General features: G+C 57.6%; 42 protein-coding genes and 2 pseudogenes (2 of these 44 running past the window's edge). 32 read left to right on the forward strand and 12 right to left on the reverse strand.

Annotated elements, in window-relative coordinates; translation table 11 throughout:
* The 17 genes from IEI95_RS10560 to IEI95_RS10640 form a co-directional block, all read left to right on the forward strand.
* Positions 1 to 715, forward strand: the 3' portion of a protein-coding gene (locus IEI95_RS10560) for a class I SAM-dependent DNA methyltransferase (protein WP_234934203.1). 164 nt of this gene lie to the left of the window's left edge; the window shows 715 of its 879 coding nt (coding positions 165-879); its start codon lies off the left edge, out of view; the stop codon is at positions 713 to 715.
* Entirely contained in the window at positions 712 to 2,112 is a 1,401-nt protein-coding gene (locus IEI95_RS10565) for an aspartate aminotransferase family protein (RefSeq protein ID WP_156532996.1), read from the forward strand. Before IEI95_RS10560 ends, IEI95_RS10565 begins: the two co-directional genes overlap by 4 nt.
* Positions 2,109 to 2,336: an MbtH family protein gene (locus tag IEI95_RS10570; protein ID WP_156532995.1), complete on the forward strand. Its 228-nt coding sequence runs from the start codon at positions 2,109 to 2,111 to the stop codon at positions 2,334 to 2,336. The genes IEI95_RS10565 and IEI95_RS10570 overlap by 4 nt, the downstream gene beginning before the upstream one ends.
* Before the next feature lie 12 nt (positions 2,337 to 2,348).
* The gene (locus IEI95_RS10575; RefSeq protein ID WP_156532986.1) at positions 2,349 to 2,927 is read left to right on the forward strand and encodes a hypothetical protein; all 579 of its coding nucleotides are present in this window, start codon (positions 2,349 to 2,351) and stop codon (positions 2,925 to 2,927) included.
* Positions 2,924 to 3,484 carry a 3-methyl-L-tyrosine peroxygenase-related protein gene (locus IEI95_RS10580; RefSeq protein WP_156532985.1) on the forward strand — a complete coding sequence of 187 codons (561 nt, stop codon included), beginning with the start codon at positions 2,924 to 2,926 and terminating at the stop codon, positions 3,482 to 3,484. Before IEI95_RS10575 ends, IEI95_RS10580 begins: the two co-directional genes overlap by 4 nt.
* 67 nt (positions 3,485 to 3,551) lie before the next feature.
* The gene (locus IEI95_RS10585) at positions 3,552 to 7,973 is read left to right on the forward strand and encodes a type I polyketide synthase (RefSeq protein ID WP_156532983.1); all 4,422 of its coding nucleotides are present in this window, start codon (positions 3,552 to 3,554) and stop codon (positions 7,971 to 7,973) included.
* On the forward strand, positions 7,970 to 15,691 hold the full coding sequence (locus IEI95_RS10590) for a non-ribosomal peptide synthetase (protein WP_194416398.1): 7,722 nt from the start codon (positions 7,970 to 7,972) through the stop codon (positions 15,689 to 15,691). The genes IEI95_RS10585 and IEI95_RS10590 overlap by 4 nt, the downstream gene beginning before the upstream one ends.
* Positions 15,692 to 15,698: 7 nt before the next feature.
* Positions 15,699 to 17,390: a condensation domain-containing protein gene (locus IEI95_RS10595; RefSeq protein ID WP_194416399.1), complete on the forward strand. Its 1,692-nt coding sequence runs from the start codon at positions 15,699 to 15,701 to the stop codon at positions 17,388 to 17,390.
* A complete protein-coding gene (locus IEI95_RS10600; RefSeq protein ID WP_234934204.1) occupies positions 17,387 to 18,100 on the forward strand; it encodes a thioesterase II family protein in 714 nt (237 codons plus the stop codon). The genes IEI95_RS10595 and IEI95_RS10600 overlap by 4 nt, the downstream gene beginning before the upstream one ends.
* A 78-nt stretch (positions 18,101 to 18,178) precedes the next feature.
* Complete coding sequence (locus IEI95_RS10605) at positions 18,179 to 19,015, forward strand: (2Fe-2S)-binding protein (protein ID WP_234934205.1); 837 nt, start codon at positions 18,179 to 18,181, stop codon at positions 19,013 to 19,015.
* 288 nt (positions 19,016 to 19,303) lie between these two features.
* Positions 19,304 to 21,619 (forward strand): TonB-dependent receptor, encoded by a 2,316-nt coding sequence (locus tag IEI95_RS10610; protein ID WP_234934206.1) that lies wholly within the window; start codon positions 19,304 to 19,306, stop codon positions 21,617 to 21,619.
* Between the two features lie 104 nt (positions 21,620 to 21,723).
* Entirely contained in the window at positions 21,724 to 22,614 is an 891-nt protein-coding gene (locus IEI95_RS10615) for an iron-siderophore ABC transporter substrate-binding protein (protein ID WP_234890994.1), read from the forward strand.
* Positions 22,611 to 23,639 (forward strand): iron ABC transporter permease, encoded by a 1,029-nt coding sequence (locus IEI95_RS10620; RefSeq protein ID WP_194416402.1) that lies wholly within the window; start codon positions 22,611 to 22,613, stop codon positions 23,637 to 23,639. Before IEI95_RS10615 ends, IEI95_RS10620 begins: the two co-directional genes overlap by 4 nt.
* Positions 23,636 to 24,619, forward strand: a complete 984-nt coding sequence (locus IEI95_RS10625) for an iron ABC transporter permease (protein WP_156532967.1) — start codon at positions 23,636 to 23,638, stop codon at positions 24,617 to 24,619. The genes IEI95_RS10620 and IEI95_RS10625 overlap by 4 nt, the downstream gene beginning before the upstream one ends.
* On the forward strand, positions 24,609 to 25,403 hold the full coding sequence (locus IEI95_RS10630; RefSeq protein WP_156532965.1) for an ABC transporter ATP-binding protein: 795 nt from the start codon (positions 24,609 to 24,611) through the stop codon (positions 25,401 to 25,403). The genes IEI95_RS10625 and IEI95_RS10630 overlap by 11 nt, the downstream gene beginning before the upstream one ends.
* A gap of 293 nt (positions 25,404 to 25,696) precedes the next feature.
* Positions 25,697 to 26,239: an RNA polymerase sigma factor gene (locus IEI95_RS10635; RefSeq protein ID WP_015918409.1), complete on the forward strand. Its 543-nt coding sequence runs from the start codon at positions 25,697 to 25,699 to the stop codon at positions 26,237 to 26,239.
* Positions 26,240 to 26,568: 329 nt separating this feature from the next.
* Complete coding sequence (locus tag IEI95_RS10640) at positions 26,569 to 27,528, forward strand: FecR family protein (RefSeq protein ID WP_156532964.1); 960 nt, start codon at positions 26,569 to 26,571, stop codon at positions 27,526 to 27,528.
* A gap of 116 nt (positions 27,529 to 27,644) precedes the next feature.
* On the opposite strand, the gene IEI95_RS10645 is transcribed toward IEI95_RS10640, so the two are convergent.
* The 5 genes from IEI95_RS10645 to IEI95_RS10665 all read right to left on the reverse strand — a co-directional run bounded on the left by IEI95_RS10645 (position 27,645) and on the right by IEI95_RS10665 (position 34,737).
* Positions 27,645 to 30,701 (reverse strand): efflux RND transporter permease subunit, encoded by a 3,057-nt coding sequence (locus IEI95_RS10645; RefSeq protein ID WP_174089761.1) that lies wholly within the window; start codon positions 30,699 to 30,701, stop codon positions 27,645 to 27,647.
* Positions 30,698 to 31,828 carry an efflux RND transporter periplasmic adaptor subunit gene (locus IEI95_RS10650; RefSeq protein ID WP_156532962.1) on the reverse strand — a complete coding sequence of 377 codons (1,131 nt, stop codon included), beginning with the start codon at positions 31,826 to 31,828 and terminating at the stop codon, positions 30,698 to 30,700. Before IEI95_RS10650 ends, IEI95_RS10645 begins: the two co-directional genes overlap by 4 nt.
* Positions 31,828 to 32,220 (reverse strand): hypothetical protein, encoded by a 393-nt coding sequence (locus tag IEI95_RS10655; protein ID WP_234890993.1) that lies wholly within the window; start codon positions 32,218 to 32,220, stop codon positions 31,828 to 31,830. Before IEI95_RS10655 ends, IEI95_RS10650 begins: the two co-directional genes overlap by 1 nt.
* A gap of 443 nt (positions 32,221 to 32,663) precedes the next feature.
* Complete coding sequence (locus tag IEI95_RS10660; protein WP_156532958.1) at positions 32,664 to 33,164, reverse strand: SCO family protein; 501 nt, start codon at positions 33,162 to 33,164, stop codon at positions 32,664 to 32,666.
* 10 nt (positions 33,165 to 33,174) lie between these two features.
* The gene (locus IEI95_RS10665) at positions 33,175 to 34,737 is read right to left on the reverse strand and encodes a linalool dehydratase/isomerase domain-containing protein (RefSeq protein WP_156532956.1); all 1,563 of its coding nucleotides are present in this window, start codon (positions 34,735 to 34,737) and stop codon (positions 33,175 to 33,177) included.
* 137 nt (positions 34,738 to 34,874) lie between these two features.
* On the opposite strand from IEI95_RS10665, the gene IEI95_RS10670 reads away from it, so the two are divergent.
* The gene (locus IEI95_RS10670; protein ID WP_156532954.1) at positions 34,875 to 35,525 is read left to right on the forward strand and encodes a TetR/AcrR family transcriptional regulator; all 651 of its coding nucleotides are present in this window, start codon (positions 34,875 to 34,877) and stop codon (positions 35,523 to 35,525) included.
* 40 nt (positions 35,526 to 35,565) lie between these two features.
* Here the strand turns inward: IEI95_RS10670 and scpB are convergent, their stop codons facing one another.
* Positions 35,566 to 36,252, reverse strand: a complete 687-nt coding sequence (gene scpB / locus IEI95_RS10675; protein WP_156532952.1) for an SMC-Scp complex subunit ScpB — start codon at positions 36,250 to 36,252, stop codon at positions 35,566 to 35,568.
* 2 nt (positions 36,253 to 36,254) lie between these two features.
* Positions 36,255 to 37,208, reverse strand: coding sequence for a DUF1403 family protein (locus IEI95_RS10680; protein ID WP_156532950.1), 954 nt, complete (start codon positions 37,206 to 37,208; stop codon positions 36,255 to 36,257).
* Between the two features lie 197 nt (positions 37,209 to 37,405).
* On the opposite strand from IEI95_RS10680, the gene IEI95_RS10685 reads away from it, so the two are divergent.
* Positions 37,406 to 37,918, forward strand: a complete 513-nt coding sequence (locus IEI95_RS10685; protein ID WP_156532948.1) for a hypothetical protein — start codon at positions 37,406 to 37,408, stop codon at positions 37,916 to 37,918.
* A gap of 194 nt (positions 37,919 to 38,112) precedes the next feature.
* Here the strand turns inward: IEI95_RS10685 and IEI95_RS10690 are convergent, their stop codons facing one another.
* Both IEI95_RS10690 and IEI95_RS10695 read right to left on the reverse strand, forming a co-directional pair.
* Positions 38,113 to 40,869 (reverse strand): autotransporter outer membrane beta-barrel domain-containing protein, encoded by a 2,757-nt coding sequence (locus IEI95_RS10690; protein WP_234934207.1) that lies wholly within the window; start codon positions 40,867 to 40,869, stop codon positions 38,113 to 38,115.
* 377 nt (positions 40,870 to 41,246) lie between these two features.
* On the reverse strand, positions 41,247 to 42,317 hold the full coding sequence (locus IEI95_RS10695; RefSeq protein WP_156532945.1) for a DNA topoisomerase IB-related protein: 1,071 nt from the start codon (positions 42,315 to 42,317) through the stop codon (positions 41,247 to 41,249).
* 45 nt (positions 42,318 to 42,362) lie between these two features.
* On the opposite strand from IEI95_RS10695, the gene IEI95_RS10700 reads away from it, so the two are divergent.
* The 9 genes from IEI95_RS10700 to IEI95_RS10740 all read left to right on the forward strand — a co-directional run bounded on the left by IEI95_RS10700 (position 42,363) and on the right by IEI95_RS10740 (position 52,076).
* Complete coding sequence (locus IEI95_RS10700) at positions 42,363 to 42,623, forward strand: hypothetical protein (protein ID WP_156532943.1); 261 nt, start codon at positions 42,363 to 42,365, stop codon at positions 42,621 to 42,623.
* A 24-nt stretch (positions 42,624 to 42,647) separates the two neighbouring features.
* Positions 42,648 to 44,234 carry an ABC transporter substrate-binding protein gene (locus IEI95_RS10705; protein WP_194416403.1) on the forward strand — a complete coding sequence of 529 codons (1,587 nt, stop codon included), beginning with the start codon at positions 42,648 to 42,650 and terminating at the stop codon, positions 44,232 to 44,234.
* 82 nt (positions 44,235 to 44,316) lie between these two features.
* A complete protein-coding gene (locus IEI95_RS10710) occupies positions 44,317 to 45,297 on the forward strand; it encodes an ABC transporter permease (RefSeq protein WP_015918395.1) in 981 nt (326 codons plus the stop codon).
* Positions 45,297 to 46,214 carry an ABC transporter permease gene (locus tag IEI95_RS10715; protein ID WP_156532939.1) on the forward strand — a complete coding sequence of 306 codons (918 nt, stop codon included), beginning with the start codon at positions 45,297 to 45,299 and terminating at the stop codon, positions 46,212 to 46,214. The genes IEI95_RS10710 and IEI95_RS10715 overlap by 1 nt, the downstream gene beginning before the upstream one ends.
* Positions 46,214 to 48,058: an ABC transporter ATP-binding protein gene (locus IEI95_RS10720; protein ID WP_156532937.1), complete on the forward strand. Its 1,845-nt coding sequence runs from the start codon at positions 46,214 to 46,216 to the stop codon at positions 48,056 to 48,058. Before IEI95_RS10715 ends, IEI95_RS10720 begins: the two co-directional genes overlap by 1 nt.
* Positions 48,059 to 48,113: 55 nt before the next feature.
* On the forward strand, positions 48,114 to 48,875 hold the full coding sequence (locus IEI95_RS10725; protein ID WP_015918392.1) for a DeoR/GlpR family DNA-binding transcription regulator: 762 nt from the start codon (positions 48,114 to 48,116) through the stop codon (positions 48,873 to 48,875).
* Positions 48,868 to 50,163, forward strand: coding sequence for a Zn-dependent hydrolase (locus tag IEI95_RS10730; protein WP_156532935.1), 1,296 nt, complete (start codon positions 48,868 to 48,870; stop codon positions 50,161 to 50,163). Before IEI95_RS10725 ends, IEI95_RS10730 begins: the two co-directional genes overlap by 8 nt.
* Entirely contained in the window at positions 50,160 to 51,125 is a 966-nt protein-coding gene (locus IEI95_RS10735) for a phosphotransferase family protein (protein ID WP_194416404.1), read from the forward strand. Before IEI95_RS10730 ends, IEI95_RS10735 begins: the two co-directional genes overlap by 4 nt.
* Before the next feature lie 15 nt (positions 51,126 to 51,140).
* Entirely contained in the window at positions 51,141 to 52,076 is a 936-nt protein-coding gene (locus IEI95_RS10740) for a choline/ethanolamine kinase family protein (RefSeq protein WP_156532932.1), read from the forward strand.
* 122 nt (positions 52,077 to 52,198) lie between these two features.
* Here the strand turns inward: IEI95_RS10740 and IEI95_RS10745 are convergent.
* Both IEI95_RS10745 and IEI95_RS10750 read right to left on the reverse strand, forming a co-directional pair.
* Positions 52,199 to 52,366, reverse strand: a pseudogene (locus tag IEI95_RS10745) (DDE-type integrase/transposase/recombinase); the annotation flags it as partial.
* 22 nt (positions 52,367 to 52,388) lie between these two features.
* Positions 52,389 to 53,152 (reverse strand): IS5 family transposase gene (locus IEI95_RS10750; RefSeq protein ID WP_156533119.1). Its coding sequence is split into 2 segments (ribosomal slippage): positions 52,389 to 52,825 and positions 52,825 to 53,152, totalling 765 coding nucleotides; the frame shifts between segments, so codons are not numbered across the junction.
* A 116-nt stretch (positions 53,153 to 53,268) separates the two neighbouring features.
* Here IEI95_RS10750 and IEI95_RS10755 point away from each other — a divergent pair.
* Positions 53,269 to 53,550, forward strand: a pseudogene (locus IEI95_RS10755) (DDE-type integrase/transposase/recombinase); the annotation flags it as partial.
* Between the two features lie 42 nt (positions 53,551 to 53,592).
* Here IEI95_RS10755 and IEI95_RS10760 read toward each other — a convergent pair.
* The gene (locus tag IEI95_RS10760) at positions 53,593 to 54,282 is read right to left on the reverse strand and encodes a GntR family transcriptional regulator (RefSeq protein ID WP_015918386.1); all 690 of its coding nucleotides are present in this window, start codon (positions 54,280 to 54,282) and stop codon (positions 53,593 to 53,595) included.
* 402 nt (positions 54,283 to 54,684) lie between these two features.
* On the opposite strand from IEI95_RS10760, the gene IEI95_RS10765 reads away from it, so the two are divergent.
* The 3 genes in view from IEI95_RS10765 to IEI95_RS10775 are tightly spaced (each overlapping or abutting the next) and all read left to right on the forward strand, a layout consistent with a single transcriptional unit that may run on beyond the window.
* Positions 54,685 to 55,395 carry a GntR family transcriptional regulator gene (locus tag IEI95_RS10765; protein ID WP_156537504.1) on the forward strand — a complete coding sequence of 237 codons (711 nt, stop codon included), beginning with the start codon at positions 54,685 to 54,687 and terminating at the stop codon, positions 55,393 to 55,395.
* Positions 55,392 to 56,303: a dihydrodipicolinate synthase family protein gene (locus IEI95_RS10770; RefSeq protein WP_015918384.1), complete on the forward strand. Its 912-nt coding sequence runs from the start codon at positions 55,392 to 55,394 to the stop codon at positions 56,301 to 56,303. The genes IEI95_RS10765 and IEI95_RS10770 overlap by 4 nt, the downstream gene beginning before the upstream one ends.
* Positions 56,296 to 57,671 carry the 5' portion of an aldehyde dehydrogenase gene (locus IEI95_RS10775; protein ID WP_156537505.1) on the forward strand. 142 nt of this gene lie beyond the right edge of the window, so the window shows 1,376 of its 1,518 coding nt (coding positions 1-1,376); the start codon lies at positions 56,296 to 56,298; its stop codon lies off the right edge, out of view. The genes IEI95_RS10770 and IEI95_RS10775 overlap by 8 nt, the downstream gene beginning before the upstream one ends.

Genomic DNA, 57,671 nt, shown 5'->3' on the forward strand with positions numbered 1-57,671 from the left:
CGCGGCGGCTCTTGCTGAGCGCGGTTTTAACGTGACTGGCCTCGACGGCTCCGCCGACATGCTGCGCCATGCGCGCGAAAACGCCCCGTCGGTGGCCTTTACGGAGGGCGATGCCTGCAATTTCACCTTTGACACCCCCTTTGACGCCGTGCTCTGCACCAGCGCCTCGCTCAATCACATGCAAAGCGTCGATGATCTGGTCTTTGTGTTTTCGAGCGTCAACCGCGCATTGAAGCCGGGCGGCATCTTCGTGTTCGACGTCAACCATCCGGCCCAGATGTCGCGCTACTGGCGCGGCCATCCAACGGAGGGCGAGATCAACACCGACTTCGCGTGGTTGATTACCCCGCAATATTACTCGGCAGTAAACCGGGGTGCCTTCACCGTGGAGATTTACCGCCGTCCCGATGCGCATCCCGTTTCCGTGCTGGATCGGCTGTTCGCCCGGCTGGCGCGGTTCCGGCGTATCCGCCTCGCACTCCTCTCCCACTTCCGCCGCTTGCGGCAACAGTGGGAGCATCATTCGGTTGTCAACCGAATCTGGGGTCACGATCTCGACGCCATGTCACGCGCGCTTCACGAGAGCGGCTTTTCCGTCGAATTGCGCAGCACGCAGGGCGGGCCGGTGGATGACAGCCATGCCGCCTATTTCTTCTGCCGGAAAGCACCCACTGCCGAAATGCAGGCTGAGACTGCAAAGGAGACCGCCCTATGAATGCGTTGACGAGCAACCCAACGCCCGCCCAAGCGGCAGCCGCCATCATAGCCGCCTTCAACAGGAAGACAGAAAAGTCCAAGGCCGCAAGTGCGCAAAATCGGCACGTCCTCGCTGATAAATCAGCAATCGGCGTCCCCTTCTCACTGATGGCAAAGGAGGCGCTCTACCCGATTGTGGTAGACCGGGCGGAGGGAACAGTACTGCACGATATCGACGGCAATCGCTATATCGATGTGCTGATGGGGATGGGCATCAACCTCTTTGGCCACAATCCACTCTTCATCCGCGACGCGATTGAGGCACAGCTTGCCAAGGGCTTTGCGCTTGGGCCGCAATCTGATCTGGCAGGCGAGACCGCAGCACTCTTCTGCAAACTGACGGGCAAGGAAAGAGTAACCTTTACCAATACCGGGACCGAAGCCGTGATGACCGCGCTGCGGCTGGCGCGGGCGGCCACCGGGCGGCGCAAAATTGTGATGTTCGAGGGGTCTTATCACGGCCATTCGGATCAGGTTCTCAACCGCATTGCCGGTCCCGATGATGAGCGCGCCGTTCCCGCCTTTCCCGGCATTTCGCCCGCGACTGCCGAGGATGTCGTTTTGCTCCCCTATAACGATCCGCGTGCACTGGAAATCCTGGAGCGGGATGGCGAAACCTTTGCCGCCGTGCTGGTCGAGCCGGTGCAAAGCCGCAATATTGACGTCCAGCCCCGCGCCTTTCTGCACGCGCTGCGCGACGTCACACAGCGGACGGGCGCGGTCCTCATCTTCGATGAGATGATCAGCGGTTTTCGCGTCGCACCCGGCGGTGCGCAGCAACATTTCGAAGTTGAGGCGGATCTTGCAACCTATGGCAAAATTGCTGGCGGTGGACTGCCGCTGGCGTTGATTGCGGGCAGCAACCGGTTGATGAACCATATCGACGGCGGCCCATGGTCTTTCGGGGATGAGTCTGTTCCCCCAGCCCAGCCGACCTTTTTTGCCGGAACCTACTGCCGCCACCCCTTGGCGCTTGCAGCAGCGCGCGCAGCCGCGACGTATATGCTCCAGCAAGGCAGGTCTTTGCAGGATGGTCTCAACGCACGCACGCACAGCCTTGTCGAGCGCCTCAATGCATCGCTTGCGGCAGCGCGGCTTCCCGTTGTCTTCACCCAGTTCGGCTCCTTCTTCTCGATTGCGGTTAACCGCAGCCGCATTCCGCCGCTTGCATTGGGATTGCTGTCGCTCGAACTCCTCACCGCTGGCATTCACCTGCGCAGCGGCGACAAGGGCGGCTTCCTTTCCACCGCCCATTCGGATGGCGACATCACAGCCATCCACGATGCCTTCCTGAACGGCCTGCAATCGCTTGCAGGTTTCGGCCTCATCCCCCTATCCGACGGAACAACGCCATGAGCAACCAGGACCAAACCATTGATTTTCCGCACCGCGTCGTCATCAGCGACGAGGAGCGATACTCGATCTGGCCGACCTACAAGGCCATCCCTCTTGGCTGGCGCGATGGCGGCTTCGAGGGGGCAAAACAGGCCTGCCTCGACCATATCGCTGCGGTTTGGACCGACATGCGCCCGCTTTCGCTTCGTCGCCAGATGGACGGCGACATGTCCGTCAACCAATAAGGAGGTGCCGCCTTGAGCCAGTATCAACGCGCCCTCGACCCGGATGTCACGAGCGAGGAGAACCGTTCTGTCGAAAGTCCGGTTCGCGGCCAGATCACCCTGAAAGAAGTCAAGGCATCCGCTCCGATGGAGGCACCGGCCGATGATGGCTGGCTCGACCTGCCGCTTCCTGATTGGCTGCCCGCTGAAACACCGCTCAGCGAGGTCGAGAAACGCCGTATGCATGGCGTGCTTTCCGGTCTGCTTGAGGCGATTAAGCTTGACCATCCGCAGATCACCGCACAGTTGGACGCGCTGCTGACTGAGCTGGGCAAGGCGGCAGGCGAAAGGCCGGAAATCGAAACGGCGGGGCTGCCGCTCACGCCCTTTCAGGCAACGGACTATGATCGCTATTTCCGCGTCAACCGTCAGTCTGCGGAAGAACCCGCTGTCGCCATGGTGCGGAGCCTCATTCAGACCGTGCGCGCCGTCACCCAGCTCTTTGCCCGCAGCCCGGACCTTCCCGTGGTCCACGTCCGCCACCAGATGGAAGGCTTTGAAAGCCACGCGCATCTGCTTGCCCGGACCTTCGGTCTGGAGCCGCTTCGATGATCGCCGTCAGCCCTCCCTCTCCCTATGCGATCTGGCGGGAGTTTCACTGGGCATTCTTCCTGAACGTCCAGGGGCTCATCGTTTCGCTGCGCCGGTTTCAGCTGTCGGTGGAGCGCGGTCAGCTGACGTCTGCCGAACAGGAGCTTAATACCGCCTCGACACTGCTCGTCTCCTCGGCTGCGTCCATGGAACTCGCCGCGAGTTTTCCGAAAGACGTCTATGAGGCGACTGTGCGCACCTCCATGACCCAGCCGCATGTGGAATCGGACGATTTTAGCGGCCTGATGTCGTGGGATCATGCCGTCCTGATCAGCGTCTGGCGGGATCTGCGCCCAATCTTTGAAACGCTTCCGGACGAACTCGCAAGCGCCCATTCCGCGTTTATTGCGGCCTATAAATATCTCGCTGAAAGCCATACGGGCGTCTGCTCGCGCTTCGTGGACAGCGGAAGCCTGCGGTTTGAGGATCGCAATGCTGTCGATACGCTACGCCGCTTTGAGCGCGGACGGCTTGGCCTCATCGACCCTAAGGGCAAAGGCTGCCCGTTTCATTCCTGAGCGCCCCGAATTCTTGAGTGACCCCAATTTTTGAGCGCCCCAAGAGAACAGATCAAGGAACCTTGTTATGAATGACCTGTCCGCAGCCCCTCTTTCCGATGACAACAGGCATCATATTGCCGTGATCGGCATGGCTGGCCGCTTTCCCGGAGCACCGGATGTTGAACGCTTCTGGCAAAACCTTGTCGATGGTGTGGAATCGATCGAGCGCCTCTCGCCGGAGGTTTTGAAGCAACGCGGCGTCTCTGCGGAAATGGCAGCATTACCGGATTTTGTCGCCGCCAGCACACCGCTGGCGGGTGCGGATCGCTTCGACGCGGGGTTTTTCGGCTATAGCCCTGCCGAGGCTGAAATTCTCGATCCGCAGCAGCGTGTCTTCCTCGAGTGCGCCTGGCAGGCGTTGGAAGCCGCCGGTTATGTGGGTGATCGCACCCAAGGACCGATTGGCGTTTTCGCCGCAGCGGGCATCAATACCTATGTCTTCAACCTGCATGACAATAGCCGCATCCGCGAGACCGTCAGCCCCTATGAGCTGTTCGTCGGCAATGACAAGGACTTTCTGGCCACCCGTACAGCGTTCAAGCTGAACCTGCGAGGCCCGGCCATCACCGTGCAAACCGCCTGCTCCTCCTCGCTCGTTGCCGTCCACATGGCCGCCCAAAGCCTGCTGTCCGGCGATTGCGACATGGCGCTGGCGGGCGGCATTGCACTGTCGCAATCCTCCGGCTACCGCGCTCGCGAAGGCGGAATCCTGTCTCCTGATGGCCATTGCCGCGCTTTTGATGCGGCCTCAAGCGGCACGGTTCCCGGCAGCGGGGTGGGCATCGTGGTTCTGAAACGGCTGGAAGATGCACTTGCCGATGGCGATACGATAGACGCCGTCATCCTTGGCTCTGCGATCAACAATGACGGCGCGTTGAAGGCAAGCTTCACCGCGCCGCAGGTCGATAGTCAGGCGGCGGTGATCGCCGATGCGCAAGCCATGGCAGGCGTGCGTGCGGACACCATTGGCTATATCGAGGCCCATGGAACGGGCACCAGACTCGGCGACCCCATAGAGGTTGCAGCACTGACCAAGGCGTTTCGTCGTGATACTGAGCGCCGGGGCTTCTGCGCGCTCGGCTCCGTCAAAACCAATATCGGCCATCTCGACACCGCCGCCGGTATTGCAGGCTTCATCAAGGCGGTGCTGGCCCTGAAAAACCGGCGGATTCCTGCAAGCCTCCACTATGAGAAGGCGAATCCGCAGATTGATTTCGCAGCCAGCCCTTTCTTCGTCAACCAGCACCTGCGCGACTGGGACAACCAGATCGGCACGCGCCGCGCAGGCGTAAGTTCCTTCGGCATTGGCGGCACCAATGCCCATGTTGTGCTGGAAGAGGCCCCACCCAACCCGGCATTAAAGGCAGGCAGCGGCCCGGAACTGTTGCTTCTTTCGGCACGAACCGAGGAGCAGCTTGCAGCCAGCAGCGAGGCCCTCGCAGCGCACCTTGCCGCAGGCTTGGATTGTAAAGCCGCCCCGGCCTTGGCGGATATTGCACACACGCTGCGCCATGGCCGCCGCGATTTTTCCAAGCGCCGCTTTGTAGTTGCTCGCGATGCCAAAGAGGCTGTCAGCAACCTGCGCAACCTCTCTCAAATCGGCACGGCCGCAGGCGAGACAGCGCAAGCCGTTTTCCTGTTTCCCGGTCAGGGCAGCCCGTATGCGGCAATGGGCAAGGCGCTTTACGCCGTCCTGCCAGCCTTTCGTGCCCCCTTTGACGCCTGCGCATCCGAACTGGATCGGCTAATGGGGATCAACTTCAAAGCCTGCCTGTTTTCCAACGCAGATGACCTTGACCGCACGGCATTTGCCCAACCAGCGCTGTTTGCCGTTGAATATGCGCTAGCGCAAGCCTTGATGAGCCACGGCGTCAAACCGGCGGCCTTGCATGGCCACAGCATTGGCGAATATGTCGCCGCCTGCCTTGCTGGTATCTTCGACCTCGAAACAGCGCTCCAGCTCGTTGTTGCGCGCGGGCGGTTGATGCAGGCTGAAGCACCCGGTGCCATGCTCGCGGTGATGCATGCGGATGAACCGATCTCGCCATGGCTTGACGGGGTCATTACGCTGGCTGCGGCCAATGCACCCGGTGTCAGCGTTGTCTCCGGCCCGGTGGAGGCAATCGCAAGCCTACAAGTGCGCCTGAAAGAAAAGGGCATTGCCGCACGCCTGCTGAAAACCTCCCACGCCTTCCATTCGCCGATGATGACGGAAGCGGCGGCACAGTTCCGCGATGTCGTTGCAGGTGTTCGCCTGTCAGCGCCGCAAATGCCTCTGATTTCGAATGTCACGGGAACATGGATGACGGCACAGGATGCGACCGACCCGGACTATTGGGCGCGTCACCTGTTGCAGCCCGTCCGCTTCGAGGACGGTACGCGCACATTGCAATCCCTTGCAGCACCTGTTTTCATAGAGATCGGCCCCGGTCGCGCACTCGGCACGTTGAGCGCTGCGGCAGGCGTCGATGGAAACCGGATTGTGGCGACGCTTGCAGAAGGCAAGGATGAATCAGGGCAGGTTTTGTCTGCGGTTGGTCGGTTCTGGCAATTGAACGGCGTTCTGGATTCAGCCGAAGTGGCTGGTCGGCGGCGCGTACGGCTTCCGACCTATCCGTTCCAAAGTGAGCGTTACTGGGTCGATGCGGATAGCGAGCGTGCAGTTACCGCAAGGACGACGACCAAAAAGACGGCAGCAAATGTTGAAGGCCCCGGCCTCTACCGCACCAATTGGCGGCGTGCACAATTGAACCACAGCCCTAATCGGTTGAAGGGCCGCGTCCTTGTTTTTGACGATGGTCAGCTTGGCTCCACGCTTGCCACTGAGCTTGAGCGGAGCGGTGCTGAACCCTATCGCGCAATGATCGGCACCGGGTTCAGTGAACCCGACTTCCGCTGCTTCAGCCTCCGCCCCACGATCAGCGAAGACTACGCCAGCCTTTTTGAGACCCTTGATGAGCGGGGAGCAAGCCCGGACCATATCGTCTTCGGCTGGCCTCTCACAGCTAACGCACAAGAAGCCCCGGAAGCGGCGGCACAAGCCCTTCTGGCGCTGGTGCGGCAACTGGCAAAGAACGACCGCGCGGTCACTCTGACGCTTCTGACCCGGTCGGCAGCCGATGTCACGGGTCTGGAAGACCTCGATATTCCGCAGGCTCTGACGGCTGGCACTCTTCAGGTGATAGCCCAAGAATATCCGTCGCTCCATTGCCGTCATATCGACATCGACGCTGCACGGCCTGTCGATATCGCGAGGCGCATTCGCGACGCTCTGTCGGGGAAAGACGATGTGCTCGCCTTGCGCGGCGCGCATCGCTGGCTGCCGGAAACGGAACGGTTTGACGCGCCGCAAGGCGGCCCGGACTTCAAGCGAAACGGCGTCTATGTGGTCGTCGGCGATATCGTTGATGGCGTTGGCAAGACCTGGGTTGATGCGCTGTCTGGGCTCGGCGCAACCGTCGCTCTGCTTCAAGACTCTACGGCATCGGCTTTCGAACACCCGGCTCGTCTCAAACGGCAGCTTGATTGCGGCGATGCCGCCGCCTTGAAAGGCGCTCTGGACGATGTTTTGGCAGAACTGGGCCGGATCGACGGCATCTTTCTGAGCCTGCCGCAGTCGAACTATCAATCCGCCGCGCTGATTGGTGAGCTGGCGGATGCCCATTGGGCCTATAATATCGCGAGCAAACTGCGCCCGGTTCGTGCGCTCAGTGAAGCTGTGGCGAAACGGAAAGTTGGCTTTTGCTGCGTGCAGTCCTCGCTCTCAACCCTCGTTGGCGGGCTCGGCCTTGGTGCTTACGCCGCCACGCACCACGCCATCGACCGGATTGTCGCCGAAGAGAACAAGAATGGCACCACGCCATGGTTTGCCATTGGCTATCCACTGATCGAGGCGGAACCCGGCACGACCTTGCAGGCAACGGGCCGTGCAAACGCCTTCGCGATATCGACGAAAGCCGCATGGGATCTGACGCGATGCCTGATTGAAAACGGCGCAACCGGACAGACCATGCTTTCGGGTGGGGCTATTCCCCCGGTCGCGTCCGACATCGACGCGCAAGAACCAGCCGATGGCGGGCGTGGACGCCCCGCCCTCAGTGTCGCCTACCGCAAGCCGGGCAATGACACCGAAGCGAGGATCATCGGCATTTTCGAAGAGATCCTTGGCCTGTCACCCATCGGGGCCGATGACGGCTTTTATGAACTCGGCGGCCATTCCCTGCTCGCCATTCGCGCCGTTGCCAAACTCCGCGAGGCCTTCCCCGTCGATATCGCCATGCGCGAGCTGCTTTTTGACAATCCGACCGCTGCGGCCATCGCCCAATCGATTGTGGAGCGCATGACGCAGAAGACCGACCTTTCTGCCCTCGCCGATCTTCTCGATGAGGTCGATACCCTGTCCGACGCCGATGTGAGCAGGCTTCTCGCCGGAGGAAATGCACAATGAACGAACTTTTCGCCAAGATCGCCGGGCTTTCGCCAGAGCGGCGGGCGCTGCTGGAACAGAAGCTGAAAGCACAGGGCATCACGGTTCCCGCCCCCTCCGGCATCCAGCCGCGGGCGGATCGTGAGGCTGCGGTTCCGCTGTCATCGGCGCAAAAACGCCTCTGGTTCATGCAGCAGCTGGAACCCGGCACCGTTGCCTACAACATGAACCTAGCACTTCGGCTGAAAGGCCCGCTTGATCGCGCAGCCCTGTCTCGCGCCTATGCCGCCCTCATTGCTCGGCACGAACCCCTGCGGACGCGGTTTACGATGGGCGAGGATGGCCAGCCGCAGCAAATTGTCGAGGCATCCGGCGCAGCTGATATTGGCTATCACGATTGCCGACAGCATCCAGAACCGGAAAAGGAAGCCCGTCTTCAGCTCAAAGCATTTGTCGAGACGCCCTATGATCTCACCCGCCCGCCGATCCGCGCGACACTGGTTGCGGTAAGCGATGACGAGCATGTGCTGGCGCTCGGCATGCATCATATCATCAGCGACCGCTGGTCGATGGGTGTCTTTGCCCGCGATCTCTCAACGCTCTACCATGCCGAGGCCACAGGAACAGCGGCAGTGCTTGCGCCCCTTCCGGTGCAGTTTGCCGATTGGACGCTGTGGCAACGCGATTTACTGGACGGACCCGCCCTTGCCAGCCAACTCGCCTATTGGACAGAAAGCCTTGCGGGCGAACTGCCCGTACTGGAATTGCCATTGGATCGGCCGCACAGCCTCACAGCGAGCTTTAGCGGCGCGCATCTTCCCGTTTTGATCGACCGGGCATTGTCGCTCAGGCTGCGCTCACTTGCCGCCGAGCAGAATGTCAGTCTGTTCACATTGCTGCTTGCCGCCTTCAACGTGCTTTTGCATCTCTATACCGACAGCGACGATATCATCCTTGGCAGCGAGGTTGCCAACCGCGACCGGCCCGAGACGCAGACCATGATGGGGCCGCTGGTCAACACACTCGTCTTCCGCAACGACCTGTCCGGCGATCCGGCCTTCACAGTTCTGCTCCAGAAGGTTGCCGATGCTGTGCGCCGTGGCCTTGCCCATCAGGATATTCCGTTCGAGCGCCTTGTCGAAGCGATCAATCCAGAGCGCTCGCTCTCGGACCTGAACCCGCTCTTCAACGTGAAATTCGACATTCAGCACAGCATTGCCCCGCCGCCGGGCCTGCATGGACTGACGATTGAACCCTATCCGCTACGCGAAGTGGCCACAAAATATGACTTGCGCTTCAATCTCGAAGACGACCAGCCGGACATCAAGGGCAAGATCGAATATTCGAGCCAGATTTTTGACGAGAGCACCATCGCCTCTATGCTTGCCCGTTTTGAGCGCCTGCTGGAGCTTGTGGTGCGCGACCCCTCGCGGCGGCTCTCCACACTTTCGCTGCTGAAACCTGAGGAAGAAGCGGCCATCATCGCTTCCGGTTCCGGTCCAGTGCGGAATTATCCGGTGGAGGAATGCCTGCATGATCTCTTCCTGAAACAGGTCGAGCAAACGCCGGATGCGGACGCGGTGACCGATGGCGACCTGACATGGTCCTACCGCGACCTCGAAGCGCAGTCTTCGCGCATAGCCGCAAGTCTGGTTGCGGCTGGTGTGAAACCCGGCGACCGGGTGGGCATTTGCATGCGCCGCTCACCCCGGATGATCGCAGGTATCCTTGGCATCATGCGTGCAGGTGCGGCCTATGTGCCGCTTGATGCCGATTATCCGGCAAACCGCCTCACTTTCATTGCCGAGGATAGCGGGATTACCATCCTGCTCACTGATCACCGCCCGGCCTTCGCCACGCAAGCGCAAACCCTCGTTGATGTCACCACATTGCCGGACATCCGGCTGGAGGCACGGCCTGCCGTCTCCCCTAACCATCTCGCCTACATCATCTACACATCCGGCTCGACGGGCAGACCTAAGGGTGTCGCGATCGAGCATCGATCTGTCGTCGCCTTCATGTATTGGGCGCGGGAGCGGTTCAGCCGCGAAGAGGTGGCGCGTATGTTGGTGCCAACCTCGATCAGCTTTGACCTGTCGATCTTCGAACTCTATGCGCCCCTCGTCCTCGGCGGCACGCTCGTTGTCGCGGATCATTTTCTGGCACTGCCGCAGCTTGCCGCCAAGGTTGATGTGACTTTCATCAATACGGTCCCAAGCCTTCTGCAAGAATTGCTGCAAGAACACAGATTGCCAAACAGCGTGCAGACGGCAACCTTCTGCGGCGAGCCACTACCAGCAGCACTCGTTGCCATCCTGAAACGCGACTACCCGAACCTGCGTATCCTTAATCTCTACGGCCCTTCGGAGGATACCTGCTTTTCAACAGAAGTCCCCTTGCAGGGCGATCATTATCAGGGCGGCGTCGTGCCCATTGGCAAGCCATTGCCAAACACACAAGCCTATATTCTCGACCGCGCTGGCCGCCTGCGCCCACCTGGCCTTTCCGGCGAGCTTTATCTCGGCGGTACGGGCCTCGCGCGCGGCTATTTTGGCCGACCTGAGCAAACAGCTGAGCGGTTCATTGCCAACCCGTTCTCGAGTGAGCCCGGCTCCCGTCTTTACCGGACCGGGGATCGCATCCGCCGCCGGGCAGATGGTAATCTGGAATTTTGCGGGCGGCTTGACCATCAGGTCAAAGTGCGCGGCTTGCGCATTGAAACAGGCGAGATCGAGCACAATCTCGAACAGATTAACGGCGTCGAAAAGGCGGTTGTGGCTGTCACGCAAGGCACTGATCGGCAGCTTGCCGCCTTCATCGAACCCCAAGACGGCGTGAGGCTTGACGAAACCGAGCTGCGCCGGGCGCTGTCCGACGTCCTCCCCGTCCATATGGTGCCGACGCTCTGGTGCTTCCTGCCGCGCCTGCCACAGCAGCCGAACGGCAAGATTGATCGCGCAGCACTGCCATCGCTGGCCGCAACAGTCGCCACCGGGTCCAGCCCGCCAGAGACCGAAACGGAACAGCGTGTCGCTGATGCATGGGCCGATGTGCTGGCCATCGATTCGATCAGCCGGGACGATAATTTCTTCCGGCTTGGCGGTCACTCGCTGCTGGCCATGCGCATGATTGCTCGGTTGTCGTCATCGCTTCCGACAAATGCCGTGTTGCGAAAACTGTTTGAATTCCCCCGCCTCAGGGATTTCGCCGCCGCCCTTGAGCGTGACGAGACACCAATGGCGGCACCTTTAAGCGCCATCGATGCCCTCCCGAATAGTGCGACGATACCTTTGTCCTTTGCCCAGCAACGGCTTTGGACCTTGGCCGAGCTGGAGCCAGACAGTGCCGCCTACAACGTTCCTGCCGCAATCCGCGTTCATGGCGCGCTTGATCTGGAGGTGTTGCAACACGCATTCACAGCCCTTGCCGCACGCCATCCGGCATTGCGCACGCGGATCGTCAATCGCGATGGCAAACCTGTGGTCGAGATCGGTGGGACCAGCGATCCTGACATCGCAATCGTGGATGTGAATGAGGCCACCTTGCCGGAAGTGCTGGCTGCTGCATGCCGGCAACCGTTCAACATGGCGAGTGGTCCTCTCTTCCTCGCCCGAATTTTCCGTCTCTCCGCTGACGAGCACGTTGTTTTCGTCGCAATCCACCACATTGTCTCGGATGCGCAATCGCTTCAGTTGATGCTGCGGGATCTGACGCGGTTCTATGATGCAGGCCGACAGGGCAAAGTGGCAGACCTTCCACCGCTTACCCTGAGCTATGGTGATTTTGCCGCTTGGCAGCGAAAGCAGCCGCTGGGCGAGCAGATCGACTATTGGCGCCGCCTGCTGGAACATGCCCCCCCGCTTCTGGAACTGCCGACGGATTTTCCACGCGGTGCGCGCCAAGAGTTCAAGGGCGGCAGCATTCCCTTCCATCTCGATAGCGCGCTTACAGCACGGCTCGTCAATTTTGCCCATGAGCGGGACGCCACACCCTTCATGGTGCTTCTCTCCGCCTTTTCGACCCTGCTGTCGCGTTATTCCGGCGCGTCCGATGTCGTCGTCGGAACCCCGGTATCCGAGCGGCCAAACCGCGCGCTGGAGGATGTTATCGGGCTGTTCGTCAACACGCTGGCGCTGAAACTGACGCATGATGCTGCAACAAGCTTCGAACAGCAAGTCGCGGCCACACGTTTGCTCGTTCTGGATGCCTTCCGCCATCAGGACGCGCCGTTTGAATGCGTGGTCGATGCCCTCTCGGTCGAGCGAAGCTGGAGCCACAATCCCGTGTTCCAAGTGATGGTCACCTGGCAAGCCGACGAGCCGCATAGCCCATGCCCTGAAGGCCTGACGGTTACCCCGGTGGTGCTCGCACAGGAAACGTCGAAGGTCGATCTAACGCTTGACCTGCGCCATCGCGGCGACCAGTTTTCCGGCACCTTGATCTATCGCAGCGATCTTTTCCGCAAGGAGACGATCCACCACATGGCTGAGGCTTTCACGGCCTTGGTCGAGGCTCTGTTATCGGCCCCTGAGCGAGCACAGGTCGAGATAGACGGCCTGCCCGAGCGGCAGCGCCAGCAGATCGCCGCTTGGAACGCGACGGCAAAGACCTATGATGCGGTGCCAGCAAGCCTGCATGGCTTCTTTGCGCGCTCAACCGAGCGCACACCCGATGCCATTGCCGTGACTGATCGGGACCGGAGCGCCACCTATGCAGAGCTTGATCGGCAAGCGGAGGCGCTCGCCCGGCATCTCGCCTCCCTTGGCATCGGGCGCGGCAGTGCCGTCGGTATTTGCCTTGAGCGCACCATCGACCTCATTGCTTCGATTCTTGCCGTCCTGAAGACGGGCGCTGCCTATGTGCCGCTTGATCCCAAATATCCGGAGGAACGAATTGCCTTTGTCGCAAGGGACGCAAGCCTCTCCCTGCTTTTGACGCAGGAGGAGCGCGATGATTTCGCCGACATCCGAACGCTCGATCCGACCACCATCTGGAACGGAACGCAGGCCGTCTCCAGGACCCCTCTGCCCCATACGACCGAAGGCAGCGACCTCGCCTATCTCATCTACACCTCCGGCTCAACAGGGCAGCCCAAGGGGGTTGCAATCGAACATCGCAATGCGGTTGCCTTCACACACTGGGCGCTCGACACGTTCCCGGCGGAAAGCTTTGCCGGAATGCTGGCGTCAACATCCGTCTGCTTCGACCTGTCCATCTTCGAAATTTTCGTGACGTTTGCCGCCGGTGGGCGAATCTTCATCGTTGACGATCTTTTCGAACTGCCGGACGCAGACTTTGCCAACGAGATCACGTTCATCAACACCGTGCCGACCCCGATGACCGAACTCATGCGGTTCGGCCCGTTGCCCGCCAAGGCAAAGACGGTCTGCCTCGCAGGCGAACCGCTGCCACCGAGCCTTGCACGCGCGATTCTGGACACTGGACAGGTCGAGGCGCTTTACAATCTCTATGGTCCCTCCGAGGACACGACCTATTCCACGGGATGCCGGATCGACGACGCGGGGCTACCCATCCATATCGGCAAGCCCATCACCAACACCACCGCCCATGTTCTTGACGCAGCGCTCAACGAAGTGCCAATCGGCATGCCGGGCGAGCTTTATCTGGCGGGCGAGGGTATCGCGCGCGGCTATCACAATCGCCCGGATCTGACGGCGGAGCGTTTCCTGCCGAACCCGTTTGACAGGGCTGGCCAAGCCCCCCTGCTCTACAAGACCGGCGACCGCGTTCGTCGGCTGGCCGACGGCAATCTCGACTATCTCGGCCGTGCCGACCGTCAGATGAAGATCAGCGGTTTTCGGATCGAGCCGGGCGAGGTCGAGGCCGTGCTGATGCGCTATCCCGGCGTGACAGGTGCTGCGGTCGATGCCTGGCGTGACAATACCGGCTATGCCCGCCTCGCCGCTTGGATCGAGGTGGCGGCACCTGTCGGTAAGGCGGCGCTCTCTGCCCATCTGAGCCGAGAACTGCCGCGCCATCTGGTGCCGACGTTTTTTGCGATGCTGGACAAGCTCCCGCGCCTGCCAAACGGCAAGCTCGACCGCAAGTCTCTACCCGACCCATCGGATGAATCCACGACGGTCACAGAAGACCAGACGCCGCACCATGGCTATGAAGAGAAGATCGCCGCGATCTGGGCGAAACTTCTCGGACGCGAGGCAGTCGGACGCAACGACAATTTCTTCGCGCTTGGCGGAGATTCAATCCTCGCCATTCAGGTCGTGGCTGCCGCCCGCCGGGTCGGCATTGCCATTAAGCCACGCGATATTTTCCAATATTCAACGCTTGCAGCGCTTGCCGCATCCGTCTCCGATCTGGCGACAGAATTGCCCGAGACCGGACCAATGAGCGGCGACATTCCGCTTGGCCCGGCACAGCACTGGTTTTTTGAGCAGAATTATCCTGATATAGCCCATTGGAATCAGGCACTGGTGCTGAAACCCGGCAGGGTGATCAATGAGAAGACGCTCCAAAACGCCATGGACCTTCTCCACCAGACCCATGATGCGCTGCGCGGCCGTTTTTGCCAGCAAAACGGACAGTGGCGTCAGGTCGTGACGGAAGCCGAAGGGGCACCGCCGCTGCGTTCCACCCGTTGTATGGTAACCGAGGCCGATGCCGTGCTTTTGAGCGAAGCGAATGCGCTGCAACGCCGCTTCGATCTCACTGATGGCCCGGTTTGGGGTGCCACGCTTGTGACCATCGACGGGTTTGAGCAACGGCTGCTAATCGCAGCGCATCATCTCGTGATCGACGGGGTCTCATGGCGCATCCTGCTCGATGACCTGCAAACATGCCTCGCAGCGGGTGAAGCCGGTCTTGAGATGAACTTGCCGCCCCGAACGACAGGCATTGATAGCTGGGTGCGCGAGCTGAAAGACAGCGCGGTGTTCGATGGTGAAAAGGACCATTGGCGCACGATGACCGAGGCCAAGACCGCAGCGATCCCGACGGACCGTTCGGGCAGCAATTGCGCTGGCGACACCGACATCGTTGATCTAACGATCGATCCGGGCCTCACCGGACGCCTTCTTCGGGACGTGCCGTCCTGCTATCCAATCGATGCCGAAGAAGTCATGCTTGCGGCACTTTATAATGCAATCCGCGATTGGACCGGACACGACAGGCTCCGGCTGATCCTTGAAAGTCATGGCCGGGCAGACCTGTTCGAAGGCGTTGATCTGAGCCGCACCGTCGGCTGGTTCACAGGCCTTTATCCTGTTCTCTTCGATGTCACCGGGCGTGACAGGCGCACCACTTTGCTCTCGGTCAAGGAAAGCCTCCGCCGTGTTGCAAACGACGGCATCGGCTATGGCGTTCTGAAATATCTGAAGGGCGTGGCATTGCCCCGGCTGGAGGATATTGCCGAGATCCGGTTCAACTATCTTGGCCAGACGGACACGCTGTTTTCCGGCGATGCGTTGCTGTCCCGCGCCACTGAACCGGCGGGCGATCCGCGTGGCGCGCGCAATGGGCGCGGGGTGCTGCTTGACATCAATGCAATTGTCAGCGGTGGGCATTTGCGCATTCGCCTTGCCTATTCCCGGCAGATCCACGACCGGCAGACAATCGAAACGCTCGCGGCGGGACTGCAAAACCATCTCGAAAGCCTTGTCGATTTCTGCCTGACATCAACCGAAGCCGGCTACACACCAGCAGACTTCAAGCACATGACACTTGATCAGGATGACCTCGAAGCCATCCTGCGCAATCTCTGAGGGCACCATGCAGAATGCGAGCCAGCGCCTTGAGCGCAACAACATCGCCGACATCTATCCGCTTGCCCCGATGCAGGAGGGCATTCTTTTTCATTCGGTGTCTTCCCCCGGCGACGGCCTCTACATGCCGCAAACGGCGCTGCGCATCACCGGCACGGTCGATGCGGACGCTCTGAAGGCGGCATGGCAAGGCGCAATCGACCGGCATCCGATTTTGCGTTCGGGGTTCTTCTGGGAGGAGCGCGACGAGCCGTTCCAAATTGCCTTCCGCAGCCTTCCGGTGACATTCAATATGCTCGACTGGACCGGCAGCGATGCTGCAAGCGAGCGTGAACGGCTGCAAGCGCTGTTTTGCGCCAACAGGGCCGAGCCGTTTGACCTGCGCCGTCCGCCTCTGATCCGGGTGCAATGGATTCGAACCGGACAAGACCAGTCGATCATGGTTGTCTGCTACCACCATATCATCCTCGACGGCTGGTCGATCCGTCAATTGCTCGACGAAGTGCTCTCGCTCTACCGGCGCGCCACAGGCAAGACCGAGCCAGCCCTTCCGCCCGCCCGCCCTTACGGCGATTACATCGGTTGGCTTAAAAAACGCGAGCGGGCCGTGTCGCTTCGCTTCTGGCAGGATCGACTTCAGGGTTTTGCGGGCACAACCCGGCTTCTGTCAGGGGAAGCGACAGGCCAGTTCGAGCGGCTCTGCCGGGAAGTCCCAAAGCCGCTGCATGAGGCCATGCTGGCCTATGGTGCCGCCCATGGGCTGACACTCAACTCGCTGCTGCAAGGCGCGTTGAGTTTGCTGATTGCACGCCAGACAGGTAGCCGTGACCTTGTTTTCGGCACGACGACAGCCGGGCGCCCGGCGACGCTGGAGGGCGCGACGACGATGATCGGCCTCTTCATCAATACGCTGCCCGTCCGTGTTCAAATCAAGCAGGGCCAATCCGTGTCTGGCTGGCTTGCAACCCTTCAGAAAGCCCATGCCGAAACAGGCGAGCACGACCATGTGCCGCTCGCCGCTATCCAGGGGCCGGGCGTTTCGCTTTTCGACACGCTGCTCGTTGTTGAGAATTTCCCGGCGCAGGCGAAGCGGACGGATGCGCCTGCACTGCTCAAAACTGAAGGCATCGACTTTGACGAGCGAACCCATTTTCCGCTCACGCTCTGGGCAACACCGCACCCGACGGGCCTGACGCTGATGGCCGGTTTCAGCCGCGACATGCTCGCATCTGAGACCGCAGCGGCTCTGCTTGAACGACTGGTTGATATTATCTCCATCATGATCCGCTCATCCACCACAGATGTGTGCGCAATTCTGGATGAACTGCCGTCAGTGATGGCGGTCGACGGTCTCTCTGAGGGCGGTTCTGGGGGCGGCACCCATTTGATGCCACTGAAACAGGCACCATCGGGCATCCCGAAATCTGCAACGCCTTCCGCGACTGAAATCACACTGGCGCAAATTTGGACGGAGGTGCTCAAATGTGGTCCCCTTGATGGGCAGGCTAACTTCTTTGAGCTAGGCGGCCATTCGCTCCTTGCCGTGCGTGTCGCCAGCCGACTTCGCGGCGCGTTTTGTGTTCCGGTGCCAATGCGCGTCCTGTTTGAGCACCCCGTCCTTGCCGACCTTGCGGCCTATATTGACAGCCTTCGCCCGCAAGTCCCCCAGACCACAGACCATATCGAGATTGACATATGACTATAACGCCATCACGCCCCGTGCTTCTTTGCCTGCCGCCAGCAGGCACCGGGGCCGGGCTTTTCCGCAACTGGGTACAAACCGCGCCGAGCACGATGACGGTGCATCCGGTCGCACTGCCGGGCCGCGAAGCGCGCTATAGCGAACCGGCACCGAGGTCAATTGACGCGCTTGCCGATCAACTGGCCGTTGAGCTTGAGCCTTATATCGGCGGGCGCTATGCGATTTTCGGCTATTCGATGGGTGCCCTCCTCGGCTATGAAATCGCCCGTCGGCTCAAAGCGGCAGGCTCTCCGATGCCCGAGGTGTTTTTCGCGCTCGGCTGCAATGCGCCGGACCGCATGGTCTATGAGCGAGAGCCGTTCCACACGATGGAAGCCGACGCCTTTCGCCAAGCGCTCATCGATCTCGGCGGAACAGACGCTGAAATCCTCAATAATCCCGACGCAATGGAGCTTTTTGAACCCGTGCTGCGCAATGATTTCAGAATATGCGAGACCTATACCCATGATGCGACGCGCGGCACGCTCGATTGTCCCGCCCATATTTTCCTCTCCGATGGAGACGCCTTTGTAAACAGGCAGGCCGCCGCAGCCTGGTGTGATTTCGTGACCGGCGGCACGAGCCTGCATCAGGTCGCGGGGTCGCATATGCTGGAGCGCTCGGTGCTTGACACGCTGCCTGCACGATTGGAAACTCTGTGGTTCTGAACTGGCGAAAATCGCCTACGGCGTGAGGGTTAAGCGATGACGGCCGCGACGGAATTACCAAGGTCGCAGGAGACATTGGTGCAGCGCGCGCTCGAGGCGCAGGCCGCCTATATGCCGGATGTTCGTGCGGAAATCGGTCCGGCGGACGCAGGATGGACGACAGCCGAGGCATTCTTTTCCGACGAGGCGGCGCTTGATGAATTTCTCGCCTTCGAACAATCGCTGAACGAAGGCACCGACATCAAGACGGCTGCGGCGCTGTTGATGACCGACTACGGCTACATTCTGGCCGCCGCTACTGTGCCGATCTTCGCTGGTTTTGGCCTCATCCCAAACCTTTCTCCGGCAAGCGTCGCGCTTTCATTCTACACGACGCAAGAGCCGCATGACGGTGAGATGCACCGGGTGCGACGCGCCCATGTCCGTTTTCTCGACGAGACATTCTGGCAGGGCCAATTGGGTGACGTTGTTGCCGAAGAACGGTTCCGGGCCGAAATCGAGCGGCATTTCCGCCCCGTCATCGAGGCGATCCATGCACGTACCCGCCTCTCCTGCACCGCGCTCTGGCGGCTCGCCGCTGATGCGATTGCCGGTCGCTTTCTCGATTCCGGCCGCCGGTTCGGCAGCGTCGAAGCGGCCAAGGCGTCCGCAATGCAGATCCTCAAAGTGCCCGGTTCGCCGCTAGCCAACCGTCAACTCCACTATTTCGATTTGAGCGTGCTCGACAACAACCAGCAGGAATTTTCATACACCTTCCGTCAACGCGGCGGCTGCTGCCGATTTTATCTCGTCAAGGGCGGAGAATACTGTCCGACCTGTGTCTTGAAGGCACCGACAGAGCGGGACGAAGAGTTGCGCCTGGCCATGCGTCAACATCTCGGTGTCGCTGATGAGATTAGGTCAGGTTCAAACTGAACCAGATGGACTATCTATTCTTTTGTTTTCGTTTGTTTTTTCGTGAAAACCTGCGACCACTTTTCCTTGAAAAACTCTAAAAACCTCGAGATTTTTTTGGGATCAGAGTCCCAAACCGGGAAAATCAATCGTCTACCTCCCGAGCACAACGTGGCGTTGCTCCTTACGGTGGGCTGCAAAGCCTTGAGTACCGGAGAGTTTGGGGGTTCTATGACGAAGACTTTTTCCACTACACACGAGGCCCGGGCGAGCCTCAGAGCCGTCCTATTAGCAGGATCGACGCTTGTGATGTTGACACCTGCCCTGCTGGCAATGGTGCGAGAGGCGCAGGCTCAAATGTCGCAGCACGCGATTTCCGTACCGGCCGGTCCGCTTACTCCAGCGCTCAACAGCCTTGCTGCCCAGACGGGCCTCCAGATTCTGTTCGACGCGTCGGTTGCCCAAAACAAATCAACCCGCGGCGTGAATGGGACGCTGACACCTGAACAGGCCTTGAAGGCCGTGCTTGCCGGGACAGGCGTCGATGCGCGCTTTGCCGGCGAAAACCGGGTCACCTTGCAGAACACGACTTCCGCCTCAGAAAACCCGGAGCAAGAAGGAACCCTGCTCGAACCCATCGTGATCTACGGTGCCCGCAATGCGACCACGCTTGGCGGTACGACAAGCAGTGTCGCTATTCTCAATGCCGAAAGCCTGGCGAATAGCCAGATCCGCACCACGCAGGAAACGTTTCGTCGCATGGCGAACACGATGGACAGCGCCACAGTCAACGCTGGTTTCGTCATCCGCGGCATGAGTTCCGAGGGCCTGGTATCGTCCGGTGGGCCGGCGGGCTCCATTTATATCGATGGCATCCTTCAGACGCGCTACAATGCCCGCTTCGGCGCCCGCAATCTCTGGGACGTTGAGCAGGTCGAAGTCTATCGCGGCCCGCAATCGACGCTCTCCGGCCGCGCCGCCATGACCGGAGCTGTCTACATCAAGTCGAAGGACCCGACCTTCGAGAAGGAAGTCGAGGTTTCCACGACCGTTGGTACCGATCATCTCGTGGGTACCGCCATCACGGTCAACACGCCTATCGTAGAGGATCAGGTCGCGCTGCGGCTGTCCGGGTCCTATGAACGTTCGAGGGCTCAGCCCAGCTACTCCGATTTCAAGTCATACGACAATTACGACGATCTGATCACTGATATCAGCGGCATTGCGCGCGCCAAGCTGCTTTTGACGCCGTCAGAGCTGCCGGATACCCGCGCAGTCCTCACCTATTCCTACTCGAAGGACCGGCCGAACGACGCACTCGTCGGGCTCTATTCGGGACGGGGGGATTTCAATAACGCACCTGTCACCTACACCGAATATCGCTGGACCGAGGCGCATAATCTCGGACTTGAGGTCACCCACGACATTTCTGAAACCCTGCGCTTCACATCGCAGACCGGCTATCAATATGGCATCAACAACCGGCGCTCGATTGATTATGGCACCGAAAATGTCGTCAACGGCATTACCGGCGAGGATGTCAACTCCATCCTCACCCAGGAATTTCGCCTGAATTACGAAGGCGATCGTTGGAAATGGGTAACCGGCATCTATGGCAGCTACGAAAAGTGGGATGGTGCCACGGATATCGTTGCGTTCGATTATTACCAGCAGAATGACACGCAGCACCGCACAACCGCGAACCTGGCCATCTTCGGTGAAGCGACCTACGAATTTGCGCCGACCTGGTTTGCGACGCTGGGCGGACGCCTGGATTACTTGAGAGACAAGGACCACCAGCAGAATTATTCCGGTCTGATCGATGACTCCCCTGTCCTGACTGGTGACCCGACGTCCCTTACCGAGTACAATTTCGTTCCTAAAGTCGGCATATCCAAGGAGTTCGGCAGCAACCAGAAGGTGGGGCTCACCTATACGGAAGGCTTCCGCTCGGGTGGGTCATATCTCGACCGCGTGACGGGCGAACTCGGCACCTATGATCCCGAATACTCCAAGAACATTGAACTGTCGTACAAGGGAACGCTGCTGGACGACCGCCTGACGTTGAATGCCAATCTGTTCTACACTAAGTATTCGGATCAGCAGGTCGAGATCCGGCCTGACCCCTCGATCCCCGGTTATCGCATCATTTCGAACGCCGCCACATCTCGCTCCTGGGGTTTTGAAATCGAACCGTCCATGCAGGTCACGGACCAATTCACCACCTTTGCATCGGTCGGTTACCTCAACACCAAGTTCATCGACTTCAATCATGCAGCACTCAGCGAACCGCAGGACGGCAAGTCCTTTCCCGAAGCACCGGAATGGAGCCTGGGCTTTGGCGGCCGTTATGAGTTCCAAAATGGTGTTTTTGTCGGAGCCGATGCCAAGTACACAACGAGCTATAATTCGCGCTTCGGCACGAACGGCATGTACAAGATCGATGCGCGCTTCATCGTCAACGCGCAGGTGGGCTTCAAGAAGGACAATTGGCAGGTGACGCTGTTTTCGGAGAACCTGACGGATGAAAAATACTTCACCCTAATTGATCCGGATTACTCGCTGCCTTACGGCCAGGCTGGCAAGCGTCGATCATTCGGATTGAACCTTCGGGCCAAGTTCTGATTATCTCGGGCTGCGGGGGGGCATTACCCCCGCAGCCGTTTTCGATTTCCGGCGACAAAATGGTGGGCCTCTTGCGTTTCTGTCTGTTTCTCCTCGCGTTTCTTATGACCGGTTCACTGGCGCAGGCCGCCTGCCAGGGGACCTTGCTGACTGAGGATGTCTACAATCCGCCCCTCTGCATTCCGGCAGCGCCAAAACGGATCGTCACGCTCGACCCGCTGATAACGCTTGGAATGCTGATCGAACTCAAGGCACCTGTCATCGCGACCCCCTATATGGCAATCACGGAAAGCGAAGTGCTCGATGTGGTCAGGGCCGAAAAAATGGTCGATCTCGGCAATCCCAGGGAGCCAAGCCTCGAGCGTGTCGCAGCCTTGAAACCGGATCTTATCATCGGTTCGGCGGAGGCCCATTCCGGCATCTACGAACAGGCTGCCAAGATTGCACCAACGGTGCTTTTCAAGCATATGGACTGGAAGGTCTATCTCCAGCGCCTTGCCGAAGTGACCGGTCGTGAAGGTGTGGCGAGGAGTTCTTTGGCGGCCTACAATGACCGTGTATCGGCCATTCGTGAACGCATGAAAGACAAGAAACTCACGGTCTCTACCGTCCGTTTGGCCCCTGACCGGTTTGTCGTGTTTGTCGACGGACCGAACGCCTACGCCCCCTTCGCGGTGCTGCATGAAGCAGGCGTAAAGCGAACGGCCTACGAGACCGTGACTGACGGCACGATCGTAAAGCGTCCAGACTGGGAGGAGCTGGCAAATCTTGATGGCGACGTGCTGCTCTACGTTTCCGCCAGCGGTTTCGAAAGCGGGCCGGATGACGTGCTGGAAAAGCAGGTGACGGAGAACCCTCTCTGGCAATTGCTGCCCGCTGTTCGTGAAGGTCGCGCCTATCGGGTCGATCGCGGCCCTTGGCAGAGCTTCTACGGCATCAGTTCGGCGAACCGTATCCTCGACGATGTCGAACGCTTCATCCTGACGGCCCCATGACCGACCGCACGGCTGGCTATATTGCAGAAACCGATGCAGGACGAGTGCTTGCGCTTGCCGCATTACTCTGTCTGCTCATGCTTGCCACCGTGATCGCCATCTCACTCGGAGCGACGATGATGCCGCCCGCCAAAGTCATCTCGGCACTCTTCGCATCCGAGACGTCGCGGGATCACCTGATCGTCATGACCATTCGCCTGCCACGTGCGCTTGCGGCGCTGCTGGCAGGTAGCGCACTGGCTGTCTCTGGTGCCATCATGCAGGCGGTGACAAACAATCCCCTCGCCTCACCGGACCTGCTCGGCATCAACGCAGGCGCAGCCTTTGCAGTCGTCTCCGTCATGGCCATTTTCGGTGCCGGTATCGGCGACATCTACGTTTGGTTTGCTTTTCTCGGCGCAGCCATCGCCGCGACCGTTGTCTATGCGCTGGGTTCGATGGGAATGGTGGGGCAATCCCCCCTCAGGCTCGTGCTGGCGGGAGCTATCGTTGCGACCTTCCTGACCTCTGTGACCACCGTTATGCTGATCTTTGACCAGAGTACTCTTGATGCCGTGCGCCTCTGGACCGCAGGCTCGGTGACGGGACGAAACATCGAGCAGGTCAAGACCGTTGCGCCCTATATCATTGCCGGGCTGATCGCTGCCCTGCCCTTTGGCCGTCATCTGACGACAATCAGCCTTGGCGCGGATACGTCGCGCGCGCTCGGCCAGAACCCAATCGTCTGGCGGGGCCTATCGGTCACCGTGGTCATTTTTCTTGCCGGGGGTGCCGTCGCACTTGCCGGACCGATTGGCTTCGTCGGGCTTGTCGTGCCCCATGTTGCGAGAATGTGTGTCGGCGTCGACTATCGCTGGATCATTCCTTTTTCAGCACTCGGCGGGGCGTTGCTGGTGATCGTGGCAGATACGACCGGACGATTGGTGTTTGGAAGCCAGAGCTTTCCGGTCGGCGTCACCATTACGTTGATCGGCGCGCCGTTTTTCCTCTATCTCGCCCGCACGCGGCTAAGGGATGGAGCATGATCCGGCTTTTCTTCGTCCTGATACTTCTGCTCACAGGTCTCGTCGCGGCAAGTCTCGCCTTTGGCGACGTGTCCTTGGGTTGGCAAGAACTCTACGATGTGCTGATGGGCACGGGCCGTGCCCAGGTGCAGAGCGAAATGATTGTTTGGGATCTACGCCTTCCGCGCGTTCTTTTGGCGCTCCTCGTTGGCGTCACACTCGCGCTCGCCGGAACGATCAGCATTGCCATCATGCGCAATCCGCTTGCTGATCCGGGCGTTCTGGGCATCAACAGCGGTGCGGCTGCTGCGGCCATGGCTGTCATTGTATTGATCAATGATCCGCCTGTGGCGCTTCTGCAAGTGGCAGGCTTCGTGGGTGCCAGCGCCATGGCCCTTGCCGTTTTTGCGCTCGCCTGGCGCAGCGGCACCTCCTCGCTGCGTATCATCCTGATCGGCATCGGGCTTTCCGCCCTCGCCTCCGCCGGTACCACTTTCCTGTCAGCCTTCGGCAACATTGGCGACGTCCAGCGGGCGCTGGTATGGCTAGCGGGCAGCGTCTACGACGCCAACATGGTCAAGGTTCGGCTGCTTGCGCTCTGGCTCATCGTGCCAATCGCACTCACCCTTCTCGCAGCGCGGGAGCTCGATCTCATCCGCTTCGGCGACAATAGTGCAAGGAGCCTCGGCCAGCCCGTCGATCGCATACGGGGGCTGATGATCCTGCTGGTGACCGTACTCTCTGGTGCCGCCATTGCCGTGTCCGGTCTCATCGGCTTTGTCGGCCTTGTCGCGCCACACATCGCGCGGCGGCTGGCAGGGGTGTCCCACGCTCGTATCCTGCCCGTCGCCGCTCTCGTCGGTGCCTGCCTCGTCGTCGCCGCGGATCTCATCGGTCGTGTCATCCTGGCCCCAGCGCAGCTCCCGGCCGGAATCGTGACCGGACTCGTCGGTGCTCCCTTCTTTGGCTATATTCTCTGGAGACGTCGCCATGACCACTGATCTGCAAGGCGGTCCCAGGATCATCAGCAATGGCGTCGACATTGCCTATGGCGATCGCCGCATCGTCGAAAATCTCGATCTTGCGATCCCGCAACAGCGCTTTACAGCGCTGCTTGGCCCCAATGGCAGCGGCAAATCGACAATCCTGCGCGCCTTCGCAGCGCTGATGAAACCATCGGCCGGCACCATTATCCTTGATGGCTTTAATATATCGCAGCTTTCCACCCGCGAGGTGGCGCGAAAAGTGGGCGTGTTGCTGCAGGGGGCTGTCGCGCCTGAGGGGTTGACCGTTGGCGATCTCGTCCGTCAAGGGCGCTATCCGCATCAGTCACTTTTCAGTCGCTGGTCTCCTGAGGATCAGCAGGCGTGCGACGAGGCCCTCATGCTGACAGGCACAACCGATCTTGCAAACCGCATGCTGGACACCCTTTCCGGCGGTCAGCGGCAGCGGGCCTGGATTGCCATGACGCTGGCCCAACAAGGCCAGACTATCTTTCTCGATGAACCAACAACCTATCTCGATCTCGAACATCAGATTGAACTGATGAAGCTGATTACGATGCTGGTCGCAAAGCGCGGCAAGACAGTCGTGGCCGTGCTGCACGACATCAATCAGGCGGCGCGTTACGCCGAACACATTGCTCTCTTGAAAGGTGGCCGTATCAGGGCTACCGGAACGCCTAGTGAGGTCATTAACGCAGAGATGATCGCCGATGTCTTTAACGTCAAGAGCATGGTGATCCGTGATCCCGTTGCCGGAACGCCTTTGTGCATTCCGCTTTGAGAACCTCTCCCTGAGAGAGTGCGGAATGTCACAAAAATATCACACTCCTTGCTATTTTCGAGGAGGTCCGGCTTGCTTTGCCACCAGCAGGTGAAGTCGATCAGACGGATTCAGGCAAGAAAATCAGACACAAAGATGAGTTTTACAGTCTTGTTTTATTCCACAGCAGCAGACTGAAGTGGCATATTTCTAAGGTATTGCACTTGCACGCCTTTTCGGGATTGTCTAGCCATTCCCCATGACGGTTCAGCCGCGTCTATCCTGACCTACCGTTCGCTGGGAACCATGTGCAGATGTCGAGATCTTCCTCTTCGTCCCTTGTCTGGGACACCGTTGACAGCAGCGAGTTGCTCAATCGAGCCATGGAAGCACACTATGCTGATATTACCAATGCGGTGCGCCGCCGGGGACACCCGAGTTCAACGGCCCGCGACGTGGTGCACGATCTCTACGTGAAGCTCGCCGCCAAACCGGAGGTTCTCCTGAACAAGCGGTCGATCAAGGCCTTTCTCTGCCGTGCCGCCATCAATCTCGGCATTGACCGCCAACGCAGGGAAACGAAGGAAGCCCGGCTGTTCTCAGGATCGGAGCGGGAGGCCCTCTCGGCGGCAAGCACCGGGCACGCGCCGGACCACACTCTGGAAATAGAAGCGCGGCTTGCAGCCCTTCGCGAAGCAATTGCGGAACTGCCGGAGAGGCGACGTGTCGTCTTCATTCTCCATCGCCTTTATCATCTGACACCAGACCAGATCAGCACCAGGCTCAACATATCCAGAAACATGGTCGACCGGCACCTGCGGCGTGCGTTTGCCCATTGCCTTGACCGGATTCTCTAGAGTCAGTCAGGTTCAAATTGAACCAGACAGACTCTCGTTTCTTTCGTTTTCGTTTGTCTTTTCGGGAAAACCGGTGGCCACTTTTCCCTGACAAACTCTTGATCCCCAAAGAATCCCGTATCGTGAACGCAGAAAGGTCACATCCTTGCGATTGGACAGTTGTCAGTGTCCCAATCCGTGGATGTCAAACGTCTACTGTATACTGCCTTAAATCGAAATCGATTTAGAGCGATAATTATGCAGCAGATATAAAGCACTACAGCGAGTTTTTGTGCGCCATATACGGCGTATGACACTGTAGAGGTCGTAGGATGCGTCTGGAGTAAGCCATGCCGGTCAAGGAATCTAGTGACAGTCGGAAAAGACGAAACCGCGAGGCGGCCGACTGGCTTTTGCGCAACGGTGACCCCAACCAATCGCCGGACGACCGGGCTCTCTTTGAGACATGGCTTAAGCGCGATCCGGAAAACTGTCGGACCTACAGCGCAGCCGAGTTTGTGATGGGCGACGCTGGCCGCGCCATTCAGTCCGATCCTGGTCTAGCCGATATCGACATGCGCCCTCGCACTATGGTCAAGCCAATCATCGTAACACTGTTGGTGGCAGCCCTTGCAACCGGCGCCTTCTTTGCATTCGATGGGCCGCTGCGCATGCAAGCGGACATGATCGCCGGTACGGATGAAACCCCCATTCGTACCCTGGAGGATGGTTCCATCGTCCAGCTCAATGCGTCCTCGGCGATTGCCGTCGACTTCACCGGGGGGCACCGCGTTATCCGCCTCCTGCGGGGCCAAGCCTTCTTTCAGGTCGCTCATGCGCCCGACCGACCTTTCACGGTGGTGGCTGGTGAGACAAAGGTGATCGCACTCGGCACAGCGTTCGATGTTCGCTACGGCAAAGACGATACCGAGGTGACGGTCACGGAGAATGCAGTGCAGCTTGAACGCGACGGTCAACAGGCGGCCTCTCTGCGCGTGAACGAAGGCGAGCAGGCAATCTACGACTACGCCAGGAAAACGACAGCCGTGACACCGGTCGACGGCCTCGTCGCTCTCGCATGGAGGCGCGGACAAATCGCCGTTGACAACGCGCCTCTTTCCTATGTCGTTGAGGAGATGAACCGGCATTTCCGAGGCCGGATCATCATTGCGGGTTCAGCGCTGGCGCGTCGCCGTGTCAGCGGTACGATCAAGGTTGCGGATACCAAAGACGCGCTTGCTTTCGTCAAAAAGGCGCTTGGCTTGGAAGTCACACGTCTAGGTCCCTTGATCGTTATCCATCCGTCATAATATCCGCAGAACTCTCTCTGTCACGGCTGTTCATAAACACTCTGGTTGACCTGCTTCCGGTTTGACATGGGGCGGCACGCCTGTTCCCTATCTCCTCTCCGGTCAGATGCTATAGATTACGAGGTCACTCCGAACCTCGCTTTAAGCCAGACCAGAAGATCATCTAAAAATGTGAACACCACCGGGATGACCAGGAGGCTCAAGAAGGTTGAGGTCAACAACCCACCAATCACGACGATCCCCATGGGTTGACGAAAGCTAGAATCGCCCGCGACGAGGCTGAGCGCTGCTGGTGCCATGCCGCCAGCCATTGCGATTGTGGTCATAATGATCGGACGCGCGCGTTTGTGACACGCATCAACAAGCGCGTCATAACGCGACATGCCTCCCCGGCGTGCTTCAATCGCATATTCCACAAGCAGAATGGAGTTTTTGGAGACGATTCCGATCAAAAGGAGCAGACCAATAACCGCAGGCATCGAGAAGCTGGTACCGGTGAGCACAAGCGGCAACAGGGCCCCGCCAAGCGCCAGCGGAATTGCCATCAGGATCGTGACCGGCTGCAGGAAATCATGGAAGAGGAGGACTAGAACAGCGTAGATGCAGAAAATGCCGATCGCTATCGCCGTCGCGAAACTGTTGAACAACTCAGTTTGACGCTTCAATTCACCCTGTTCGACAAATTTTACGCCTTGTGGCAAGTTTTTATAGCTTGGCAATTGGGCGGCCTCAGCGGTGACTGCGGACAAGCTCCTGCCATTCAATTCAATGGTCAGCGTGACATTGCGTGATCTGTCGAGCCGATTGATTTCGCTTGGGCTGGACCCAATTGAAATATCAGCGATTGCCCCAAGGGCAACGTTGCCCGCGCTACCCTCGACAGGGATAAGAGATATTGCGTCAAGGGACTGACGGTTTGTTGTGTCCAGCAAGACCCGGATATTGATCTGACGTTCAGGAAGATTAAGCTTGGACAGCGCGGTATCATACGCTCCTGCCGTCGCCACCCGAATAGCCTGAGCAATCGCCTTGGATGTCACACCCAATGACGCGGCTTTCGCCAAATCCGGTTTGATGATGATCTCTGGCGACTGCATGGCGGCAGAGGATGTCACATTGCCAATGCCTGACAATGTACGCAGACCCGTCTCGAGACTGGCGGCTGCCTTTTCCAAAACTTCGGAGTCATCCCCTGACAAGGTGAGAGTGAGCTGCGTGCCATTCCCGCCAGTGCCTGTTTCAAGGCGGAGACCGGGCACTTTTTCCAAAGCTTTTCGTAAATCGGCTTCGATCTGCGACTGCTTGACATCGCGCTCGCCAATCGGCGTCAGGTTGACAACAATCGTGGCGCTATTGGTGCTGGACGTCGTTGTACTGCTTGCACCGCCTCCAGTGGAGGCCGTACCCGTTGCCTGAAACACCGAGGTAACATGATCAACCTTGGCGATGATCTCGGACGCCTTTCGAGACGCTTCATCCGTTGTCTCAATCGTTGATCCCGTCGGCGTCGTGATGGTGACCTTGGTTTGCGCATCGTCAGATGCCGGAAAAAAGCCGGTCGACAAATGGCTCAGGAGCAGAAGCGTGAATGCTAAAAATCCGACAGTCCCCAGCACCGGTATCCAGCGACGCCGGAGCGCACCTTTCACAAGCCAGAGATAGGACCGCATCAAACGACCGTCTTCTTCTTCTTTTGCAGTGCCAGGCTTCAATATGTAAGCCGCCATCATCGGCGTGACCAACCGTGCAACCAAAAGAGAAGCAAGAACAGCCACAGAGGCCGTGACGCCAAATTGCTTGAAAATGATACCGACCACCCCGCCCATGAAGGCGGTCGGCAAAAACACCGCGACCAACGTGAAGGTTGTGGCGATAACCGCCAAACCAATTTCGTTTGCCGCTTCCATTGCAGCATCGAAGGGGCTTTTACCCATTCTAAGGTGTCGTTCAATATTCTCGATTTCGACGATCGCATCGTCGACAAGAATGCCAACGACCAAGGACAGCGCCAAAAGCGTGATCGTGTTCAGCGTGTAGCCACAAAAATACATGGCGAGGAATGTCGGTATAATCGACAGCGGCAAAGCGACCGCCGCCAGAAGTGTTGCACGCCAATCGCGCAGGAACATCCAGACCACAAGGACCGCGATGACCGCACCCTCGTAGATCATGTCCATCGACGATTCATAATTTTGCTCGGTCGGAACAATCGTGTTGTAGGCTTCCTCGATTGTCACCTGCGGATTGGCAGCGGCAAAGGCTTTCATTGCGGTGCGGACATCGTCGGTGACGGCGATATCTGAATAGCCCTTAGACCGTTTGATCTGGGCGGCAATGACGGGTTTACCATTGAGATAAGCAAGCGAGGTCAAATCGCTTTGGGAATCGGTCACTGTGCCAAGTTCGTCCAGTCTGACCCAACTGCCTTTTGGCAGTGGGACCGGCATTGCGCGCAGTTCATCGGCAGTTTCTGCCGCAACCACGGTACGCACGGACTGGCTTTCACCACCAATTCGTCCTTTGCCGCCAGACAGATAGGTTTGCACGGCTTCAAGCTGGGTATTCACGTCATTGGCGGTTAAGCCCAGGCTGTCGAGCATGTTAGAGTTGAGCTCTACCCTGATCTCTCGATCGATGCCGCCCAATCGGCCAACTTCACCCACGCCTTTGACAGCCATCAGCGCTTTTGACATGTCGTTATCGATGAACCACGACAGTTCTGCATCGTCTAATTTGTCGGAATGCACCACGAAGGTAATCAGCGGAGAAGAGTTCAACGATTGCTTTGAGACCGTTGGATCATCCATATCTTGTGGCAGGTCGCTTTTCGCCTGATCGACTGCGCTTTTCACCTCGTCCAATGCGGCTTGCGTGTCTTTCCCGACCTCAAATGCGACAGAAATGCTGACTGAACCATCAGTGATCGTCGTGGTCACCGAATCCAGCTTGCTCAGGCCGGTCAGTTTGTCTTCGATCTTGCGGGCCACTTCCGTTTCGAGCTGGGCTGCCGCCGCGCCGTCCAGCGTCGCGCTGATATTGATGGTTGGAAGATCCATATCCGGGAAGTTTTGGATGTCGAGACGATTGAACGCCCAAAGGCCACAGGCCGTCAACAATGCAAATAGCAGCAACGGGGGGACAGGGTTGCGAATAGACCAAGAGGAGAAATTCACTTTGATTCCTCCGTCGTTGCCGCATCATTGCTGTCGACAACGTGGACTACAGAGCCATCTGCAAGGAAGACGCCGCCTGACGCAACAACGTCGTCAGTCTTCTCAATTCCTGAAATGATTTCAACACGATCGTCCTGCCGCCGTCCAGGCTTTACTCGCTTGCGTGTCACCGTTTTTTTGTCTGTCGAGTTCAAAATGAACACATATGAGAAGCCGTCCTTGAGGGTGACGGCAGTAGCGGGCACTGTGAGCGCATCCGTGTTGTTGAATTCAAAGTAGCCGCTGGCCAGGATGCCGATCTTTGGGGCATCCATCCCTGGAGTGGGATTCAGCGTCACGTAGACGATCACGCGACCATTGTCGGTTGACATCGAAGGTGCCACCATCCTGACCTCACCGTGCACATCGCCGCGCGGCGTTGGGATGACGGCTTTTGTTCCGACCTTGACGTCAGCCAGCCGATTAAATGGCAATTCCGCTTTCCATTCGATACGATTTTGTCGGATCAGCTTGAACAACTCGCCACCGGCGGTCACCACATCACCAAGAGATGCGGAGCGCTCGGATATGACCCCGTCGTCCACTGCGTAAACCTTGGTCCTGTCCAAGGTGAGCTGAGATGAAGCCAACGCAGCCTTTGCCGAAAAGAGGGAGGCTTTCGCTTTACGCTCGGTAATCAGATATTCCTTTATCTGTTGGCTTGATAATGCGCCAGAACTTGTCAATCCTCGGGCGCGGTCACCATTCGCTATTGCTTGATCAAGATCGGCTTCCGCTTTTTCAACGTTCGCTTGTTGCTGCTCCAGGTCAGCCTGGGCAGATTCCGGCGCAAACTGCACCAGCAAATCGCCCTTTTTTACGTGTGCGCCAACATCTGCTTTAACTTCGGTGACCTTCATACCGCTGGTCTCTGCTGCAATTGTCGCTTCATGCCAGGCGGCAAGTCGACCACTTGCGGGAATAATAACAGGCCAAAGCAACACCTCCGGCTTGACCAAGCTCACGCTCAGTGCGGCCGCTTGATCCGTCTTTTGTTCACCATCCTGGCTTCGGGCGGCGAAGGCGACCATGAAAAACGACCCCAAGGCGAGCACTGTCGCGAGAGACCTGGTAGAAAATTTGCGCATCAATAAATTCCCTTTGCGGAGGTCGGGGCACCCACCGGGGCGGAGAATCCGCCTCCTGAAGACGTGCGGGGTGCGACCCAGTAGCGGACGATGTCGCGCTTGATTTCAATGAGGGTGATCGGTGCAGATCGCGCAGCACACAAAGTTTGTTGGCCGTCAAAGAGACTGATGCCGACAAAGGTCCCATCCTGAATGACCGGACTAAAATGGCGGTGATGGACGTTAGCAGCGGGCTTCGCATGGGTGATCGATGTTTTCACCCTAGGGAACGCCGTCTCACTGCCAATAGCAGCAGCCAAAAGGTCTGACTTATGATGCGTGATCGCAATATCATGATCGACAACGGCGTTGCCGCTTTCTTGCGTATCCGACGGACCTTTTGGTCCCGTCAAACTCAGCAAAGGCTCGGTGACGAAGATTTTTATGGACCTAATAATGGTATTCCGCTTGAATTCGTGGTGCCTCGAGCATTTGGGCGCACTATAAGCATCTTCCTGTTAATGTCATTTAAGAATATGTAAAATTATGTAAATATTGCCGATTAGGTATCTGCAAATCTAGTAATACAGTTGGAAGGGTCCTGCTGCGAAATTTTCGTGCTTAACCGTATTTTGACCAGCGGGACGAATGGGCGCAGGGATCAAATTTCAACATTTTACATCTATGCGGTCAGGATCGAACATAGGTTGATTGACCCAGCATGCCGCACAAACATAACGCCGTCCGCCGACATCACATCGGTGAGATTGCGACCACCGCATAGGCTCCCATCGTGACCACTCCTGCCGCGGCGGCCGTTAAGCCGACGCTACCCTGAATACCCTGTTACCTGTGTTCAGGCGACCCGTTCGGTTTCAGTGAGAAGAATGCGGAGACGGTTCGCCATTTGCAGATCATCGACGGTGTCCATGAAATGTGTCAGATATTTGCCGTCAGGCCCGAGCAGATAGGCGAAGGCCGTGTGTGGCATGGCATAGCCTTCTGCATCTTCCAGATCGAGCCCCTTGCGGGAAAAGACACGGAAGGATGCCTTCGCGCTGTCTATCGCCTCGCGGCTTCCCGTCAGGCCAGTGAAACGCGGAAAGTTTGCTTCAACAACGGCTTTCATTCTCTCCGGTGTATCGCGCTCCGGATCGACGGTGATGTAAAGCGGCACGACCATGCGTCGGGTCTCGCCCAATGTGTCCAGCGCCGCAGTCATGCAGGCAAGTGAGCGCGGGCAGACTTTGCGGCAATGGGTAAAGCCGAAATAGACCAGCATGAAGCTGCCGCGATAACTCGCCTCGGTGACAGCATGTCCATTATGATCGGTGAGCGAGAAGCTTCCCTCAAGCATGTTCAGCGCCTCAATGGAAGGTCAGGACGAAGTTTGTCGGAGCGCGAAGGGCGCATTCCAGTCCGAGTATGTCGCCTTCCCGTTTGGCGCCGACGGCACCTGAATGCTTGCCAAGTTCGCTCGCGTTGCCCGATAGAACATGCTCACCGTCAGCGGCAAGCGACCAATCTCCACGGCCCCAGATATTGCCAAGCTCCAGCAGAACCTTGCCGTCGCGATCCGCTCTCGGAGCAAGCGTCAGAACCAGGCTTTTCGCGTCACGCTCGAAGCGTGCACGCAGCACGTCGGCATTGTCCGATATCTCGACGAGCGCCGGTTCCTCGAAATGGGCCTTGTCCCAGGGCTCGGCGTAAAGCCTCTCAAGCCCGCCCGGTACGTTAAGCCGTGCGTAGCCCAGAAGCGCATTGCCTGTATGGGGGTCCATTGCGCGGAACAGCCCTTGATCGTCGAAGGATGCGTCATGCCGGCGATAGTGCAGGCCACCGTCGGTCCATGAGCGATGCAGGAACCTGTCGGCATAGGCAAGCATCTTCGTAAGCGAGCCTTCATCGCCGACTTCAGACGCGCAAACTGCCGCCCAGCCGAAATCGCGTGCTGAGGTAAAACCGAGGCTGGTTGGAATGCCGGGCGCTTCATTGATCCACAGCGTATCATCCGGCCCCGCCTCACCCCATTTTGCGATCTGTCCGGGATAATGGTGTTTGACCAGTTCCGGGTTCCAGGCGTGCATCAGTGAGCCGAGCCAAAAGTCGATCCAAGGGGCTTCTGTGGGGATGAGGTTCTTTTCGATTTCCTGAACCATCATCCTGAAATGGCCGCGTTCACTGGCGATGCCGAAATCGGACCATGCGCGCTGATAGCCGTCAGTAACTTCCTTCGCGAGCGATCCGCCATACACGAGATCATGAAACCGGAAACCGAGGATCGGCACCTGGTTGCAGATCTGGAAGACACAATTCGGCTCGCAGGCGATGCCGAGATATCCCTTCTCCACCATCATCCAGTAGAGATGATCGTTGAGTGAGCGCTCGTCATAGACAAACTTCTTGCCCCCAGCTGCCCAGTAAAGGGTCTTGATTTCCATCGTCAGCGCGCCGGGCTGCGCATAGCGGTCATCATTGAAAATATAGTGATAGAGAAGCGACATCGATTGCACATAGGCACTGTACATGATGTTGTCTTTGATGACCGGGTTCCACTCGGCGGGCAATTCGCCCTGCGCGGCATTGATCACACCATTGCCGGTGCTGATATAATGCCAATAGGTCCAGACATCAGGCGAAAGAATCTTCTCAATCAGTCGCTCAAAAGCCTTGCGGAAGACCCCGGGTGCCGCTGGCAGACGATGCCGATGCGTCAAGGCGAGCGCATAGGACATATAGGCGAGCTGAAAGCGAAGCCCGCCAAAATCTTCCTGTAGGGTCGATTTCGCCTGCATGCCCGACCAATCATCGGGAAGCAGCAAAGAGAGGTTTTCGATGCGGCGCAAATGGCCGATCTGATCGGCGTCAAGCATCGGCATGCGCGCGACATCGAAAGGCTCACTCTTTCGAAGTTCACCGGATATGGCCATCGATTTCCTCCCCGAAATCGTTGAAATGCATGGTTCATGCACGATATGAAGTTGGACATATTTTGTCAATATGAACTATTCGAGTACACTCTTTTGAGTGGACCACTCACAGCGGGCCGATATAAACTGGAGAGACCATGGCTGGCGGAACCGCGCTCAGGCGTGCCGAAATCGGGCAAGAGCGTCGTGAAAAGACGAGACAGAAGCTCATCGCTGCGGCGGCGCGCGTCATCGCCGCCAATGGTGACAAGACCGCGACGATCGACGATTTCATCAGGGCGGCGGGTGTTGCGCGGGGAACGTTCTACAACTACTTTCCCACCCGCGAGAATTTGCTGGATGCATTGTGGACGCAAGTTGGCAAGGATCCATTTCTTGAAATCGGCAAGGCTTGCGCCTCAATCAGCGATCCGGTCGAGCGGTTGATTGCACAGGCTTGGCGCATATTGATCCGGTCAGGCGAAGACCAGGCGTGGGGGTGGCTGATCTTCGCGTTGTCCGGCAATGCCGAAACAGTCAACTCTGACCTGCGGGCCTATCCTGCACCTGATCTTAAAGCCGGTTTGAGCGCGGGACGGCTGCATTACGACCATCTGGACAGTGCTCGAGACTTCGTTGTCGGCGCGGTCCGGGCTGGTATGAAAACCCAATTGAGCGGGCGTGGCTCGAGCGAATATGCGCACGACATATGCAAAATGATCCTGCTTGCTCTCGCAGTCCCTACGGAGGAAGCCAATAGGATCATGGGATCTGCCACAAGAACAGGCGTTGGAGTAGCGTCGGCTTAATCCATATGGCGACCGACAACCGAATACCTCTGCGCCGTCCCTATTCTTCGTCGCTCTCTGGCTCACCTGCAATCGGTCCCTCGCGCACAGCATTTCTACTCAACAGCCCGGCATCCTCAAGCGCTTCGATGTCGGGCAGATCACGCAGGGTCTCCATATCGAAGGCGGACAGGAAGTGTTTGGTGGTGACGTAGGTATAGGGCGCACCTGGCGTCGGACTGCGCGGCCCCGAGGCTATGAACCCTGCGCCCCGAAGCGAAGCAATTGTATCGCGGCTGACCTCCTTGCCGAAGATTTTTGACAACTCGCCACGGGTAACCGGCTGGAAATATCCCACCGCCATCAGTACCATTGCCTCGAACTCCGAAAGCGCCGCCGCCCCTCCCCGCGTCGGAGCGGCTGAGGCCCGTATCGCGCCCGCGTAAGCCGAACGGCTTCGGTGTTGCCAACCGCCGGCGACCGACACCAGTTCGTAGGGGCGGGACTGAAGCTCCTCGATGAGGTCGTCGATCAGCAGATCGATGCTGCACTCTTTTCCCACCACCCGCGCCAAAGTCTCCCGGCTGACCGGCTCGGCTGAGGCAAAGATCACCGCTTCGACCCTCAGCATCCATTCCCGCCAGCGCAGTTCCGGCGGCAGATCCTCCAGCTCCCGATCAAACGGCCGTTCGGCTGCGGCACTCGCCCTTTCCTTACGGGATTGCTTGGCTACAGGGGCTCCGGCCATCGTCACACTCCAAACACCCGGAAAGAGGAGCGGCCGGACAGTTCGCGCACTGCCTCAAAGCTTTCCAGCCGCTCGAACAGTCGGTTGGCCGCCCAGCGGGAGAGACCACTGCCAGGCGCCGAGGCCAGCACGGCATCTTCGTTCATCAATCTGCGGATCACCGGCTCGGCACCTTTGGTGCGAACCTTCGGCGCGACAGCCAGCAGCCGCGCTGCGCGTCGATTGATATCAACGGCGGAACGGAGTGCTGCGTCAACCCCATCAACCAGTGCCAGGCAGATCGCCTTTGGATAAACCGGCTCGCCCGGACGAACGCGACCCCGACCACCGATTGTTCGGAAGGACGAACCAAAACGTTCGGGTAAAAGCAAAGGAACAGGTCTCGGCCATTTCAGCTTTTGAGCCAGCACAACATCCGCCAGTCCCAGGGCCAGCACCTCGATGTCCGGGCGGATCGCGCACATTGCTGCTATCAGGTCCACTGCTACGAAGGGCGCCGCCCGCTCAGATTGGATCGCAGAATCCACAAGATCCGGAATGGAGGCAAGCCCCTCGTCCCAGCAAAGGTCCAACAGCGCGGCAAGCTCCTGAATAAATGGTGTGGCGATTGCCCCGGACCGGCGCGACAGCATTCGTGTGGCCAAAAACAATTTTCCCGCAGGCCCTGGATCATCACCAGGCGCCGTCAGCAAAAGCGCGTCGCGCAACGCATGCTCGTCCTCGCTACGGCCATCCATTCTGGCGGCGATGGCAGCCGACTTCAGGGCAAGGCGATCGCGCCAACAGCCGAGCCAAGGCGGATCGGCCTGTATCAGATCGTCAAGCGATTTCAGAGCGATACCGGCAGAGAATGCAGCGTCGGATTCGGGAATGTCGCGACCGCGCAACGAAGCCCAGCCTGGAAGACGAGGTGACCAGCTCAAGGGCGGCTCTGAGGTGGGGGCGCGCGAATCCATGCGAAAGACGATAGATCAGGGGCGCGGTTTAATCCAGAGAGATCGGCCATAACCGCACATTCTTTCGTGCTGGTTCCAACTCGAAAATCAACATTCGGAACTTCTTGCCCGGCTAAAGGGTTGTGGGGGTGTAACAATCTCACTTCAATCTGCAGAACATCCAGGTAATGGAGTTCCCCTGTCTGAAAGACACGATCATGAACAAGGTTCTTGCAAGCGCGATTACCGTGGCGATGACATGGATGATGACGGCGGCCGGTGCGCACGCCGACGAGTCCGCTTTCTTGAAAACACTGGCGGGAAGCTGGAGCGGCAAAGGAACGGTCAAGGTGCGAACGAATGCACCCACGATCAATGTCACCTGCAGATTCAGATCGAACACGACGACGCAATCGCTGGCATTGAATGGACGCTGTACGAGCCTCGTTGTGTTTTCTCGTGCCATCAGCGCCGATTTGAAGATCAACGGTGGGACCTATAGCGGCTCTTACGTGGGGGCCGGTACAGGCGTCGCGGGCCTGAACGGCAAACGCGGTGGAGATACCATCAACCTTGGAATCAATTGGGCGAAAGAGGTCAATGGTGATCGACGTGCGCAGATGACAATCGAAAAAGTTGGAGCTTCCGGCATGCGCCTGACGACTGTTGATACCGACCCGGCCACAGGGAAGTCGATCGTTACCAGTCGGATTGACCTGCGTCGGGGCTGAGTTCATCCATCGACATTGGTCTAAACCTTTAATGCATACTATCGTGTGATCACAGCAAGCTGAAACGGGTCTGTGAGAGTTGATCAGTTCAACGCGGGAACCGGGCCTTTGTGGAACGATAAACCTCGTTAATTCGCCGCGAAAATCAACAACGGTCGTTACAGCGCGCCAAACGTATCGTCGCAATATGGGGTTTAAAAACTCCCCGCCAGATTGACCTGCGCTGCGCTGGACCGCAGGCCTTTGCCAAACTCGCCGGAATAGCTAAATGTCAGGCGGGCCGACTTCGAAAGCCTGGCGGAAACTCCGAGTTTTGCCAGCAGAGCGTCCCTTGGCATTTCCACGCCTTCGACGACAAATGGTGTGCCGCCAGAAAACGCGACGCTAGAATACGGCGACACGTCACCCTCGATATGCCGCCAGCCCAGCATGCCGGAGACGGCAACGGGTAAATTGTCTTCCGGCCACCTCCAAGACCAGCGCAGACCGATCGTGGAGGTTGCGATCTCGTCACTGCTTTTTGCTGCCAACAGGCTCGCATCGCCGCCATTTTCGCGGAAGGCGTCAGTCTTGAGATTGACATAAGCGAGGTTGGCGAAGGGCTGGAGCTTGATCGCATCCAGTTCATGCGTCCAAGAGAGATCTGCAAAAACCTGGCTGGTGACACTGGCATAGTCAGCGGTGAGCTGGCTGGTAATCGTTCCAAAGGAGATATCGCGCAGGGTTGATGCATCGTTATGGGAGAAGATGGCACCGCCAATGACGTTCAAGGGGCCAATATAACCCGTAGCATAGAGACCGGCGTGATAAGACTCTGTCTTCGCCTGCTCCAACGAGTCATGGCTGTAACCCAACAGGCCGCCTAGACGCCACGGGTCGGAGACCGACGCATCCACTCCCATTATAACGCCTGCGGTGCGGGTATCGATTCCGGCTGCATTTCCATTCCCTGACCAACGGTTGGACGACAGAAAACTGTTGGTCCAGACCGCTACATCATCCTTCCGCTGATCAAGATCCAAGGCCATTTGGTCAAGCACCGCGTCGCGTGCAAAACGGCTCTCCCACAGCAGAGCGCTTTTGAGCGAGGCATGAACCTCTCCGCTCAGTTGCGAGAAGGCACTGTTCGCAGTGGAGGAGTTCAGTGACAAGACCGCATCGTAAATCGAGTTTCCTGTTCCCAATGCTTCAACAGCAACCGCGGTTGCGCGACCGTTTGCCGTATCCGCGACATCTGAGAATTCTACGCTATTGCGGTCGAACTGCATGTCTATCATTGCAGCACCATAGGTCAACGTTGGCGTCAGGAAAGCAAAATCGCTTGAAACGCTGTCGAAGGCGCCCGTGATGCGGCTTGCGCTCAGGATGGTATAAGTGGTTGTCAGCCCGTAATTGCCACCCGCCGCTCTAATTTCAAGTGTTCCCCCCTGGATGGAGACTGTACCCGTCGCATCCACCCGGTCGGAGGCACCGTTGGCATCGATGTTGACCTGGTAGATTGACCCTGTGCGAAAGGTCACATCTCCGTCGACGGTGAGCGTTCCTATGTCTCGCCCAGGTGAAAGTACACCGCCTGCGTTGACGAAAAGCCCGCCAATGATGCCGCTGCCTGACAGAAGCCCGCCGTCATCGATGATGACGGCTCCAACGACGGTTCCATCATTGATCAGCGAACCGCCTGAAATCGTGGCCGTTCCATCAATTGTGCCGGTATTGGAAAAGGTGCCGCCAGTGTTTACGAGCGTGGCGATTGTTCCGTCGTTCGAGGCACTGCCAGAATTGGTAACCGTGCCTGCCACAGCGCCATTGTTGTTGATGAATTCGCCCGCCGCCTCATTATCGACGTCTGCCAATGTGGCATTGTTGACAACACGACCTCCGTTGATCGTTGTTGTACCCGTAACGGTACCGCCAGAATTGTTCGTGAAAGTACCGGCATCGTTTTGAAGCGCCGCGACGGTCCCCGCATTGGTAACCGTGCCTGAGTTTTTTATAGTGCCAGCGGTGGCTCCCGAGTTGTTGACGAATATTGCGGCGGCAGCAACGTCCGCATCGGTGATGACGAAGTTATTGGTGACGGTTCCGCCTGTGATTGTTGATTTGCCGGTAATCGTACCGCCTGCATTGTTGGTAAAATTTCCAGCCGTATTGGTCAGGCTATCAATAGTCCCGGCATTCGACGAATTGCCTGCATTGACGACGACACCGGCGGTGGCGCCGTTGGCATTGGTGAATGTTGCATCTGCTCCGACATCGACGTCGTGAAGGGTGGCGTTGTTCGTCACGCTGCCACCGGAAATATTGCTATCCCCCGTAACCACCCCGCCGGCATCATTGGTGAATGTACCGGCATCGTTCTGTAGGGAGGCAATGGTTCCCGCATTGACGACGGTGCCTGAATTTCTGATTGCGCCGGCTGTTGCACCGGTGTTGTTGATGAATGCCGCCGCGACATCGGCGTCGGTAACGACGAAATTGTTGGTGACGGTTCCACCCGAAACCGTCGTCTTTCCCGAAATCGTCCCGCCAGCATTATTGGTAAAATTTCCGGCGGTATTGGTCAGGCTCTCGACCTCTCCGGCGTTGGATGCCGTCCCGGCATTGGTAACTGCGCCCGTGGTTGCGCCGCTATTATTGACGAAGGTCCCTCCTTTGGAGATATCGACCTCATCTACAGTGCCGTTGTTGGACAATGCGGTCCCTGTCTCTACCATGGCACCACTGAGCGTACCGTTCACGGTGACGTTGCCGTTGTTGAGTGTCAACTGGCCGTTGAGGTCACCATCGATGGAAAGGCTACCGCCATCAAGGCTGACGTTGGAGTTCATCACTCCGCCCGCATTGACGCTAACGCTGCCTGCTGTGATCGTGGTGCCGTTCGTGGCGGTCAATGCACCTGTGTCGGTGATGGTGACGTTTCCTCCACCAACCTCCAGACGATTGACTGTCACGTCGTTGGTAACTTGTGGAGAGCCTGTATCGACATGCGCATCATCGCCTGCCCCGGGCGCCGAAGGGGACCAGTTCGATGCATTGCTGAATTCGTTGTCAGCATTTCCAGACCATGCTGATTGCGCGAAGCAATGCGCGGGCAACACGGTGGAGGCCAGTGCCGTGAACACACATAATCGGCGACGGAATGCTGGCAGCAATGGTTTCATCTCGATCGGCCAACGTTAGCGGACGCCCGTATACATCTACGGGACGGTTAACGATTGTTATCCGAGCTTGGTTAATGAAATCCTCCATCTTCCATCGGGAGATCATCTTCGATGATTTGGAGTGATCGGTCACGATGCACAACCGATCTGACGTAAGCAGCGTTAGGCTAGCCCTTGGATACTGTTTGTTTCTTCAGCCATTTTAGCACTTGGATTTCGCCTTCATCCATCCATTGAAGAAGGCGTTCACTCGTGGTTTTCAACTTAAGCACATCCCGAAGCGTACCCGCTTGGAAGTCTTCGAACACGGATGGATGTATATAGGAAGACCGACAGACCGATCGGGTATTGACCAGTTTCGCAGCGACTGCGTCGATCGCTGCATTGAGTTGGCGGGCCAACTCGCGCTTCGTCTTGGCGGCTTCGGCAGCAGCCAATGCATCAACTGCCATGCACGTTGCGCCCCATGTTCTGAACTGGCGTGAACTGAAATCGTCACCTGTCATCTCTCGGATATAAGCATTCACATCATGTGAGGAGATAGGTCTGCATCCACCTTGATCGCAAACGTATTGAAAGAGGTGTTGTCCTGGAAGTTCCTGTAGTTTTCGCACGACATTGGCGATCCGCCGGTCACTATGGGCAAGATTCCATTCCTTGCCGGATTTACCTTTGAACCGAAATTTGAGACTGCCGCCTTCGACGCTCACGTGACGACTGCGCAACGTGGTAAGGCCGAACGACTTGTTCGCCTCTGCATAGGCAGCGTTTCCTATCCTGATATAGAGGTTATCGAGCATCCACACGACCGTTGCCAGTGCCTTGTCGACATTGAGGCCACGCGAACGAAGGTCGATGTCGACCCGTTCGCGCAGGTCAGGAAGTCGGGACGCGAAATCGGCCAGCCGTTCGAACTTGGCCTTGCCTCGCTCGGCGTGCCAGTCTTTATGATAGCGGTATTGCCGACGACCCTTGGCATCCGTGCCGATTGCCTGCAGGTGTGAGAAGGGATTCGTCGAGATGACGACGTCTGTGTAGGCGGGCGGTATTGCCAGAGAGTTCAGGCGAGCAATCTCATCAGCCTGGGTAATCCGCCGCCCGTCTGGCCGGTAATAGAGGAAGCCTCTGGCACCCATCTTCCGGGTGATCCCGCTCTCCAAACCAGGACCGTAGACTAGCCCGGAGGTGAGTTTGGCCTCGGTGGCGTTTCCATCGATTTCGGTGACGATCTGGTTCATTCCCAAATAACTATAGAACGGCCTGCGTGTTCCATGATCAGGCTAATGCAGGTGAAGATCGGTGTTTCGCTTGCCGATGCAATGCCAACTGACCAACGACGGGCCCTTCTCAACGCATGCGACACGTCATGCCTTGGCCTTCGAGGGCGGCCTATATTTGAGCACGGATTTCCCGGCACGCCCGAAATTTGGACAAAATCAACAAAAACCACATTGGTTTTCTCGTGCATCGGTGCTGAATCAAAGCTTCAGCAGGATGGCATGCGAATTGCTTTGACTGATTTGACCGTTTTGTCGGTTCTGTGAATTTCTATAAGAAAAGGGGAACCTATGAGTTCAGAGATCAATCGCCGTCGCTTCCTGCAAGGAACCGTCGGGGCGGCCGCTGCCGCAGGCTTTATGCAGATGAACCCCGACTTCTTCATTTCCTCCGCCTTTGCCCAGTCGGGCAAGACCATGACGTTTCTCTCTGCCGAAAACATCACCGGCAACTGGGACCCGACGGCCCACACGACGCTCTCGCAGAAAAATATCGAGGGTTTCGTCATGGGTTTCCTGACGCGCTCACCGATGAAGCTCGATAATCCCGGCGAGGTAGTCTACGAGCTGGCAACCGACATCAAGCTGCTGGATGCACATCGGTTGCAGATCAAGCTGCGGCAGGGCATCACTTTTCATGATGGCAAGCCGTTCAAGGCCGAAGATGTCAAGGCAACTTTGGAATATGGCTCGAGGGCCGATCGTCCGGCCCAATGGTATCCAGGACCGACCGAAACCCTGACCATCGAAACACCGGACGACTACACTGTCATTATCGACACGTCCAAGGGTGGTTATCCGGCCCATCTCTTCATCTTCCTCGCCTCTTTCCTTCCAATGATGTCGGCAAAGGACGTGGCAGGTGGCCCGGGTGGGGTTCTCTCTCAACGCTTGAATGGCACAGGACCGTTCAAATTCGTTGAGCAGCGCGGCAATGACACGGTAATGGCTGCTTTCGATGGCTATTTCAAAGGCAAGCCAGGCATTCCCGGCATCAACTTTACTTTCACTGGCGATTCCACCACGCGTATGCTGTCGCTGATGAATGGTCAGGCTTCGATTGTCGAGCGTCTGGAGCCGGAACAGGTGGCAACCTTGAAAGGCAATCCGCAAATCGCCATCAACGAGGTGGTTTCGGTTGAAAACAAATATCTTTGGTTCCGGTGCTCCAAGCCACCTTTCAACGATCCGCGCGTCCGGCTGGCAGCTTGCCACGCCATCGACCGTGACATGATCCTCGAAGTACTCGGATCAGCAGGCCATGCGTCGTCCAACTTCGTATCGCCGGTCAAGTTCGGCTATATCGATCTGGAGAATTATCCGAAATACGATCCAGAAAAGTGCCAGGCACTGCTGGCGGAAGCTGGCTTTCCAAACGGTAAGGGCTTGCCGCCCTTGGAATATATTACCTCGGTTGGGTTCTATCCCAAGACCAAGGAATATGGCGAGGTGCTGACAGGCATGCTGAACGAACAGGGCTTCCCCGTCAGCCTGACCGTGCTGGAGCCTGCCGCATGGAAAGAGCAATTGTACGATCGCCCAGGTGGCGGCCCCGGTCATATGGTCGATTGCGGCTGGTCAACGGCATCACCGGAGCCCGATCTTGTTCTGCGAACGCACTTCCATTCAAGCTCCAAGCGCATTTGCGGCATTGTCGACAAGGACATTGATGCAAGCCTCGATAAGGAGCGCAATGCGGCAAACCTGGAAGAACGCAAAAAAGTTCTGCAATCCGAAACGATGCCTTTGATCGCTTCGAAAATGCCGGCCCTTTCGCTGTTCACCTCTGTCATGATCCACGCCATGCAAAAGGAGTTCAAGGAAGGCCTCTACATCTATCCTGACGGGTCCATGGACGCTTCAAAGCCCGCTGCATGATGCTGCACCGGACGTAAGACCGGCCGCACGCCGGAGATTTCAGCGTGCGGCGACCATCAGGACCGAAGCGGAGTGCATGTCGATGTTCGCATTGAATTTCCTCGTCAGACGGCTGTTTCAGGGTGCGATTATTATTTTTCTGGTGTCGTTGCTGATCTTCACCCTGCTGCGGGTGGTGCCGGGCGATCCCGTGCGCATGATGGCGGGCGGCATGGCTCCTGAAGCCCTGATCGAGAAAATCGCCAAGGATATGGGATTGCGTGATCCGATTCTCGTTCAGTTCGGGCGCTATATGTCTGGCGTGGTGCAGGGTGATCTTGGCGAATCCTTTGTGCGGCCCGCCAATGGCGCGGCAACAGGCGGCTCTAGCTTCAACGATACAACGCGGGGCGAGCGCGCCAAGGTTTTCACCCTGATTTTTGATGCGCTGCCCATGACCTTGCAACTGGCGGCGGTTACGCTTGTGATAGCCCTGGTCTTTTCCAGCATTGTCGGTGTAGCGGGAGGATTGGCACCGGGGCGATGGCCGGACAAGCTTGCCTTCTATATCTCCTCGATCTTCATATCCCTGCCGAATTTCTGGCTCGGAATCGTGCTGGCCTTGCTATTTTCGGTCAAGCTCGGCTGGCTTCCGGCCATCGGCTATCAGGGCTTTGCCTATACCATCCTGCCCGCCATCGTTCTCGCCGTTGAGCTTGCGCCGGTGTTGATCCGCACGCTGGTCAGCTCCGTCTCTGCCCAGATGATGGAGCCTTACGTGTCTGTCGGACGGGTTCGTGGCCTGAGCAATACCCGTATCATTGCCAATCATGCACTGCGCAATGCGTCCGTGCCGCTGCTCAATCTGCTGGGCGTGCAATTTTCCAGTCTGCTCGGCGGCGTGATCATCGTTGAATATATCTTCGACTATCCCGGCCTTGGTCTGCTGACCATCAACGCCGTGCTGCAACGAGATTTTCCGCTGATCCAGGGCATTGCCATCGTCACCAGCGCCATCTTCGTGCTGATCAACATCCTCGTTGATCTTGTTGCCACCACCATTGATCCGAGGCTCGAATACTGATGACCTTCACCAGCCCAGCCCCTTCGGCCATCATGGCACCGGTCCTGTCGCGATCGATCCCCCGACGGATCTATGACAAGGCTTCTTCCACACCGGGTTTTCGCATTGGCGTTGCCATCTTTCTGCTGCTGGCTCTCGCGGCGGCACTCTATCCTGAACTGAGCGGTCTCGACCCGACAAAAATGAACGTGCGTGCCCGACTGCTACCGCCCCTGTTCATTGGTGAGACCTGGAGTTTTGCCCACCCGCTTGGCACCGATCAGATCGGCCGTGACATGCTGGTGCGCTCGCTGGTTGGCTTGCGCTATTCTTTCCTGATTGGTGTATCCTCTGTCGTGGTGATGCTGATTATCGGTTGCGTACTTGGCACGCTTGCCGGCTATTTTGGCGGACGCACCGATGCGGTCATCATGCGCCTGACCGATGCGCAGCTATCGATTCCGATGATCATTCTGGCCATCTCGGTTCTGGGCGTATCGCGTCCCACCATTCCCGCCATCATTCTTGTGCTTGGGTTGTCCAATTGGCCGGTCTATGCCCGCATCATGCGCAGCATTGTGATGACGGAGCGTCAGAGGGAATATGTCCGTGCCTCAAAGCTCGGTGGCTCCACAGACCTGCGCATTATTCTAACACTGCTCGTGCCGCTACTGCTGCCGCCCGTGCTGTTCATCTCGGTGCTGGATGTGGCGCGGATGATGATTTTCGAATCCATTCTGGGCTTTCTTGGCCTTGGTGTTCAGCCACCGACGCCGACCTTTGGCAATATCATCGCTGATGGACGCAAATATCTGCTCAACGCCTGGTGGATTGCCACCATGCCCGGAATTTTCCTCGGCCTGACGCTTACCAGTATCAATCTGGTTGGCGCATCGCTGGAACGGGCAAGAAACACCATTCACGGAGGCGCAGAATAATGACAACCCCGCTTCTTGAACTCAAAGATCTTGTCGTAACTGCTGGCCACACCGAACAGTCGCGCCGGATTCTTGACGGCATATCGTTTACCTTGCAGCCCCGCGAGATCGTTGGCGTGGTGGGTGCCAGCGGTGCGGGCAAAACGGTGCTGTCAAAGGCGGTGGTCAATTGGCTGGAACCACCTTTATCCATGCAGTCGGGACAGGTGCTGTTTGAGGGCACAGATATTTTCGCTATTGGTGCGGCAGAAATGCGTAAATTGCGCCGCCGTGTGGCCTATGTCGGGTCCAACCCAATGGGGGCGCTTGATCCCACCCTGTCGGTCGGTGCTCAGATTGTTGAAAAGCTGCGGGCCGTTGTTCCCGGCACCTCGTATGGCGATGCGGAAAAGCGGGTGATTTCCTTGCTGGAGGCCGTGCGCATTCCCTCAGCACGCAGCCGCTTTCATGATTATCCCTCCCAATTCAGCGGCGGGATGATGCAGCGAGCCCTGATTGTCGATGCGCTGATTACCAATCCGGCGTTGCTGATTGCCGATAACGTTACCCAACCGCTGGATGTGACGGTGGCGGCGCAGGTGATCCGTTTGATGAAAGAGCTGACTGCTGATTTCGATACGGCCGTTTTGTTTGTTTCCTCCTCTCTTCCGGTAGCGCGTGAAGCCTGTTCGCGCATTCTCGTCATGGAGGATGGCCGGATCGTCGAGGGACAGTCGGCAGAAAACCTGATTGCCACACCAACCTATCCCTACACACGGGAACTGGTGGCCCAGACACCGAAAATCTGGCTTGAAAAAAACGCTGTTGCACGCCTCGGCGATGACAGGCCGGTGGTGATCAGCCTACGTGACGCCTCACAGATCTATAAGGTTCGCAAGAAGACGGGCCTTGGCGGGGTCAACACCGTGCGGGCGGTGCGCAATGTGACGTTTGATATTCGCAGAGGCGACAGTTTTGCCATCGTTGGCGAATCCGGCTGCGGTAAATCCACACTGATGCGGCTGTTGAGCCGTCTCGAGCGTCCAAGCTCCGGTCAGGTTTTGTGCAAAGACAAAGACATTGCCCAGCTCAGTGGCAAAGACCTTTTGGCGTTTCGCAGCACGCTGCAAATGGTGTTGCAGGACCCCTTCGGCTCTCTGCCGCCACGCACCACGGTTGGCCGCATGCTGGAAGAGCCGCTGCGCACCCATGGATGGCGTGACAAGGCAACAATCCGCACGCGCGTGCTGAAGGTGATGGGAGAAGTGGGCCTGCCGGCTGCGCTCTATGAGGAATTGCCACTGGGGCTCAGCGCCGGCCAGCGTCAACGCATCAATGTGGCACGCGCTTTGGTGCTGGAACCTGAAATTCTGATCATGGATGAAACACTGTCGGCGCTTGATCAGGCAGAGCAGTTCAAACTGCTTGATCTGTTCCAGACATTGCAGAAGGAATACAACCTGACCTATATTTTCATCTCCCATGATCTGGCCATGGTGCGGAAGGTCTGCAACCGCGTGGCGGTGATGTATCTGGGTGAGGTGTTTGAACTGGCCGAAAACGAGAGGTTGTTTTTCGATCCGGGCCACCCCTATACAAAGGCGCTGCTCAGCGCCATGCCAACGCTGGAAGAGCGGCGCTACCAGCCCCAGGACTGCCTGTTGGAAGGCGAGCCGCCAAGCCCCATCCACATTCCGGATGGGTGCAGCTTTAAGTCGCGCTGTCCTCAGGCCATGGAAAAATGCCGGACAATCAGTCCAAGCCTAACGGACAGGGGAGAGCAGGATTTCGCCGCCTGCCACCTCGTCAATCCGATTTTTGGAACAGCGCCGGACAAAGGATCGCTTGTAGAGGCTGGCCCCTGACGAAAGACAGACTCCATATTGAAACAGGCAGAGAACAGCAGGAACAAACAAGCCCATGAGTTTTACGGAAAACCGCATCAAACACATTCTGGAGATGCTGAAACTGCATCAAAGAGTGACTGTTGTTGCACTGTCCGAGCAGTTGCAGGTCAGCCACGAATCCATCCGTCGCGATTTAAAGGAGCTGGAGATCCGTGGCTATGCGCGTCGGGTCTATGGTGGCGCCGTAATCGACGGACATGACAGCGACCAACCGTTCGGTGAGCGTATCCGTGTCAGCGCCCGGGAAAAAGCCCGCATCGGCGAGGCGGCGGCCTCCATGGTCGAAAACGGCATGAAGATTTTTATCGATACCGGCACCACGACACTCGCCTGCCTGAAACATCTGGAGTCCCGCAAGGATGTGACAATTGTCAGCAACTCCATTGCGGTTGCGGCCCATTTTTTCCCCTACCCCGATGCCAGCGTGCGGGTTCTGGGCGGGCGCATGCGACCGGAGTATCAGGCAACCTACGGCCATGAGACGGTTGCGGCCCTCAAGGAGCATTTTTTCGATCTAGCGATCATCGCCATCAGTGCCATCCATCTGGAGCGGGGCTTTATGGACTTTGGTGAGGATGAAGCCGTCCTGCGCCGCATTGCCCGTGGGCAGGCCAGCCGCTCCATCATCGTGGCGGACAGCTCAAAATTCGGGCGGCTTGGCTCTATCCATACCTTTGGCCTAAGCGAGATTGACGCCGTGGTGACCAGCGGTGTGCTGCCGAAAGACTTTTCCGATTATTTTTCGCAATCAAACGTGGACATCATCAATGCCTGAAGCGTCTTCAAAATCATCCAAAGCGCCTATTAATATCAAGAGGTTTCAGGCGATGGTCGATACATTGTCTTCCTTCGGCGGCGGTCCGGACGGTTCCATGAACCGGCTTACATTGTCGCAGGAAGATGGCAGGGCGCGCGACTGGCTTGCGTCCTGGTTTGCTGAAAATGGGTTTGTCCAATCCGTGGACGCCATTGGCAATCAGTTTGGTTCAGCACCGCTGGCCGGGGCAAATGCCCCTGTCGTCATGGTTGGTTCTCACATTGACAGTCAGCCGAATGGTGGGCGTTTTGATGGAGCACTGGGCGTCGTTGCGGCCTGCGAGGCCGTTTTGGCGGTGCGCGAACGATTGGCGGCTGAAAATCGTCTTGCGGCCTGCAATTTCCAGGTCGTGAACTGGACAAATGAGGAAGGGGCGCGGTTTCAACCGAGCCTGTTGGGAAGTAGCGTTTTTACCGGTGCGGCCGAACTGGACTGGGCGCTTGACAGGGCCGATGGCAACGGCGTCACGGTTCGCCAGTCGCTTCAGGAGATTGGCTATGCGGGCAAGGACAAGGTACCCGTGCCCGACGCCTTGATCGAGCTGCACATTGAAGGTGCAAGCACTCTGTTCGACGCTGAGGAGAAATTCGGGGCCTTCACCCGTTTCTGGGGGGCCACAAAATACCGCCTCGCTTTTCTCGGCTGCCAGGCTCACACCGGTCCGACACCCATGGCGGAGCGCAAGGATGCACTGTTGGGCGCCGCCTATCTGATGGCCGATCTGCGGGCCATGGTGGACGCTTACGGACTTGAACTTCACACCTCTGTTGGCCGTCTGGAGGTTTTTCCCAATTCGCCCAATATCGTTCCGGCGGAAGCCGTGTTGTTCATCGAGTTGCGATCTGCCTCGCCGGAGATTTTGGAGGAGGCAGAACAGAAGCTGAAGGTTGCGGCTGAAACTGCTGCTACAAAAGCTAAAATCGATTATGAAATACGCTCCATTGACCGTCGCAAGGCAGGCAATTTTGCGCCCGGTCTGATTGCCCTGGCAGAACAGACGGCCAAAAGCTATGGCGAGCCGATGCGCCACCTCGATACGGTGGGAGGTCACGACGCCGTGGCGCTGTCGGCTGTTTGTCCAGCCGTGGTGCTTGCCGTGCGCAGCCAGAACGGCGTCATTCATCACCCCACCGAATATACGACACCGGAAGATCAGGCATTTGGCACGCAGGTTCTGGCCGACATGCTCTATCGCCTTGCCTGCGACGGGCTGGAGGCTGCGCAGCAAAATGAGGCGGCGCAATGAAACCACTCGGCACACCAGACAATGAAGATGAAGCCCGCGCTGAGCGCGCCTTATCGCGGTTCACCACCCTCCCCTTGCGCACCCTGACCTACCGCGTCGCGCTGCCCGCCGTGGCTTCGCCGTCCTATCATGCGGTGGAATCCGCCACATTCGACATCGCGCCTGATGGCACTGAGCCGACATTGTTTCTGAAGATGGCCGGAGATGAAACAAAAGCACTGGTGGATGATGCCATCTCGTTTGCGGCCGCAACGCGCCTGTATGATCTTGGGCTTTCACCAAGGCCAATCGCCCGCGCACCCCTTGAGCGGGCGGTGCTCTGGGAGCGTCTGGGGCAAGGCTGGCGGGTGGCGAAAATCGATGATCTCGTGCACGAGGCTCCCGTATCGCAATTGATCAAGATGCAGAAGACAATCGCCGCAGGCCCATTATTTGGCAGGCCGTGGTCGATCTTCGAGGGGATCGATGGGCTTTGGGACATATTGCAAACTCTGCAAGCCCCGCTGCCGGGGGATGCATCCTGGATGTATGCCTGGACCAGGACACTCTACTCCGCCATTTCGGCGGCTGGCGTTGATTTTTGTGCGGCCCACGGCGATCCGCATTCGTCCAATGTGATGATCGGTCCATCCGGCCAGTTGCAATGGGTGGACTTCGATATGGCAGGCGACATGGACCCCTATTATCAGCTTGGGGTGCAGATGAACGAGCTTTACCAGTTCGAGAGCCAGATGCAGCCGCTTTTGGAAATGCATGATGGGGCTTTTTCCACCAAGGCTTTTGCGCGCTGCCGCCTGTATGCGGCAGCCGATGATTTCTATTGGGCCTTGCGCAGCATGCTTCTGGAAATGTGCTCTCCCCGGCGAAGCGTCGAGTTTCTGAAATATGCCGAATGGCGTTTCTTGCGGTGCAGAATGCTGTTGGGTCGTCCCGGATTTGAGGAACTGGTCAGATCGATTTGAAGCAGGAGTGACATTATGAACGAAATTGGTATGGCAACCACCGAAGTTGAGCACGCCCTGGAGGTTGCGCTCACTCAGGTCACAGGCTGGCAAGGCCGTAAACTGCGCTATAAGGCCGTTCTCGGCGGTATCAGCAACACCAATTTCCGCATCGAGGTGGAAGGAGATCCCCTCTCCTATTTCCTGAAAATTCCCGGTCGTGGCACGGAGATGTTTATTGACCGCAAGGCGGCGGCGGCGGCCAGCAAGCAGGCCGAAACCATTGGCGTTGGGCCACGGACATTCGATTATCTCGCCCATCTGGACATTGAAATTGCGGAATTCATCGATGGTCGCAGACCATCCACCCATCGCGACTTTGCCGATCCCCAGATCCGCCACAAAGCTGTTTCCCTCTATTGTGATTTTCATGCGGCGCCAGAACTGCCTCTGACCAAAACCGTCTTTGACATGATCGACGAGCACTATGCGCAGGTGGAAGAGCTGGGCGGTTACTGGCCCAGTGATCATGCATGGCTTCGTGATCAATATCGACAAGCGCGCATGGCGCTGGAGGCATCCGGCCTCGATCTCGTTCCCTGTTTCAATGATCCCATGCCGGGCAATTTCCTGATTGGCGAGAACAAGTCGATCAAGCTCATCGATTTCGAATATGCCTCCAACAATGAACGTCTTTATGATCTGGCGATTTGGAGTGGGGAAATGTTTTTTTCGGAATCCATCGATCGGGAAATCATCGAGGATTACTTCGGCCACTATGATACCGGCTATCATGCCCGCTTCATCGTGCTGAAGGCCTTGGCTGACATAAAGTGGAGCACCTGGGCCATGGTGCAGAACCGGATTTCAACGCTCGATTTCGATTTCTACAAATATGGAATCTGGAAACATATGCGCGCGCGCTCCATCATAAACGACCCTCGCTGGCCGCTGTTTCTAAAATCGCTATAAGGGTCGATTGTCGATTTCCAATTTGGATTAACCAGGATTTCGAGTTGGCATTAATCCTGCCCGGCTTCAGGTGCGGTCTGAAAGCGTGATCAATTTTAGCCATGGTCAGGCAGTGCTAACACTAGGTCATTGCCAAGAAAGCGATTGGCCGTTTTGGCAGTGCGGGTCGGCGACAGATAGAAATCGACCGTGTTTCCGAACTTGTCGACGGCCCGGTAAAAATATGCCCGGTTGCCGCGAACCTTCACATAGGTTTTGTCAACGCGACAGCTTTTTGATTGCGGTGGGCGCTAGGCTGTAGTGACAAATTAATCATTTAATCCATAGCATTATGCTGGCGAGCTTAATGAACCCGAGAAAGTTGGCGGCGAGTTTGTCATATCGCGTGGCGATGCGCCGCCACTGTTTGAGCTTGGCAAAGAAGCTCTCGATCCCCCATCTCTGCCTGTAAGCGATGCGATCATAGGTATGCTGATATTTGCGATGCCGTCGCGGCGGAATGACCGGTTCACCGCCTTGTTCGAGAATGACATCGTGCAGATGATCGGCATCATAGGCACGGTCTGCAAGTACCTTTTGAGCTGGCAGTCCCCGAATGAGGTCGCAGGCTGGAGCCATGTCATTTTGCTGTCCGGGCCCGAGCTGAAAACGAACCGGCAACCCTAGCGCATCGACGACTGCATGGATTTTGCAGCCAAATCCACCTCTGGAGCGACCGAGAGCCTGGGCTTGCGGTCCCCCCTTTTTCGGCGTCCGCCAGCGGCTTGCGCCTGAGCCCGGATCACAGTGGCGTCGATGGACAGCCACTCCATATCCGGGTCCGCAGTGACGGCCTCGAAAATCTCGTCGAAAATGCCCTGCTCGATCCAACGATAGTAACGCCGTTTGACTGCCTGATAAGAGCCGAAGCGGTCTTCCGGCAGATCTCGCCAGCGGGCTCCAGACCGGGCAAGCCATAAAATCGCATCAAAGAACCGCCGACCGTCGCTGCGTGGGCCGCGTTTACCTTTACGACCGCCGGGAACAAACGGTTTCAAACGATCCCACTGGTCATCTCGAAGAACCTCACCATCCATCGCCAACCTCCAAAAGGTAGCGTTGAATCTGATTAGCCCCTCAAAGGGAATCCAAAAACATTAATTTGTCACTACAGCCTAGCGTGTTTGTGAGAACAGACCTTGTTCCAGCCCCCTATGGCGCGGCAAAGCGCGACATCATGCCCGGCGTCGAGCATCGCTTGCACAAAGGACTGAACAATCGGGCGGAGAATTCCCATCAACCGACCCGGCGACGAGAACGGATCATGAAGGGCTTCAAATCAGCGCGACATCTCCAGCGTTTCGTTTCAATTCATGACCCTGTCGCCAACCTTTTTCACATTCCACGCCACGAGATCTCATCAGACAATCATCGCGAACTGAGAACCCGGGCCATGCAGATGTGGAACGAAATCGCATGCCTGCAAACCGCATAAGCGAAAGCCGAGCGCAATATTTTTGACCCGTGTCGGTTAACTTTACGGTGCCAATTTAACAGGTAAATCCGCTGTCATGTTATCAGGCACAACATACAATTCCATGTTCTCTCGTGACAATTCCCAATGCTGGAAAACGAGATCAACCACAGCATTTTCATCATGGCTTTTAATGGATGCAATAAAGCCATCATGATGTTGGGTTGCCAACCGAAGACGCTGCTGCATGTCATCATTTCGTGGACGGAAGAAGGTTTGCCCTATACGGGCATGGTCCACGAGAAGACGTCTTAAGCTCGGTTGCAGGTAAACGTTACCGGACATTTCGCCCATGATGGCGTGGAATCTGTTATTCTCCAGAACCATCGCCAGGGTGTCAGCGTTGTGGCTAGCGGCACGAAATCGTTCCTGTGTGTCACTCAACTCGGACAGTTGCTTGGGTTTGAAATTTTGAACCGCCAGCCGACCGATGGCCGCGTATATCATCGGCGCAACGAGGAAGAAGTGTCTGAGTGTCGAATGGTTCAACGGAGCGACCCGAGCGCCTCTGTTTTCTCGAATGTCGATATAGCCTTCACCCGCAAGACGGCGGAAAATGTCACGCACAGGTGTGCGAGACAGTCCATATTTCTCGCTGATGCTGACTTCGTCCAGATCCTCGTCCGGATCGAGTTCCATCGTCAGAATTTGGCGTTTGAGATCGTCGTAGAGACTGCTCTTCCCGACTTTCATTTCACATCCTCGTCACACGGAAGGCCATTGCAATTCAATCGCTTTGCGACCATTCGGGAGATCAATCAGCGTCCGCCTGCCCGTGCCGACACGCCAACGCACGGACAGATCGCGGTGCAGGCAATGGCATAGCCTCCATGGTTCTGATTGGCAATGTTTAGGGTGCGGATACAAAGACATCGTTCGCGCTGAAACGGTTGCTTCGCATGGCTTTCGCATTGATGGCATCTCAGCAAATTATCCCCGTCACTCATGACAGCTTCTGGTTTGTATTCTTTTGTTTGAAACAATTGTGTACTTATAAAATACAATACCGTTGACTTAGCCCGGACGTCATGCAAATTTTGTTGTCATAAACCAACGGCGCCCCTTGGGCGGACAAGTTGATGACGGGGAACTGGAATGAAGGGTGGCAAAGGCGAGCTCTATGATGATCTCAAGCGCCAAATTCTGACGATGGAACTCGATCCGGACGAGGATCTGGACGAAGTATCGCTGAGTGAAAAATACGGCCTCTCGCGGACACCCGTCAGGGAAATTTTCCGGCGTCTGGAAGGGGAAGGCTATGTCGATATCCGTGCCAACAAGGGGGCGCGGGTCATCCCGATGAACCATTCGACGCTGCGTCACTTCTTCCTTGTCGCACCGATGATCTATGCAGCCGTCGGGCGTTTGGCAGTCCAGAACTTCAAGTCCGGACAGCTTTCCGACCTTCAGGTCACTCAGGAGCGTTTTCGTGAGGCGAGCATCGCGCAAGACGCTCTTGCCATGACGCTTTCGAACAACCGGTTTCACGCGATCATTGGTGAGATGTCAGGCAATGAATATCTTCAGCCAAGCCTAGGCAGGCTGCTGATCGATCACGGCCGTATCGGCCATACATTCTTTAGGCCGCGCAACGCAGACATGCATGAGCGGCTACAAAAATCAGTCGGACACCACGACGGCATTATCGCCGCGATCAGCGCGCGTGACGAAGATGCCGTCGTTGATCTCGTGTTTGAACACTGGGAATTGTCACGCGAGAACATGGAAATGTTCATCGCTCCCCAAGCGCTTAAGGCGGACGCATTGGTCGATACGCCAATGCAATCGATGGAGAAATCATCATGAAATTCGAAGGTATCTATACCCCGGCGGTGACACCGCTTGGGCCAGATGGGCAGATTGATCGTGAAGGCTTTGCCGCCGTCCTTGAATCGCTCATCGAAGCGAAGGTTCATGGTATAATTGTCGGCGGTTCAACGGGTGAATATTACGCCCAAAGCGCCCAAGAACGCCTTGATCTTGCGGCCCATGCAAAAGACGTGATCGGAACCAGAATTCCACTTATCATCGGCACTGGCGCAACCAGAACGGAAGATTCCGTGGCCTACGCCATAGCTGCCAAAGACATTGGTGCTGACGCCATCCTGGTGTCGTCTCCGCCCTATGCGCTGCCAACGGAGCGCGAGAACGCTGTTCATGCGCTGACGGTAGATCGCGCCGCCAACCTGCCGATCATGCTCTACAACTATCCAGCCCGTATGGGTGTGGTGATGGGAGATGAATATTTTTCCCGGGTTGGCAAATCCAAAAATGTCGTGGCGATCAAGGAAAGCTCTGGCGACATGGCCAACCTTCATCTTCTGGCCCGGAAGTTTCCGCATATCGGCCTGTCCTGCGGCTGGGACGACCAGGCGCTCGAATTCTTCGCCTGGGGAGCAAAAAGCTGGGTCTGCGCTGGCTCGAACTTCCTGCCGCGTGAACATGTTGCGCTTTATGAAGCCTGCGTTCTCGAGAAGAATTTCGACAAGGGCCGCGCGATCATGACCGCGATGCTGCCGCTGATGGATTTTCTCGAATGCGGCAAATTCGTTCAGTCGATCAAATATGGCTGTGAACTGATCGGCCTGAAGACCGGCTCGGTACGCGCACCGCTACGGCCGCTGAACGCCGAAGAAAAAAGAACCCTTGAGACCGTCGTCACGACTGTGAAGCGCACGGTTGCCCAGATCACCTCGGGAGCCAACAATGCATGAACCTTTGACCGTGGCCGAATACAAGGCCATCGCTGCCAGTCTTCAATTGCCGACCAACGCTTTCATTGACGGTGCGTTTCGTCCGGCAAAGTCCGGCAAGACCTTCACTTCGATCAATCCCGCAACTGGCGAGACCTTGGCGGAGATTGCCGCCTGTGATGTGAGCGACGTCGATGATGCGGTTGCCAAGGCAAGGCAGGCGTTTGACGATGGCCGCTGGCGGCATCAGGCTCCCGGCGACCGGAAGGCCGCCCTGTTGAAACTAGCCAAGCTGATCGAGGAAAACCGCCACGAGCTGGCTGTCATGGAAAGTCTCGACAGCGGAAAACCGGTGCGCGAATGCCAGACAGTCGATGTGGCCGATACGATCCACACCATCCGCTTCCATGCCGAAGTCATCGACAAGCTATACGACAATACCAATCCGGTCGGGCCAAACGCGCTGGCAATGGTGGTACGCGAACCGATCGGCGTGGTCGGCTGCGTTCTCCCCTGGAATTTTCCTCTGCTGATGCTGGCCTGGAAGATCGGTCCGGCGCTGGCTTCGGGGTGCTCCGTCATTGTCAAGCCAGCACAGGAAACCTCGCTCACCGCGCTGCGGGTTGCCGAACTCGCGATTGAAGCAGGGATTTCGGCTGGCGTCTTCAACGTCGTCACCGGCGGCGGCAAGGAAGCGGGCGAGCCGATCGGTCTGCACATGGATGTCGACATGGTGGCCTTCACCGGATCGACGGCGACCGGGCGTCGCTTCCTGCGCTATGCGGCAGATTCCAACCTGAAGAAGGTGGTTCTCGAATGCGGCGGCAAGAACCCAGCCGTCGTTCTCGCCGATGCCGAAGACCTCGATCTGGTGGCCGAGCAGGTCGTCAACGGTGCGTTCTGGAACATGGGTGAGAATTGCTCTGCGACCTCGCGCCTGATTGTCGACAGAACGATCAAGGACGAATTGCTGGAGCGGATCGGTGCCTATCTGCGCGAATGGAAGACCGGCAATCCGCTCGATCCGGAAAACCGCATCGGGGCGCTCGTCAGCAAAACCCACTTTGAAAAAGTGAAATCGTTTCTCGATGATGCCAAAAAAGAGAAGCTCTCTGTTGTCTATGGCGGGGCGACGCATGGTGGCATCTATATCGAGCCGACTGTTGTCGATGGAGTCACTCCCTCAAGCCGCCTGTTCAAGGAGGAGATTTTCGGACCAATCCTGTCCGTGACCGCCTTTGACACAGTGGCCGAAGCCGTCGCGCTGGCCAATGACACCAATTACGGCCTTACCGCATCGGTCTATACCGGCAGCCTGCGCCAGGCGATCCGGTTGTCCCGTGACATTCGTGCCGGGCTCGTCACCGTCAATTGCTTTGGCGAAGGCGA

The sequence above is a fragment of the Agrobacterium vitis genome, from assembly GCF_014926405.1.
GTDB classification, from domain to species: Bacteria; Pseudomonadota; Alphaproteobacteria; order Rhizobiales; family Rhizobiaceae; genus Allorhizobium; species Allorhizobium vitis_H.

What these genes read in the sequence shown, in the direction of transcription:
- IEI95_RS10565 (WP_156532996.1), top strand. Translation starts at nt 712, where the DNA reads ATGAATGCGTTGACGAGCAACCCAACGCCCGCCCAAGCGGCAGCCGCC.
- IEI95_RS10570 (WP_156532995.1), top strand. Translation starts at nt 2,109, where the DNA reads ATGAGCAACCAGGACCAAACCATTGATTTTCCGCACCGCGTCGTCATC.
- IEI95_RS10580 (WP_156532985.1), top strand. Translation starts at nt 2,924, where the DNA reads ATGATCGCCGTCAGCCCTCCCTCTCCCTATGCGATCTGGCGGGAGTTT.
- IEI95_RS10585 (WP_156532983.1), top strand. Translation starts at nt 3,552, where the DNA reads ATGAATGACCTGTCCGCAGCCCCTCTTTCCGATGACAACAGGCATCAT.
- IEI95_RS10590 (WP_194416398.1), top strand. Translation starts at nt 7,970, where the DNA reads ATGAACGAACTTTTCGCCAAGATCGCCGGGCTTTCGCCAGAGCGGCGG.
- IEI95_RS10595 (WP_194416399.1), top strand. Translation starts at nt 15,699, where the DNA reads ATGCAGAATGCGAGCCAGCGCCTTGAGCGCAACAACATCGCCGACATC.
- IEI95_RS10600 (WP_234934204.1), top strand. Translation starts at nt 17,387, where the DNA reads ATGACTATAACGCCATCACGCCCCGTGCTTCTTTGCCTGCCGCCAGCA.
- IEI95_RS10610 (WP_234934206.1), top strand. Translation starts at nt 19,304, where the DNA reads ATGTTGACACCTGCCCTGCTGGCAATGGTGCGAGAGGCGCAGGCTCAA.
- IEI95_RS10615 (WP_234890994.1), top strand. Translation starts at nt 21,724, where the DNA reads ATGACCGGTTCACTGGCGCAGGCCGCCTGCCAGGGGACCTTGCTGACT.
- IEI95_RS10620 (WP_194416402.1), top strand. Translation starts at nt 22,611, where the DNA reads ATGACCGACCGCACGGCTGGCTATATTGCAGAAACCGATGCAGGACGA.
- IEI95_RS10625 (WP_156532967.1), top strand. Translation starts at nt 23,636, where the DNA reads ATGATCCGGCTTTTCTTCGTCCTGATACTTCTGCTCACAGGTCTCGTC.
- IEI95_RS10630 (WP_156532965.1), top strand. Translation starts at nt 24,609, where the DNA reads ATGACCACTGATCTGCAAGGCGGTCCCAGGATCATCAGCAATGGCGTC.
- IEI95_RS10635 (WP_015918409.1), top strand. Translation starts at nt 25,697, where the DNA reads ATGTCGAGATCTTCCTCTTCGTCCCTTGTCTGGGACACCGTTGACAGC.
- IEI95_RS10640 (WP_156532964.1), top strand. Translation starts at nt 26,569, where the DNA reads ATGCCGGTCAAGGAATCTAGTGACAGTCGGAAAAGACGAAACCGCGAG.
- IEI95_RS10650 (WP_156532962.1), bottom strand. Translation starts at nt 31,828, where the DNA reads ATGCGCAAATTTTCTACCAGGTCTCTCGCGACAGTGCTCGCCTTGGGG.
- IEI95_RS10660 (WP_156532958.1), bottom strand. Translation starts at nt 33,164, where the DNA reads ATGCTTGAGGGAAGCTTCTCGCTCACCGATCATAATGGACATGCTGTC.
- IEI95_RS10665 (WP_156532956.1), bottom strand. Translation starts at nt 34,737, where the DNA reads ATGGCCATATCCGGTGAACTTCGAAAGAGTGAGCCTTTCGATGTCGCG.
- IEI95_RS10670 (WP_156532954.1), top strand. Translation starts at nt 34,875, where the DNA reads ATGGCTGGCGGAACCGCGCTCAGGCGTGCCGAAATCGGGCAAGAGCGT.
- scpB (WP_156532952.1), bottom strand. Translation starts at nt 36,252, where the DNA reads ATGGCCGGAGCCCCTGTAGCCAAGCAATCCCGTAAGGAAAGGGCGAGT.
- IEI95_RS10680 (WP_156532950.1), bottom strand. Translation starts at nt 37,208, where the DNA reads ATGGATTCGCGCGCCCCCACCTCAGAGCCGCCCTTGAGCTGGTCACCT.
- IEI95_RS10685 (WP_156532948.1), top strand. Translation starts at nt 37,406, where the DNA reads ATGAACAAGGTTCTTGCAAGCGCGATTACCGTGGCGATGACATGGATG.
- IEI95_RS10695 (WP_156532945.1), bottom strand. Translation starts at nt 42,317, where the DNA reads ATGAACCAGATCGTCACCGAAATCGATGGAAACGCCACCGAGGCCAAA.
- IEI95_RS10700 (WP_156532943.1), top strand. Translation starts at nt 42,363, where the DNA reads ATGCAGGTGAAGATCGGTGTTTCGCTTGCCGATGCAATGCCAACTGAC.
- IEI95_RS10705 (WP_194416403.1), top strand. Translation starts at nt 42,648, where the DNA reads ATGAGTTCAGAGATCAATCGCCGTCGCTTCCTGCAAGGAACCGTCGGG.
- IEI95_RS10710 (WP_015918395.1), top strand. Translation starts at nt 44,317, where the DNA reads ATGTTCGCATTGAATTTCCTCGTCAGACGGCTGTTTCAGGGTGCGATT.
- IEI95_RS10715 (WP_156532939.1), top strand. Translation starts at nt 45,297, where the DNA reads ATGACCTTCACCAGCCCAGCCCCTTCGGCCATCATGGCACCGGTCCTG.
- IEI95_RS10720 (WP_156532937.1), top strand. Translation starts at nt 46,214, where the DNA reads ATGACAACCCCGCTTCTTGAACTCAAAGATCTTGTCGTAACTGCTGGC.
- IEI95_RS10725 (WP_015918392.1), top strand. Translation starts at nt 48,114, where the DNA reads ATGAGTTTTACGGAAAACCGCATCAAACACATTCTGGAGATGCTGAAA.
- IEI95_RS10730 (WP_156532935.1), top strand. Translation starts at nt 48,868, where the DNA reads ATGCCTGAAGCGTCTTCAAAATCATCCAAAGCGCCTATTAATATCAAG.
- IEI95_RS10735 (WP_194416404.1), top strand. Translation starts at nt 50,160, where the DNA reads ATGAAACCACTCGGCACACCAGACAATGAAGATGAAGCCCGCGCTGAG.
- IEI95_RS10740 (WP_156532932.1), top strand. Translation starts at nt 51,141, where the DNA reads ATGAACGAAATTGGTATGGCAACCACCGAAGTTGAGCACGCCCTGGAG.
- IEI95_RS10760 (WP_015918386.1), bottom strand. Translation starts at nt 54,282, where the DNA reads ATGAAAGTCGGGAAGAGCAGTCTCTACGACGATCTCAAACGCCAAATT.
- IEI95_RS10765 (WP_156537504.1), top strand. Translation starts at nt 54,685, where the DNA reads ATGAAGGGTGGCAAAGGCGAGCTCTATGATGATCTCAAGCGCCAAATT.
- IEI95_RS10770 (WP_015918384.1), top strand. Translation starts at nt 55,392, where the DNA reads ATGAAATTCGAAGGTATCTATACCCCGGCGGTGACACCGCTTGGGCCA.